The organism is Cupriavidus sp. MPR-AND1C, assembly GCF_058809705.1.
Genome location: NZ_JBXASU010000024.1, coordinates 30,946 through 87,803, shown reverse-complemented (window position 1 = coordinate 87,803; position 56,858 = coordinate 30,946). Strand labels below are relative to the sequence as shown.

The 56,858-nt window shown below is 65.8% G+C and carries 47 protein-coding genes and 1 pseudogene; 20 read left to right on the top strand and 28 right to left on the bottom strand.

Annotated features, from left to right (window positions below):
* Window positions 1–97: 97 nt before the first annotated feature.
* The 3 genes from AC1RWI_RS15665 to AC1RWI_RS15655 form a co-directional block, all read right to left on the bottom strand.
* Window positions 98–562, bottom strand: coding sequence for an HU family DNA-binding protein (locus AC1RWI_RS15665; RefSeq protein ID WP_043355077.1), 465 nt, complete (start codon window positions 560–562; stop codon window positions 98–100).
* Window positions 563–908: 346 nt separating this feature from the next.
* Complete coding sequence (locus AC1RWI_RS15660) at window positions 909–2,591, bottom strand: class I adenylate-forming enzyme family protein (RefSeq protein WP_043355074.1); 1,683 nt, start codon at window positions 2,589–2,591, stop codon at window positions 909–911.
* Window positions 2,592–2,723: 132 nt separating this feature from the next.
* Window positions 2,724–3,686 carry a cyclase family protein gene (locus AC1RWI_RS15655; protein WP_492867342.1) on the bottom strand — a complete coding sequence of 321 codons (963 nt, stop codon included), beginning with the start codon at window positions 3,684–3,686 and terminating at the stop codon, window positions 2,724–2,726.
* Between the two features lie 334 nt (window positions 3,687–4,020).
* Here AC1RWI_RS15655 and AC1RWI_RS15650 point away from each other — a divergent pair.
* Window positions 4,021–4,110: pseudogene (locus AC1RWI_RS15650) on the top strand (DNA-binding response regulator); the annotation flags it as partial.
* A gap of 97 nt (window positions 4,111–4,207) precedes the next feature.
* Window positions 4,208–4,558, top strand: a complete 351-nt coding sequence (locus tag AC1RWI_RS15645) for an ATP-binding protein (protein WP_043355070.1) — start codon at window positions 4,208–4,210, stop codon at window positions 4,556–4,558.
* A 60-nt stretch (window positions 4,559–4,618) separates the two neighbouring features.
* Here AC1RWI_RS15645 and AC1RWI_RS15640 read toward each other — a convergent pair whose 3' ends face one another.
* Complete coding sequence (locus tag AC1RWI_RS15640; RefSeq protein WP_043355068.1) at window positions 4,619–5,638, bottom strand: DUF1338 domain-containing protein; 1,020 nt, start codon at window positions 5,636–5,638, stop codon at window positions 4,619–4,621.
* 133 nt (window positions 5,639–5,771) lie between these two features.
* On the opposite strand from AC1RWI_RS15640, the gene AC1RWI_RS15635 reads away from it, so the two are divergent.
* Entirely contained in the window at window positions 5,772–6,683 is a 912-nt protein-coding gene (locus AC1RWI_RS15635; protein ID WP_492867339.1) for a LysR substrate-binding domain-containing protein, read from the top strand.
* A gap of 19 nt (window positions 6,684–6,702) precedes the next feature.
* Here the strand turns inward: AC1RWI_RS15635 and AC1RWI_RS15630 are convergent, their stop codons facing one another.
* Window positions 6,703–7,200, bottom strand: a complete 498-nt coding sequence (locus AC1RWI_RS15630) for an Mpo1 family 2-hydroxy fatty acid dioxygenase (protein ID WP_043355063.1) — start codon at window positions 7,198–7,200, stop codon at window positions 6,703–6,705.
* A gap of 159 nt (window positions 7,201–7,359) precedes the next feature.
* Here AC1RWI_RS15630 and AC1RWI_RS15625 point away from each other — a divergent pair, with 159 nt between their 5' ends.
* Both AC1RWI_RS15625 and AC1RWI_RS15620 read left to right on the top strand, forming a co-directional pair.
* Window positions 7,360–8,070, top strand: a complete 711-nt coding sequence (locus AC1RWI_RS15625; protein WP_492867337.1) for a Crp/Fnr family transcriptional regulator — start codon at window positions 7,360–7,362, stop codon at window positions 8,068–8,070.
* A 62-nt stretch (window positions 8,071–8,132) separates the two neighbouring features.
* Window positions 8,133–8,990, top strand: a complete 858-nt coding sequence (locus AC1RWI_RS15620; protein WP_492867335.1) for an arylamine N-acetyltransferase family protein — start codon at window positions 8,133–8,135, stop codon at window positions 8,988–8,990.
* Window positions 8,991–8,999: 9 nt separating this feature from the next.
* Here AC1RWI_RS15620 and AC1RWI_RS15615 read toward each other — a convergent pair whose 3' ends face one another.
* Window positions 9,000–9,773 carry a TraB/GumN family protein gene (locus AC1RWI_RS15615; RefSeq protein ID WP_043355056.1) on the bottom strand — a complete coding sequence of 258 codons (774 nt, stop codon included), beginning with the start codon at window positions 9,771–9,773 and terminating at the stop codon, window positions 9,000–9,002.
* A 353-nt stretch (window positions 9,774–10,126) separates the two neighbouring features.
* On the opposite strand from AC1RWI_RS15615, the gene AC1RWI_RS15610 reads away from it, so the two are divergent.
* From AC1RWI_RS15610 to AC1RWI_RS15600, 3 genes are all read left to right on the top strand, one after another.
* A complete protein-coding gene (locus AC1RWI_RS15610; protein ID WP_043355055.1) occupies window positions 10,127–10,891 on the top strand; it encodes an SDR family oxidoreductase in 765 nt (254 codons plus the stop codon).
* A gap of 197 nt (window positions 10,892–11,088) precedes the next feature.
* Window positions 11,089–12,831: a class I adenylate-forming enzyme family protein gene (locus tag AC1RWI_RS15605; protein ID WP_492867332.1), complete on the top strand. Its 1,743-nt coding sequence runs from the start codon at window positions 11,089–11,091 to the stop codon at window positions 12,829–12,831.
* 123 nt (window positions 12,832–12,954) lie between these two features.
* Window positions 12,955–13,812 (top strand): acid phosphatase, encoded by an 858-nt coding sequence (locus AC1RWI_RS15600; RefSeq protein ID WP_492867330.1) that lies wholly within the window; start codon window positions 12,955–12,957, stop codon window positions 13,810–13,812.
* A 15-nt stretch (window positions 13,813–13,827) separates the two neighbouring features.
* Here the strand turns inward: AC1RWI_RS15600 and AC1RWI_RS15595 are convergent, their stop codons facing one another.
* From AC1RWI_RS15595 to AC1RWI_RS15580, 4 genes are all read right to left on the bottom strand, one after another.
* Window positions 13,828–14,586 carry an SDR family oxidoreductase gene (locus AC1RWI_RS15595; protein ID WP_043355052.1) on the bottom strand — a complete coding sequence of 253 codons (759 nt, stop codon included), beginning with the start codon at window positions 14,584–14,586 and terminating at the stop codon, window positions 13,828–13,830.
* Between the two features lie 68 nt (window positions 14,587–14,654).
* Window positions 14,655–15,167 carry a CreA family protein gene (locus tag AC1RWI_RS15590; protein WP_419188916.1) on the bottom strand — a complete coding sequence of 171 codons (513 nt, stop codon included), beginning with the start codon at window positions 15,165–15,167 and terminating at the stop codon, window positions 14,655–14,657.
* Window positions 15,168–15,177: 10 nt separating this feature from the next.
* On the bottom strand, window positions 15,178–15,663 hold the full coding sequence (locus tag AC1RWI_RS15585) for an acyl-CoA thioesterase (protein ID WP_043355051.1): 486 nt from the start codon (window positions 15,661–15,663) through the stop codon (window positions 15,178–15,180).
* Window positions 15,664–15,855: 192 nt separating this feature from the next.
* Window positions 15,856–16,137, bottom strand: a complete 282-nt coding sequence (locus tag AC1RWI_RS15580; RefSeq protein ID WP_017226623.1) for an HU family DNA-binding protein — start codon at window positions 16,135–16,137, stop codon at window positions 15,856–15,858.
* Between the two features lie 610 nt (window positions 16,138–16,747).
* Between AC1RWI_RS15580 and AC1RWI_RS15575 the strand changes: the two genes are divergently transcribed.
* Both AC1RWI_RS15575 and AC1RWI_RS15570 read left to right on the top strand, forming a co-directional pair.
* Window positions 16,748–17,950 (top strand): ammonium transporter, encoded by a 1,203-nt coding sequence (locus AC1RWI_RS15575; RefSeq protein WP_043355047.1) that lies wholly within the window; start codon window positions 16,748–16,750, stop codon window positions 17,948–17,950.
* Window positions 17,951–18,183: 233 nt separating this feature from the next.
* A complete protein-coding gene (locus AC1RWI_RS15570; RefSeq protein ID WP_043355045.1) occupies window positions 18,184–19,014 on the top strand; it encodes a mechanosensitive ion channel family protein in 831 nt (276 codons plus the stop codon).
* A 73-nt stretch (window positions 19,015–19,087) separates the two neighbouring features.
* Here the strand turns inward: AC1RWI_RS15570 and AC1RWI_RS15565 are convergent, their stop codons facing one another.
* A complete protein-coding gene (locus tag AC1RWI_RS15565) occupies window positions 19,088–20,308 on the bottom strand; it encodes a Bcr/CflA family multidrug efflux MFS transporter (RefSeq protein ID WP_492867326.1) in 1,221 nt (406 codons plus the stop codon).
* 396 nt (window positions 20,309–20,704) lie between these two features.
* Here AC1RWI_RS15565 and AC1RWI_RS15560 point away from each other — a divergent pair, with 396 nt between their 5' ends.
* Window positions 20,705–21,286 carry a hypothetical protein gene (locus AC1RWI_RS15560; protein WP_043355041.1) on the top strand — a complete coding sequence of 194 codons (582 nt, stop codon included), beginning with the start codon at window positions 20,705–20,707 and terminating at the stop codon, window positions 21,284–21,286.
* A 61-nt stretch (window positions 21,287–21,347) separates the two neighbouring features.
* Here AC1RWI_RS15560 and mdoH read toward each other — a convergent pair whose 3' ends face one another.
* The 9 genes from mdoH to AC1RWI_RS15515 form a co-directional block, all read right to left on the bottom strand.
* A complete protein-coding gene (gene mdoH / locus AC1RWI_RS15555) occupies window positions 21,348–23,900 on the bottom strand; it encodes a glucans biosynthesis glucosyltransferase MdoH (RefSeq protein ID WP_043355039.1) in 2,553 nt (850 codons plus the stop codon).
* On the bottom strand, window positions 23,873–25,456 hold the full coding sequence (locus AC1RWI_RS15550) for a glucan biosynthesis protein G (RefSeq protein ID WP_492867324.1): 1,584 nt from the start codon (window positions 25,454–25,456) through the stop codon (window positions 23,873–23,875). The genes mdoH and AC1RWI_RS15550 overlap by 28 nt, the downstream gene beginning before the upstream one ends.
* Before the next feature lie 862 nt (window positions 25,457–26,318).
* Window positions 26,319–26,519 (bottom strand): hypothetical protein, encoded by a 201-nt coding sequence (locus AC1RWI_RS15545; RefSeq protein ID WP_043355036.1) that lies wholly within the window; start codon window positions 26,517–26,519, stop codon window positions 26,319–26,321.
* 173 nt (window positions 26,520–26,692) lie between these two features.
* A complete protein-coding gene (locus AC1RWI_RS15540) occupies window positions 26,693–27,244 on the bottom strand; it encodes a surface-adhesin E family protein (RefSeq protein ID WP_492867321.1) in 552 nt (183 codons plus the stop codon).
* 118 nt (window positions 27,245–27,362) lie between these two features.
* Window positions 27,363–28,217 (bottom strand): helix-turn-helix domain-containing protein, encoded by an 855-nt coding sequence (locus AC1RWI_RS15535; RefSeq protein WP_043355032.1) that lies wholly within the window; start codon window positions 28,215–28,217, stop codon window positions 27,363–27,365.
* A 132-nt stretch (window positions 28,218–28,349) separates the two neighbouring features.
* Window positions 28,350–30,371: a sigma-54-dependent Fis family transcriptional regulator gene (locus AC1RWI_RS15530; RefSeq protein WP_492867319.1), complete on the bottom strand. Its 2,022-nt coding sequence runs from the start codon at window positions 30,369–30,371 to the stop codon at window positions 28,350–28,352.
* A 353-nt stretch (window positions 30,372–30,724) separates the two neighbouring features.
* Entirely contained in the window at window positions 30,725–31,231 is a 507-nt protein-coding gene (locus AC1RWI_RS15525) for an acetone carboxylase subunit gamma (RefSeq protein WP_492867317.1), read from the bottom strand.
* Window positions 31,232–31,288: 57 nt separating this feature from the next.
* Window positions 31,289–33,613, bottom strand: a complete 2,325-nt coding sequence (locus AC1RWI_RS15520) for a hydantoinase B/oxoprolinase family protein (RefSeq protein ID WP_492867315.1) — start codon at window positions 33,611–33,613, stop codon at window positions 31,289–31,291.
* An 11-nt stretch (window positions 33,614–33,624) separates the two neighbouring features.
* Window positions 33,625–35,769 carry a hydantoinase/oxoprolinase family protein gene (locus AC1RWI_RS15515; RefSeq protein ID WP_492867313.1) on the bottom strand — a complete coding sequence of 715 codons (2,145 nt, stop codon included), beginning with the start codon at window positions 35,767–35,769 and terminating at the stop codon, window positions 33,625–33,627.
* A gap of 389 nt (window positions 35,770–36,158) precedes the next feature.
* Here AC1RWI_RS15515 and AC1RWI_RS15510 point away from each other — a divergent pair, with 389 nt between their 5' ends.
* The 3 genes from AC1RWI_RS15510 to AC1RWI_RS15500 all read left to right on the top strand — a co-directional run bounded on the left by AC1RWI_RS15510 (window position 36,159) and on the right by AC1RWI_RS15500 (window position 39,327).
* Complete coding sequence (locus tag AC1RWI_RS15510; protein WP_043358150.1) at window positions 36,159–37,472, top strand: hemolysin family protein; 1,314 nt, start codon at window positions 36,159–36,161, stop codon at window positions 37,470–37,472.
* Window positions 37,473–37,729: 257 nt separating this feature from the next.
* Window positions 37,730–39,064, top strand: coding sequence for a GGDEF domain-containing protein (locus AC1RWI_RS15505; protein WP_043355023.1), 1,335 nt, complete (start codon window positions 37,730–37,732; stop codon window positions 39,062–39,064).
* Between the two features lie 131 nt (window positions 39,065–39,195).
* Window positions 39,196–39,327 carry an entericidin A/B family lipoprotein gene (locus AC1RWI_RS15500; protein WP_006163387.1) on the top strand — a complete coding sequence of 44 codons (132 nt, stop codon included), beginning with the start codon at window positions 39,196–39,198 and terminating at the stop codon, window positions 39,325–39,327.
* A gap of 46 nt (window positions 39,328–39,373) precedes the next feature.
* On the opposite strand, the gene AC1RWI_RS15495 is transcribed toward AC1RWI_RS15500, so the two are convergent.
* From AC1RWI_RS15495 to AC1RWI_RS15480, 4 genes are all read right to left on the bottom strand, one after another.
* A complete protein-coding gene (locus AC1RWI_RS15495; RefSeq protein WP_492867310.1) occupies window positions 39,374–41,023 on the bottom strand; it encodes a phospholipase D family protein in 1,650 nt (549 codons plus the stop codon).
* 82 nt (window positions 41,024–41,105) lie between these two features.
* Window positions 41,106–41,750, bottom strand: coding sequence for a bifunctional 4-hydroxy-2-oxoglutarate aldolase/2-dehydro-3-deoxy-phosphogluconate aldolase (eda, locus tag AC1RWI_RS15490; RefSeq protein WP_043355019.1), 645 nt, complete (start codon window positions 41,748–41,750; stop codon window positions 41,106–41,108).
* A 57-nt stretch (window positions 41,751–41,807) separates the two neighbouring features.
* Window positions 41,808–42,743 (bottom strand): sugar kinase, encoded by a 936-nt coding sequence (locus AC1RWI_RS15485; RefSeq protein ID WP_492867308.1) that lies wholly within the window; start codon window positions 42,741–42,743, stop codon window positions 41,808–41,810.
* A gap of 85 nt (window positions 42,744–42,828) precedes the next feature.
* Complete coding sequence (locus AC1RWI_RS15480; protein WP_492867306.1) at window positions 42,829–44,097, bottom strand: amino acid deaminase; 1,269 nt, start codon at window positions 44,095–44,097, stop codon at window positions 42,829–42,831.
* Window positions 44,098–44,244: 147 nt separating this feature from the next.
* On the opposite strand from AC1RWI_RS15480, the gene AC1RWI_RS15475 reads away from it, so the two are divergent.
* From AC1RWI_RS15475 to AC1RWI_RS15455, 5 genes are all read left to right on the top strand, one after another.
* On the top strand, window positions 44,245–45,138 hold the full coding sequence (locus tag AC1RWI_RS15475; protein WP_043355014.1) for a MurR/RpiR family transcriptional regulator: 894 nt from the start codon (window positions 44,245–44,247) through the stop codon (window positions 45,136–45,138).
* A gap of 2 nt (window positions 45,139–45,140) precedes the next feature.
* The gene (locus AC1RWI_RS15470; protein ID WP_492867304.1) at window positions 45,141–46,634 is read left to right on the top strand and encodes an N-acyl-D-amino-acid deacylase family protein; all 1,494 of its coding nucleotides are present in this window, start codon (window positions 45,141–45,143) and stop codon (window positions 46,632–46,634) included.
* Window positions 46,635–46,674: 40 nt separating this feature from the next.
* Complete coding sequence (locus AC1RWI_RS15465; RefSeq protein ID WP_006163400.1) at window positions 46,675–47,067, top strand: RidA family protein; 393 nt, start codon at window positions 46,675–46,677, stop codon at window positions 47,065–47,067.
* Between the two features lie 116 nt (window positions 47,068–47,183).
* On the top strand, window positions 47,184–48,545 hold the full coding sequence (locus AC1RWI_RS15460; protein ID WP_043355010.1) for a GntP family permease: 1,362 nt from the start codon (window positions 47,184–47,186) through the stop codon (window positions 48,543–48,545).
* Window positions 48,546–48,814: 269 nt separating this feature from the next.
* Window positions 48,815–49,147, top strand: a complete 333-nt coding sequence (locus AC1RWI_RS15455; protein ID WP_492867302.1) for a hypothetical protein — start codon at window positions 48,815–48,817, stop codon at window positions 49,145–49,147.
* A gap of 7 nt (window positions 49,148–49,154) precedes the next feature.
* Here the strand turns inward: AC1RWI_RS15455 and AC1RWI_RS15450 are convergent, their stop codons facing one another.
* From AC1RWI_RS15450 to AC1RWI_RS15435, 4 genes are all read right to left on the bottom strand, one after another.
* Window positions 49,155–51,611, bottom strand: coding sequence for a TonB-dependent siderophore receptor (locus tag AC1RWI_RS15450; RefSeq protein ID WP_492867300.1), 2,457 nt, complete (start codon window positions 51,609–51,611; stop codon window positions 49,155–49,157).
* A gap of 3 nt (window positions 51,612–51,614) precedes the next feature.
* The gene (locus AC1RWI_RS15445; RefSeq protein WP_492867347.1) at window positions 51,615–53,834 is read right to left on the bottom strand and encodes a TonB-dependent receptor; all 2,220 of its coding nucleotides are present in this window, start codon (window positions 53,832–53,834) and stop codon (window positions 51,615–51,617) included.
* Window positions 53,835–53,942: 108 nt separating this feature from the next.
* Entirely contained in the window at window positions 53,943–54,995 is a 1,053-nt protein-coding gene (locus AC1RWI_RS15440) for a FecR domain-containing protein (RefSeq protein ID WP_492867298.1), read from the bottom strand.
* The gene (locus AC1RWI_RS15435; protein ID WP_174423586.1) at window positions 54,995–55,504 is read right to left on the bottom strand and encodes a sigma-70 family RNA polymerase sigma factor; all 510 of its coding nucleotides are present in this window, start codon (window positions 55,502–55,504) and stop codon (window positions 54,995–54,997) included. Before AC1RWI_RS15435 ends, AC1RWI_RS15440 begins: the two co-directional genes overlap by 1 nt.
* 262 nt (window positions 55,505–55,766) lie before the next feature.
* Here AC1RWI_RS15435 and AC1RWI_RS15430 point away from each other — a divergent pair, with 262 nt between their 5' ends.
* Complete coding sequence (locus tag AC1RWI_RS15430) at window positions 55,767–56,768, top strand: Bug family tripartite tricarboxylate transporter substrate binding protein (protein ID WP_043355004.1); 1,002 nt, start codon at window positions 55,767–55,769, stop codon at window positions 56,766–56,768.
* Window positions 56,769–56,858: the final 90 nt, after the last annotated feature.

The window sequence follows — 56,858 nt, the reverse complement described above, 5'->3', positions numbered from 1 at the left end:
CAGGAAAAGCTGGCGCGACAGGCACGGCTGCCCATTCGCCGGATACAAAAAAGGAGCCGGCTAGCGGCTCCTTTTCAAGCTGGAAACAGGGCCCCTGTCAGGCGGCAGCTGCGTCCTTCAGCTTCTTCAGCGGGCGTACCTTGACCTTGACGCTGGCCGGCTTGGCCGGGAACCAACGCTCTTCACCGGAGAACGGGTCCTTGCCGAAGCGCTTCTTCTTGGCCGGTACTTGCTGAGCCGTGACCTTCATCAGGCCGGGCAGCGTGAATTCGCCGGCGCCCTTCTTGTGCAGCGCGCTGACGATGGTGTTTTCCAGATGGGCCAGCACCGTCTTCACGGCCTTGGCTTCCAGCTGGGTCTGTGCTACCAGGTGAGCGACCAGGCTCGACTTGTTGAAGGTGTCCTTCAGCGGGCGCGGGGTCACCGCGGCAGCCGGAGCAGCCTTCTTGGCCGGCGCGGCCTTCTTGGCAGCAGCCTTTACAGGAGCGGCTTTGGTTGCCGGTGCCTTCTTGGCAGCGGTCTTGGTTGCAGTCTTCGCGGTCGGATTCGCTTTGGTCGCCATATCGATAAATATGAGTTGAACAGAATGATGTCGCACGGGATGTGGCATCCGATGTCGCTCGACGCTTCGTCGATCGACTATCGGCGTGCGGCAACGACTGAATCATAGCGGAAACAACGCAACGTCAAGGGGTTTTCGTGTGTGCGAGTGTAAAAACCGGGGTTTTCCCCGGGGTTTTTTGAGGTTTTGTCTCGCGCGACCTGCCGTTGTGTCGCGCGGACGCAGCAGTGGATGCGTCCGCGGACTCTATATACAAGGGGTAAACGCGTGATTTCGTCTTTTTTGCCACGCCGGATGCCGCGCGCGCGCCGACGATTTCAGCCGCCTTCTTGCGCGCACGGCCCCCTCAGCCGCGCAGCTCGCGCCGCAGGATCTTGCCCGTCACCGTCTTCGGCAGCTCGTCGATGATCTCCACCACGCGCGGGTATTTATAGGCTGCCATGCGCTCCTTGCACCAGGCCAGCAGCGCTTGCGGCGTGACGCTGGCCTGCGGTTTCAGGCTGACCACGGCCTTCACCGTCTCGCCGCGATAGGCGTCGGGTATGCCCACCACGGCCGCCTCGCGCACCGCGGGGTGCGTATACAAGACGTCTTCCACCTCGCGCGGCCAGACCTTGTAGCCGGCGGCGACGATCATGTCCTTCTTGCGGTCGACGAGGTAGAACCAGCCTTGCGCGTCCATGAAACCAACATCGCCCGTGTGGAAATAGCCGCCCGCCATGGCCTTTGCCGTCTCTTCCGGCTTGTTCCAGTAGCCCGGCACGATCATCGGCCCGCGCGAAATGATCTCACCGACCTCGCCCACCGGCACCGGCGCGCCCGCATCGTCGCCGATGAAGGCGTCGACATTGAAGGCGGGCACGCCGATCGCCAACGTGCCGGAGGCCGGGTCCACCGGCGCCTCCCGGCCCAGCGGCACCACGTGGGTGGGCGAGTTGGTCTCGGTCAGGCCGTAGCCGTTGTGAATATAGTGTCCAAACTTGGCGCGGAACTGCTCCACCACGCTCGGCGGGATCGGTGCGCCGCCCGAGTAGATCTTGCCCAGCGTGGCGAAATGCGCGCGGGTCGCCTCGGGATGGTTCATCAGCGCGATGAAGACCGTGATCGAGCCGATGGTGAACTCGACCCGCCGGTCGCGGATGGCCTCCAGAATCACGCCCGGCTCGAAACGGCAGGCCAGCACCAGCGGCGCGGCGCAGATGAACGCCGCGGCCACATGGCCCACCAGTCCGGTGATATGAAAGAGCGGCGCCACGCCCAGGATCGGGCCGCCCTGCGCCAAGCCGATCCAGTCGCGGTACACCTGCGCATTGAAAGCAACATTGCCATGGGTGTTCATCGCGCCCTTGGGCACGCCGGTGGTGCCGGAGGTGTACACCAGCATCGCGATATCGTCTGCCGCAAGCTTGACCGGCGCCGGGCGCTGGCCCAGGTACTCTTGCACCAGCGCCAGCAGATCGGGCACGCCCTCGGCGGGCTGGCGCCGCGTCGCGGCAAACAGGCGCGGATCGGCACGCGTCTGGAAATCCAGCTCAGACGTGGTGATCACCGCGGGCAGCGCAAGGGGCGCGGCAGCGTCGCCCTGGCCGCGCCGCTCGGCGTCGAACAGCCCGCTCACCACATCGGCATAGAGCGATTCGTGGCAGATCAGTACTTTCGCGCCGGAGTCGGCCAGCACCAGGCGCAGTTCGCGTGCGCGGTTCATCGGGTTGACCGGCACCGCGATGGCGCCGAGCTTCCAGGCGGCAACCAGCCCGATGACGAACTGCGGCACGTTCTGCAGGTACAGCGCAACCCGCTCGCCGCGCGTGCAGCCGCGCGATGATAGCGCTACCGCGAGCGCGTCCGAGAGCGCATCCACCTCGGCATAGCTGAGCGTGGCGTCGAAGTAGTGGATTGCCGGACTGGCGGGCGCGCGGTCCGCGGCGGCCCGAAAAATGGATAATGCGTCGGTAAATTGCGGGGTGATGGTGTGCGGCTGGCCGGCGTTGTAGCTGGAGAGCCAGGGCTTCTCTTCATAGGGCGTCATGAGGCACCTCGATAGGCACGGCGGGTAGTGTCAAGCATAATGCTTGGCCGAAACGAAGCTGGCGCCGCACAGTGCAAGAGGCCATTGAGGCTTCTCCACCGGACGGCGCCGTGGGCAGGCTTTCTGCCTGGCTTACTTGATGACCACCGGGTTGACCGGCGCGCCGCTGCCGTTCACTACCTTGAGCGGTGCTGCCGTATACAGGAAGCTCCACTGCTGATCGTCCGCGCAGTCCGCGGCGAGCGGGTCCAGCTGGGCGATCTCGGTCAGGGCGACGCCCAGGTTGCGCATCAGCGCATTGTGCAGCGGCAAGGCAACGCCCGAGACCGGGTCCACGGTCACCTCGTTGGCAATCGTGTCGGTGACGAGGTTGGGGATCTCCATGCGATGGAACCACTCGACCAGTTCCGGGCTGTAGGTCAAGCCCGGCTCGACGAACTCACGATAAAACTCAGCCTGGTCGCGCTTGTAGAAGGAGCCGATCCAGCCGGTGCGGATCACCAGGATGTCGTGCTTCTCGATGCGCACGCCCTGCATCTCGGCGGCGGCGAGCAAGTCCAGGTGGGTGAAGGTCTCGCCCGGGGCGAGCACGTCCTTGCCGCGGTGGCGCGCCATGTCGATCAGCACGCCGCGCCCGACCACGCCGCGCTCCGCGATCGGCAGGACGCTGGCTTTTTCCAGGCCGCCGATGGTGGATTTGGCGTCGTAGCCGTTCCACAGCTGATCACCGTACCAGACATGGCCCAGGGCGTCGTACTGGGTCGAGCCCTGCAGGTACATGATCATCATGTCGTCGGCGTACTCGGCCTCGCCGGGGAACTTCGGGCCCTTGCCGCAAAGATAATGGCCCTTGTCCATCACGTTGAGGCGGCGCGCCTGCGAACGCCCGGGCCAGACCGGGTCGCCGGCGGGGTTTCCCATCTGGATCTGCAGGGTGAAGGTCTTGCCGGAGCGCACGGAAGCCACGCCGCGCAGCACCTGCGCCCGGGTGAGATAGTTCAGCGACCCGACCTCGTCATCCGGCCCCCATTTGCCCCAGTTCTTCGGCGCATCGCGCAACAACTCGGCTACCAGCGGGACGTTCTTCGATTCCATGCCATGTCTCCTTTTTGGATTGACCCTGAGGGATCGCACTGTGCCGGTCATGTCCGTGGCGCATGGTTGACCATGCGTGGAGAACATAAATAAGAACGGTCGTGCGTTTTATTGTGAATCGAGTGTAGGACCAGCCACGGGAGCATGTCCAGACATGGAAAACCCGCCGGGGGTTCCAGGGGCCAGCTTCAGCCGTCCAGCCCGAAGGCCAGCAACGGCCCGAGCACGATCATGGACGGGCCGCTGTCCATGTGCTTCCTTTCGTGCAGCGAGATCCTTCCACTCACGCGCATCCTGGAGGCGGTGTCGGCGCAATACACGGGCGATGTGATCGGCGTCAATCCGCGCGCTGATCCGCCGCGCCCATGGCATGTCCGCGCCCGAGCCGGCCTGCGGCCCGGTGCGCCTGAACGCGCGCACGGGCAGCAGGGGCTGCGAGCACGCGCGGGGCGCGCATCGACGCCGGCCCCGCGGCAGGCGAGCTGGCACGCCTGCACAGCGGCCGCGAGATCGATATCCAGGTGGATGGCAACGGGCACTTCGCCGGCGACCGCCAGGACCTGATCGAGATCCTCGGCAACCTGCTCGACAACGCCTGCCAATGGGCGCGCTCGCGCGTTCGCGTCAAGCTCGCGGAGCGCGGCGGCATGCTTGAGGTCACGGTCGAAGACGACGGGCCGGGCATGCAGGCCGAGGCCCGCGAGCTGGCCACGGCACGCTTTGGGCGGCTCGATGAGTCCGCTGCCGGCAGCGGACTGGGCCTGGCCATCGTCAGCGAGATGGCGGCCCTTTATGAGGGTGGGCTGGAGCTAGGCAACAGCGAACTGGGTGGATTGCTGGCTCGCCTGCGCCTGCCGGCTGGCCAGCCGTAAACCAAGAAAAGGCCGGTCGAGCCGGCCCCTTCTCTTTCTCCCGCTACCGCATCGCCCGCGTTAGCAGGCCGCCGTCATCTTGAAGATGCCTTGCGCATTGCCGGCATCGAACGACAGATCCAGCGTGCCGCCAGCGGCCTGCGTCGCGGGCACGAAATCGCGCGTGATGAACTCGTAGAACGAGCCCGGCACGCTACGCTTGACCACCACGCCGTCGGCGCCGACAAACCCGCGCTCCACCGGATCGGCCTTGAATGCCGTCTGCAGGACCCGCCCGGAGCGCGACACTTCCACCGAATCCTTGATCGGGCGGCCCAGGCTGCGCTGCGCGTCCGCCACGGCACGCACATCCGCCACGCGGTCGGTGGCGTGGTTGAAGGCATTGCCCTCGGTGGAAATCCAGGCCATCTCGGCCGATTCCTTCAGCAGCAATTCATAGTCGGCCAGGGCCGGCTCGGCATGTTGGCGGGCAAAGCAGGCTGCCAGTTGTGGCACCAGGCGCGCCGCATCGGCCATCGGCAGGCTCGCATCGCGCTCCAGCAGGGCCAGTTGCGCGACGGCTTCGTCGCCGAGCGGATCGACGGACTTCGACACCACGCGTGACACGGCAGACTGGAAGCCGGCACTGAAACGCTCGGGATGCAACTCGCTCAGGAAGTACTGGGCGATGTCGTCAGGCAGGTCGGCATGCGTGTAGGAGCGGCCGGTCATGCCAATGCGCTCAAGCGGATAGGTGCCGTTGAGGCGGTAGCCCAGCGGGCCCAGGATGCGCGTGAAGGCGATCTCGCCCGAGGGCAGGCTGCCGCAATCCCACTTCACCGTGCGCAGCGCGCCGTGGTCGAACACCACTTGCCCGCCCGCCTGGATCACGTCGCGGGTATAGGCCATGCCGGTCGGCACGCGCTCGAGAATGCCGGCGAACAGCACCATATTGAGCGCCTGTGCCACTTCGGCACGGCTGGCCTGTTCGCTGGCAGAAGACAGCAGTTGCGGGGAAACATTCATTAATTGCAGCAACTCAGCTGCCTGGGTTTCGCCACAAACGGTCTCGAGGAGGCGTTGCAGATTCGGCTTCGTCATGGTCAATACGCTGAAATGTGTTTGTTTTCGGGGGATGGCGGGGGCCGATGGCCTCCGGATGGGCTTATTGTGCGACTGCGGGAGAGTTCGTACAATTGATAACTTCGCACCAACTTCCTTCCAAAAACGCACTATGCGCAAGGGCATACCCAGCCTCACGGCACTCCAGATGTTCGAGGCCGCGGCGCGCCTGGGCAGCTTTACCCGCGCCGCCGACGAGCTGGCGGTGACGGAGAGCGCGGTTTGCAGGCAGATCGCAGGGCTGGAAGCCCGGCTTGGCGTGCCGCTGTTCCACCGCATCCGCAAGCGCATCGTGCTAACGCCGGCTGGCGGGACCTATGCCGAAGAAGTGCGCGAGCGGCTCGACCAGATCGAGCAGGTGACGCTGGATGTGATGACCCAGCGTCCGCGCGGGCGCGCTATCGAATTGGCCATCGGCCCCACCTTTGCCAGCCAGTGGCTGATCCCGCGCCTGCCGCTGCTGGCGCGCGCCCTGCCCGATCTCACGCTGCATCTCTCGGCGCGCACCGAGGCATTCGAGCTCAGTGATACCGCGTTCGACGCGGCTATCTATTACGGCGAAGGGCTGTGGCCGGGTACGCAGGGCGAGCGCATCCTGCAGGAAGGCCCGTCGGTGCCGGTGTGCAGCCCCGCGCTGCTGGGGCGCCGCAAGCGCCTGGACCTGGATCAGCTGCTGGAATTGCCGCTGCTGCACCTGAACACCCGCTTGCGCGCCTGGAGCGACTGGCTCGCCGCCGCGGGCGCGGCACTGCCGGCACAGGCCTTGCGCGGCCCGCGCTATGACCTCTACACCATGCTGGCGCAGGCGGCCGCCGCCGGCATCGGCGTGGCGCTGATTCCACGCATTCTGATTACCGAGGAACTGGCGCAGGGGCGGCTGGTGGTGCCACTAGCCACGCTGCCGGCGCAGATCGACAATCGCAAGGCCTATTACTTCGTCCACCGGCGCGGCCTGCCTGCCGACGACAAGGTCTTGCAACTGCGCGACTGGCTGCTGGAACACGGCGCGGAACACCGCGCCTAGAAGGCAGGCGCGCCGATGGTCAATGCGCGTGGGCGCTGACAGCCTCGCGGGTGTCCCGCGCCAGGCCCATTGCGAAGGCCACTTCGGCTACCAGGAAGAGCGGCCCGACCAGAAGCCCGGCCAGGTCATCCACAAACGCAGGCTTGCGGCCTTCGTAATAGTGCCCGACAAACTGGATAAGCCAGCCCGCCACGAACAGGCCGATACCCCAAGCCAGCCATGCGCCGGTGGACAGCGCAGCGATGGCGCCGCCGGCGTAGACAAAGCCAGCCAGGATCACCGTCATCGCCAGCCCGAACCCTGCCGACAGGCGCAGGTAGAACAGGCAGGACAGACCATAAACGACCATTGCCGGCGTCAGGTACGCCGGACCGGCATCAAGCGGCATGGCCGGGCGGCCCAGCAGTGTGGTCACGGCCAGCACGATCATGGGGATGCCGATGAAATGGCTGAACACATTGCGCGCGTCGCGGTGATAGGCTGCGTAGTTAGCCAGGTGGTCGATCAGTGTCTTCACAGGGTCTCCTGCCGGGGCGTCGTCGTCGTCGCGTATTTGTGTCGCGTGTTTGTGTCCGCGTACTGCGGCTACGCGTCGTGGCCGTATATTAATAGGCACCAAGAAGTCCGTCTGTCCGGTTTTTGACAGTCGGCAAGAGCATCGATCAAGGAGACCATCATGCGCCTGGCAACCCGTGGCCAGCAGGAGCCGGCCCTGGATCCGCTGCGCGCCTTGCGCGGCGGGAGCTGGTTTAGTGCCTTGCCGGCGGCCATGCAAGACACCCTGCTGCGGGACGCGGCCACGCGCAAGCTGGCCGCCGGCCAGATGCTGTTTACCCGCGGCAACGCCTTTGACGGCATCTACGGCGTGATTGCCGGCACGGTGCAGGTCGACACCCACAGCGAGTCTGGCAAGGCCGCCTTGATCGGCCTGCTGGGGCCGGGCAGCTGGTTTGGCGAGATCTGCCTGTTCGACGGGCTGGCGCGCACGCACGACGCCCGTGCCACCAGCGCGGCCACCGTGCTGCACCTGCAGCGCGACAAGCTCTACGCGATGCTGTCGGCGCATCCCGAATGGTGGCGCGAGTTCGGCAAGCTGCTCGCCGCCAAGACGCGCGAGGCCTTTCATTATGTGGAAGAGGCGCAGTTGCTGCCGCCGCTGGCGCGCACCGGCCGCCGGCTGGTGGCCATTGCCCAGGCCTACGGCGACCTGCCCGGGCTGGAGCGCCGCTCCGTGCATATCCCGCAGGAACAACTCGGGCAGATGCTGGGGCTGTCGCGCCAGACGGTCAACCAGGCCCTGCGCGAGCTCGAAGCGCGCGGGCTGTTGCGGCTGCACTATGCCGACATCGAGTTGATCGACCTGCCGGCCTTGCTGGCGCTGAGCTGACAGCGCCGCGTGCCCGATCCCTGCAAACCTGCGCTGGCAGCGCAAGCCAGACATTCATCGCCATGACCTATCTAGACGACACCCGCCTGCAAGCCTATCTCCGCCGCATCGGCCATCCGGTGCCGAGCCAGCCGGACCTCGCCACGCTCGACAGCCTGATCGCGGCGCAACTGGCGCGGATTCCCTTTGAAAACGTCGACGTGTTGCTGCAGCGCCCGATCAAGATCGGCCTGGATGCGGTGTTCGACAAGCTGGTCGCCAACGCACGCGGCGGCTACTGCTTCGAGCAAAACACCTTGCTTGCCGCCGCGCTGCGTGCGCTTGGCTACGTGGTCACGCCGCTGGCTGCGCGGGTGCGCTGGAACGTGCCCGAAGCTGTGCCCACCATGCAATCGCACATGCTGCTGCGCGTGGAGGCCGCACACCGGAGCTATATCGTGGACGTGGGCTTTGGCGGCCCTACGCCGTATCGCGCCATGGCGCTGCCGCAGGCGGAGCAAGCCGATCCGTCGTTCCCGTATCGCCTGTCCTGCGTGGCGACGACAGGCGCGGCCTTTCATGTGTACGACCTGGAGGTCAAAACCGCTAGCGCGTGGTGCAAGCTCTACCAGTTCGATCTTTCGCCGCAGCAGGCCATCGATTTCGAGCCGCGCAACTGGTACACCTCGACCCATCCCGACAGCCTGTTCCGCAACGCCCTGACCCTGGCGCGCACGCAAGGCGACACCCGGCTGACGCTGATCAACGGCGACTTTGCCGTGCGCGCGGCCGATGGCAGCGTGCAGCGCCAGCAACTGGAGACGCCGGCTGCCATTGTCCAAGCGCTGGGGGATCGCTTCGGGCTGGCGCTGGATCTTGCCAGCGAAGCGCAATTGGCCCAGCTATTGCCCACGCTGATCAAGGCGCGCGGCAACGGATAGGCGTTCGCTTCACCAGGGTTCGGGCAGCAGTTCGAGCCCGGCGGCCCCAAGCAGCGCCGGCAGCCCCGCGTCGCCCACCATGTGCAGGGCACCGGCCACGATCAGGGTTGGCACGCGATCCGCGACCAGCGCCTGGATTTTCGGCATCCATTGCTGGTTGCGTGCGTCGACGAGGACGGCCAGCGTGTCCGGCCATTGCGCGCGGCGCTGCGCTAGCAGCGCGCCAAACGGCCCGGCCTGCCCTTGCCGCCACCAGCGCACCATATCCGCCGGCTCCGCCGCGGCCAGTTCCGGCTGCTCGGCAAAGAATGCCAGCATCGATACCTGCTCGGCCAGCGGCACGCATTGCAACATCCGCAGCGCCTCGGTGCCATCCTCCAGCGCATCCGTTGCCCGTCCATCGACAGCGGCGCGCGCCCACAAGAACCGATCGACACCATGCTGCGCCAGGATGCCGTGCCTGGCGGCCACCGCGAACTGCAGATGCATCGCAGCGAACACGGGGCGCAGCCGCTCCAGCTCGGGGCCGGGCAAGCCGAAATCCAGCCAAAGCGCCCGCACCTGTTCAAGCGTAGCCGGCGGCAGATGGCGGCTAAGACTGTCGCCCTGCGGGAAATACGCCGGCGCGAAATCCGGTGCCTGGTCCAGCGCCACCTCGAAGACCACCCGCGCCGAAGCCCGGTAGGCGCGCTCCGCGGCCGGCACCAGTGCAGGCAACGGCGCATCCAGCACGTGGATCGCCCCCAGCAGGTAGACCTCGGTATCCTTGATTTGCCAAAGCATGAAACGCTTTCCTCGTCCTTTGTGGCCTGTTGCAGCCTGTTATGACCTGCTCGCCGTTTGTGGGTGCGGACATCATGCCGCTATCTTGCCGACGTCATGCACCGAATGCATTGCCAACAGAAAATTCTCTGATAAGCCGGGCCGGCCGCCGATTTGCTTGTGGACTGAGCCATGCCTCCCAACCATAATGTACCGGCCGGTAGCACTATGGCACCGACAAGCCCCTGCATGATCCGCTGTGCAGAACACGCCGGGCCGTGCTGCCAAGATGCAGATTCACCAGCGCCTTTCAAAGATCATCTTAAAGATCATCTGGCCTCGCCCCGCGAGGACCAGGACACCAGGAGACACGCATGTCATTGTTCGACCTGACCGGCAAGGTTGCCGTCGTCACCGGCTCTTCACGCGGCATCGGCCGCGCCATCGCTGAGCAGATGGCGGTGCAAGGAGCCAAAGTGGTGATTTCCTCGCGCAAGGCCGAGGCCTGCCAGGAAGTCGTCGATGCCATCAATGCCAGGCATGGCGCCGGCACCGCGATTGCCGTGCCCGCAAATATCTCCTCCAAGGAAGACCTGCAGCGCCTGGTCGACCAGACCAACAGCACGTTCGGCAAGATCGACGTACTGGTCTGCAACGCGGCGTCCAACCCCTATTACGGCCCGATGAGCGGCGTGACCGACGAACAGTTCCGCAAGGTCCTGGACAACAACGTCATCTCCAACCACTGGCTGATCCAGATGGTGGCCCCGCAGATGCTTGAGCGCAAGGACGGCTCGATCATCATCGTGTCGTCCATCGGTGGCCTGCGCGGCTCGCCCACCATCGGCGTGTACAACGTGTCGAAGGCGGCCGACTTCCAGCTGGCGCGTAACCTGGCGGTGGAGTTCGGCCCGAGCAACGTGCGCGTGAACTGCATCGCCCCCGGCCTGATCCGCACCGATTTCGCCAAGGCGCTCTGGGAGGATCCGGAGCGCTACAAGCTGTCGACGCAAGGCGCGCCCCTGCGCCGCATCGGCGAGCCGGTGGAGATTGCCGGCGCCGCGGTGTTCCTGGCCTCCTCGGCCAGTACCTTCATGACCGGCCAGGCCATGGTGGTGGACGGCGGCGTCACGATCTGAGCCGCGCCACGCTCGCTGTTCCCGTTCCGGGCTCGCTCCCGGCCTCAGGTCCAATGCCCGAGGCCTGAGGCCTGAGCCGGGGCACTTCGTGCCCGCATGCAGCGCCCGCTTCACCGCGCCGGCGCTGCATGCGGGCAGGCTTGCGCGCCGGCCTGCCAGAGCGTTGCCCATCCTGCCATGCAGTCAGGGAGGCACCGATGTCGAACAACCCGCAATCCGCTACGACCTGGCCGGCAATCAGCCTGGCCGAGGCCCATACCCGCCTTACCGCGCCCGGCGCCCCTTTCGAAACCGAAACGCGCGTGATCCGGGGCATTGCCACCGTCGTCTGGAAAAACGCGCCGCCCACGCTGCGCGACCTGTTCCTGCAAGCCCGCGCGTTGGGCGACAAGACCTTTGTCGTCTATGAGGACGAACGTGTCTCGTACGATGCGTTCGCCCGCGCCGCGCTCACCATCGCGCACGCGCTGATCCGAGATGGCGTGACCAAGGGCGACCGCGTGGCGCTGGCCATGCGCAACCTGCCGGAATGGCCGGCCGTCTTCTACGGCGCCTTGCTGACAGGCGCCATTGTCACGCCGCTCAACGCCTGGTGGACCGGGGCGGAACTGGAGTACGGCCTGGCCGACTCCGGCAGCAAGATCGCCATCGTTGACGATGAACGCCTGGGCCGCATCATCGAGCACCTGCCAGGCTGCCCCGCGCTGGAAAAAATCTACGTCAGCCGCGCCAATGCGCCAGCCAGCGACGCGCGCATCAGCCAGCTGGAGAGCCTGATCGGCACGCCGGACCAATGGGCATCACTGCCCGCACTGCCGGTACCCGTTGTGGCCATCGACGCCGACGACGACGCCACCATCTTTTATACGTCAGGCACCACCGGCAAGCCCAAGGGCGCGCTCGGCACCCACCGCAACGCCACCAATGTGGCCGTGGCCGCCGCGTTCAGCCCGATGCGCAATTGCCTGCGCCGCGGCGAGACGATTCCCGCGCCAGATCCGGGCGCGCCGCAAAAAGGCATGCTGCTATCGGTGCCGTTCTTTCACGTTACCGGTTGCATGGCGGTGCTCAACGGCGCGCTGGCCAGCGGCACCAAGATCGTGCTGATGCGCCGCTGGGACGCCGTGCGTGCCATGGGCCTGATCGAGCGCGAGCGTTGCACGGCTGCCGGCGGCGTGCCCACCATCGCCTGGCAGATCATCGAGCACCCGGAGCGCGAGCGCTTCGACCTGTCGTCGCTGGAAAACGTCAACTACGGTGGCGCGCCCGCTTCGGCCGAACTGGTGCGCCGCATCAAGGAAGTGTTCCCGCATTCGGCCCCCGGCATTGGCTGGGGCATGACCGAGACCTCGGCCACCTTCACCAGCCACAGTGCGGAGGAGTATGTGGAGCGCCCCGAAAGCGGCGGCCCGGCCTTGCCCATCGGCGAGATGAAGGTGGTGGACGGGCGCGGACACAGCTTGCCCACCGGCGAGACCGGCGAACTCATGGTGCGCGGCGCCAATGTGGTGCGCGGCTACTGGAACAAGCCGGAAGCCACCGCGCAAACATTCATCGACGGCTGGCTCAAGACCGGCGATATCGCGCGGCTGGACGAGGAAGGCTTTGTCTATATTGTCGACCGCATGAAGGATATGTTGATCCGCGGCGGCGAGAACATCTACAGCATCGAGGTGGAAAGCGCGCTGTACGATCACCCCGCCATCATGGATGCGGCACTGGTCGGCATCCCCCACCGCACGCTGGGCGAAGAGCCCGCGGCCGTGGTCAGCCTGAAGCCCGGCGCGCAAGCCACCGAGGCGGAATTGCAGGCGTTCGTGGGCGAGCGGCTGGCGGCCTTCAAGGTGCCGGTGCGGATCGTGTTCTGCCCCGACATGCTGCCGCGCAATGCCAACGGCAAGATCCTGAAATCGACACTGCGCAAGATGTTCGACGCCTGAACCCGCGCGCTGGACAGGGTCAGGATCACCCAGGCGGCCGTGAACGGGAGCACCGCCGCTTGCTCGCCGGTACCACGCCGGTCCGACGGCGATCACGGGAACAACCAACAGATGCGGATGCAGATGCAAGCAAATTCATTCACCAGACCTTTCCTGCCCTCCGGCAAGCGGCTCGCGGGCTTGTCCGTGCTGGGCACTGCCTTGCTCCTCGCGGGCTGTGCCAGCCAGGGCCAGGGCAGCGCCGCTGCGCCGGTGCCGGAGATACGGCCGGGCATTCTCGCCGGCTACCTGCCGGCGGACGCACGGCCCGATAGCCTCGCCCTGGTGCCACCGCCGCCCGCGCCCGGCTCCGCGGCGCAAGCCCTGGACGACGAGACCGCGCGCGCCAACCAGGCCCAGCGAGGCACGGCACGCTACCGCCAGGCAGCCGTCGATGCCAACCTGAAATTCCCGCAGGCCGCGGGGGTTTTCTCGTGCGCGCTGGATGCGCCGATATCGCAGGAGCAAACACCCCGGCTCTACCTGCTGCTGCGCCGGACCCTGGCCGATGCGGGACTATCGACGTACGGCGTGAAGAACAAATATGCGCGCGCCCGGCCGTTCGTGGCCAACCAGCAGCCGAGTTGCACGCCCGCCGAGGAAGCCATGCTTTCCAAGGACGGCTCCTACCCTTCGGGGCATAACGCCATTGGCTGGGCGTGGGCGTTGATCCTGGCGGAAATCGCGCCGCAACAGTCCAATGTGATCCTGGCACGCGGGCTGGCCTATGGGCAAAGCCGGCTGGTCTGCAATGTGCATTGGCAAAGCGATGCGACGCAGGGCCGCATCATGGGCGCGGCTACCGTGGCGCGGCTGCATGCAGACCCCACCTTCCTCGCAGATCTTGCGGCAGCCAAAGCGGAAGTTGCGCAAGCCCGTGCCAACGGGCTGCGGCCGGCCGGCGACTGCCGCGCTGAAAGCGAGGCGCTGGCGATCAAATAGCTGGAGACGCCAGGTTCAGCCCCGCCCGACGAAGGGCATCTTGGTGGCCATCACGGTCATGAACTGCACATTGGCATCCAGCGGCAGGTTGGCCATGTGCACCACCGAGCTGGCCACATGCGCCACGTCCATCAGCGGCTCCGGCGCGATCTCGCCGTTGGCTTGCGGCACGCCGCGCGCCATGCGCGAAGCCATATCGGTGGCAGCATTGCCGATATCGATCTGCCCGCAGGCGATGTCAAAGGCCCGGCCATCCAGCGAAAGGCTCTTGGTCAGCCCGGTAATGGCGTGCTTGGTCGCCGTGTACGGCACCGTGTTGGGACGCGGCGCGTGCGCCGAGATCGAGCCGTTGTTGATGATGCGGCCGCCGCGCGGGCTCTGCGACTTCATCAGCGCGAAGGCGGCGCGCGAGCACAGGAACACGCCGGTCAGGTTGGTGTCCAGCACCGCCTTCCATTGCGCAACAGAGAGTTCATCGATCGACACCGCCGGCGCATTGATGCCGGCGTTATTGAACAGCACGTCGAGCCGGCCGAAATGCTCGCGAACCTGGGCAAAGAGCCGCTCCACCGAATCCGGATCGCTGACGTCGCATTGCACCGCCAGCGCCGTATGGCCCTCGGCCCTGGCTTGCACGGCCAGCGCTTCGAGCGGCTCGGCGGTACGTCCGGCAAACACCACCCGATAGCCTGCCACCAGCAGCGCCTGTGCCACCGCCTTGCCGATGCCGCGGGCCGCGCCCGTTACCAGCGCAACCTTGCCTTGCTCACTCATGCTGTCTTCTCCGGACTGGATTGTTGAATGGATCGTGGATCGTGGATCGTGGATCGGGAAACGGATGCCTACTTGACCGGAATCGGCGTGGCCGCCGCCACCGGCACCGCGGTCACGCTATTCTGCGGGCTGCCGGACACGATGCGGTCCGAGTAGGTCAGGTAGACCAGGGTATTGCGCTTGCGGTCGACCGTGCGCACCACATGCAGGGTCTTGAACAGGATCGACATGCGCTCGGAGAACACATTGTCCTGCTGGCGCAGCGGCCCCTTGAACGTGATCGGCCCTACCTGGCGGCAGGCGATGGAGCTCTCCGGCGGGTCTTCGGCCATGCCCAGCGAGCCCTTGATGCCCCCGGTGCGGGCACGCGACACGTAGCAGGTCACGCCTTCGACCTGCGGATCGTCATAGGCTTCGATCACGACTTTGTCGGAGCCGGTCATGCGAAAATTGGTGCTCACGCTGCCGATTTCCTCGGCATGCGCGGCCGGCGCCAGCAGCGCAAGCGCCGCCAGAAGGCCGGTCAGCGGCCACAGCGGCCCGCGGCAAACACGCCGGGAACGCCCGCATTGCATCGCCATGCTCCCCACCTCAGGACACCGTGCCGGTGATTTCATCGTGCCGTTTTTCCATTTCCTGGCGCAGCTGGCGGCGCAGCTGGGCCGCGGCAAAGCGCTGGCGCTCGACTTCGTCGCGGGGCACCAGCGGCGGCACTTCGGCGGGCGCGCCGTTGTCGTCCACCGCCACCATGGTGAAGTAGCAACTGTTGGTATGGCGAACCAGCTTGCTGCGGATATTCTCCGTGATGACCTTGATGCCGATTTCCATCGAGCTGCGGCCGGTGAAGTTGACTGCCGCCAGGAACGTCACCAGCTCACCCACGTGGATGGGCTGGCGAAACACGACCTGGTCGACCGACAACGTGACCACGTAGCGCCCGGCATAGCGGCTGGCACAGGCGTAGGCCACCATGTCGAGGTACTTGAGGATGGTGCCGCCGTGCACATTGCCGGAGAAATTAGCCATGTCCGGCGTCATCAGCACGGTCATGGAAAGCTGGTGGGACAGGTCATTCATGATGAAAATCCGGAGTCTGGAAGCGGCCGGGCCGACCCGCGGCGCAGGTCGAAAGGCTGGCGCCGACGATCGGCAGTTTAACCCGGAACGATCGTCCTGCCCTGCCCCCGAGCACGTCGAAAAGCACCCAGGCAACAATAAAAAAGCGGCCCAACGGGCCGCCTTCCTGTTTGCGCCCGGGGCGCGGACTGCTTATTTCTTCTTGTTCACAGCGTCCTTGAACCCTTGGCCGGCAGAGAACTTGACCGTCTTGGCGGCCGGAATCTTGATGGTCTCGCCAGTACGCGGATTGCGTCCGGTACGTGCAGCGCGCTTGCCGGAGCTGAAGCTGCCGAAGCCCACCAGCGTTACCGAATCACCCTTGGCAACCGCCTTCTTAATGTTGTCCAGAGCGGCATTCAGCGCGCGCTCTGCTGCAGCATTGCTCAGTTCCGCGTCAGCGGCGATGGCAGATACCAGTTCACCTTTATTCATGGCTGATTTCCCTAGTTGGTCGTCTTGATCGGAGTGTCTGCCACGCGGCAAATTACCGATCGGCGCAGTCTAATCCGCGCTTTACGCATTGGGCAATCCCCAGTGGCACCAATGCAACGAAAAAAGCCGCAAATCCTTGAGTCAAGCGCCTTTGCGGGGAATTTACCCCTCCTTTTCCGTGCTTTCAAATGCGACCAGCGAGGGTAATGGTCATTCGAACGCCCGTACGTGATGACAGGCATCGCTTGACAAGGTCAGACCTGCACAGTGTGCGCCTTGCTGCCGTCGAAACCGCCCGGACGGCTTGGTCGGCGGCATCCCAATGGCGTTGGACGGACGCGCCTGCACGACCCATCATGGTGCACAGAACCCGCCAGCGCGCGCCCCAAATAGGGGCATTGCCTCATTTTGGCGCAGCCTCCATATGCCGCGCATCCCCGGCGCATGTCGCTCGGCGTCAGGTTACAGCCCCTCAATCCCTGCGCCACCCCCCTCGAGCGCGACAAATCGGTGCAAAACCCACCAACACGGTGCAGATCCCGGCCAGTGATGCCCCAGACTGGTACGTTTTTTGCGTACATGTGCTCCCATTTTGCGCATAGAGGATTGTATGGACAAATGGAAGAGCGGCACCGATGCCCTGTTCATCTTGCTAGGGGCGATCATGGTGCTCGCCATGCACGCGGGCTTTGCGTTCCTGGAGCTGGGCACAGTGCGCAAGAAGAACCAGGTCAACGCACTGGTCAAGATATTGGTGGATTTTGCGGTTTCCACGATCGCCTATTTCTTTATTGGCTACACCGTAGCCTATGGGGTCGAGTTCTTCACCAGCGCCCAGACACTGGCGGAAAGGAGCGGCTATGAGCTGGTGAAATTCTTTTTCCTGGCAACGTTTGCCGCCGCCATACCAGCGATTATTTCTGGAGGAATTGCCGAGCGCTCGCGCTTCAACCCGCAACTGGTGGCCACCTTTGTGCTGGTGGGCCTGGTCTACCCCTTCTTCGAGGGCATTGCCTGGAACAACCGCTTTGGCGTGCAGGACTGGATCGCCTCGATCGCCGGCGTGCCGTTCCACGACTTCGCCGGCTCCGTCGTGGTCCACGCCATGGGCGGCTGGATCGCGCTTCCCGCCATCTTGTTGCTGGGCGCGCGCCGCGGCCGCTACCAGAAAGACGGCCGCATCAGCGCGCACCCGCCCTCGAACATCCCGTTCCTGGCGCTGGGCGCGTGGGTGCTGGCGGTAGGCTGGTTCGGTTTCAATGTCATGAGCGCGCAAACCGTCGACAAGATCAGCGGGCTGGTGGCCATCAACTCCCTGATGGCCATGGCCGGCGGCACGCTGGCCGCCTGGGCAGCCGGCCGCAACGACCCCGGCTTTGCCTACAATGGCCCGCTGGCCGGGCTGGTGGCGGTCTGCGCCGGCTCCGACCTGATGCACCCGCTGGGCGCGCTGGTCACCGGCGCCATCGCCGGCGCGCTGTTCGTCTACCTGTTCACGCTGGCCCAGAACAAGTGGCATATCGACGATGTGCTGGGCGTCTGGCCGCTGCATGGGCTGTGCGGCGCGTGGGGCGGCATTGCCGCCGGCATCTTTGGCAACCAGGCGCTAGGTGGCATTGGCGGCGTTTCGCTCGGCGCGCAATGCATCGGCACCCTGCTTGGCATCGCGATCGCCCTAGTGGGAGGCACCGTGGTTTACGGCACGCTCAAGAAGGTCGTGGGCATCCGGCTTGACGCTGAATCGGAATACAACGGCGCGGACCTGTCGCTGCATCGCATCTCCGCCACGCCGGAACGCGAAACCAACTGGTAAGGCACGGCGCAAAGGGGATTCACGCCCTTGCGCCACGCCCGCCCCACGCTCCAACGACCCATGGCCGCGAGTGGCGCGTAGCGCCCTGCGCGGCCATTTTGTGCTTGAACTTCCGCTCGCCGCGTAGCAATAATGCCTTGCCAGCCTTCGCGCCCCGCCCCTGACGCGTCCAGGCAGCCGCTGCAAGATGTTCGTTGCCTGTGTACCTGCTGAGCCAGCAAGGGAGAAACGCGATGGATGCTACAACGCTGCAGAAGTATCAGGATGTCGTCGTCACCTATGCGACTGAAGTCGGGTTCAAAGTTCTCGCCGCCCTCGTCTTCTGGGTGGTTGGCCGGTGGCTGATCCACGTCGTGGTGCGCATGGTGCAGGGGTCCCTGACCAAGCAAAAGGTCGACCCGACCTTGCTGCGGTATGTCGGCTCCATCGTCACGGTGACCCTGAATATCGTGCTGATCATCGGGATACTGGGTTACTTCGGCATCCAGACCACCAGCTTTGCCGCGCTGATCGCGGCGGCCGGCATCGCCATCGGCATGGCGTGGTCGGGGCTGATGTCCAACTTCGCGGCAGGCGCCTTCCTGGTGGTGCTGCGGCCCTTCAAGGTCGGGGATTTCGTCACGGTAGGCGGGATCACCGGCACCGTCAGGGAGATCGGCCTGTTTGCCACCACGCTGGACACACCAGACAACGTCCTGACCGTGGTCGGCAACAACAAGATCTTTGCGGACACGATCCAGAACTTCAGCGCCAACCCGTACCGCCGGGTCGAGCTAAAAGCCCAGTTGGCCGGCAGCACCGACGTGGCGGCGGCCGCCAGCCTGCTCAAGGAGCGGCTGGCCGCGCTGCCCAACGTTCTGGCCGAACCGCCGCCAGATGTCGAGATTCTCGAGTTCACCCTGGTGGGACCGGTGCTCGCGGTACGTCCGTACTGCCATACCGATCATTACTGGCAGGTGTATTTCGATAGCAACCGGGTGATCCGCGAGAGCTTTGGCGAGGCCGGCTTCGCCGCCCCAATGCCAGCCCAGCTTGTCGTGCTGCAAAACGGCGCAGCCGCTTAACCGTGTATCGATGGGATGGCGCGGCCACGCTAAGCCAGGCCGCCCCGCTATCGCGGCACCGTCGGCGCCCGGATCAACCGGCGCCGCGCACCGTCGCGCCTGAACGGCCAAAGGCCCGCATCAGCACGGCGCCGGTACCGCAAACGCCCATGACCACCGCCAGCGGTAGCGCGCTGCCGTCCCGCCAGAAGCTGACGGCGGCGCCGGCCAGGGTGCCCAGGGAGAATTGCAGCGTTCCCATCAATGCGGAAGCGGTGCCGGCACGATGGCCCTGTTGGTCCATGGCCAGTGCCGAGGCGTTCGGCAGGATGCAGCCGAGGCTGGCGATAAACACAAAGAAACCCGTCAGCAGCACCGGCAGCGGCGCCATGCCGGCGAGCACGGTCGCAGCCAGGACAAGGCCAGCCAGGCACGGCGCAAGCAGCGCGCGGCGCAGGACGTGGTCCAGCGTGCGGTTGCGCACCAGGCGCGCATTGAGCTGCGACATGCCGATCAGGCCCAATGCGTTGGCACCGAACACGAAGCCGTAATGGGAGGGATCGATGCCATGCAACTCGATCAGCACGAACGGCGACCCTGCGATGTATGCAAACATTCCCGCCTGCGCGCAGCCGGCGGACAGCGAATAGCCGACGAAACCCCGATCTCGCAGCAGCTCGCCGTAGTTCGAGAGCACGCGCCCCAGGCGCAAGGGCATGGCGCTGGCGTGGTCGAGCGATTCCTCCATGTAGCGGTGGACCACCCACAGAATCAGCAGGCTCGCGCCGCACAGCAACCAGAAGATGGCGCGCCAGCCGAATGCCGCCAGCACGGCGCCCCCGATGATGGGCGCCAGGATCGGCGCCAGGCCCATCACCAACATCAACGAGGAGAAAGCGCGCGCGGACTCATGGGCCTCCAGCCGGTCCCGAATGACAGCGCGCGCCATCACCATGCCAGCGCAGCCGCCCAGGGCCTGCAGGAAACGCCACAGCATCAGCGCATCGACGTCGCGCGCGAGCGCGCACCCGGCCGCGGCCGACGCATAGGCCAGAAGGCCGACGTACAACGGCGGCTTGCGGCCAAAGCGGTCGCTGATCGGGCCATAGAATGCCTGCCCCACCGCCAATCCGACCAGGAACGTCCCCAACGTGAGCTGCACGCGGCCGATATCGACCCCGAGATCCCCGGCCAGCGCCGGGAAACTCGGCAGGTACATGTCAATGGAAAGCGGCGCCAGTGCGGTAAGCGAAGCGCATACCAGGAGCCAAAGTGGAAAGCGCGCGGATTGCGGGGCGCGGGTGGAGCGGGTCATCGAAACATCCTGAGGAACAACCGGGCGGCCGGGATGGCCACCGGCGCCCAATGCGTCAAACTGGCTAACGGCGTAGCGGCACGGGAGCGGCTAAAGACGTAATTGTTGCATAGCGTAACAAGCCGCGCACCCGGCATGCCGCGCGGCGATGATGCAGGCGCACGTCCGACCGGGCGCGCGCAACTGTGATGACAGGCCCGACGGGGCCGCGGCATTGCGGCATTGCGGCGATTTCGCGCCTCGCTTCGCCGCGGAGTGGAGGAGTGCGTGGCTTTCAACGGTAGCGACGCCAAGGGTACAATGCCAGCCTGTCGGCCGCCTGGGGCGGACGATCACGCAGCCCGACGCACCGCGGGAACCCACCCGATGGTGCGGCTCCCGGCAACGTTTTCCTGCATGAGAACAAGATACAAACTGCTTTCTGTCTTTCTTGCCCTGGCCGCCGGCGCGGCTAGCTTGCCGTGCGCGCAGCGTGCGCATGCGGCACCGGTCCCAGCCAGGGCCGCCGCCTCCGCGCCGGCCCCCGTGGTGGTGGACGAGGCCGATGCCCTGGCGCAAATGCTCAAGGGCGCTGCCACGGGCCAGAATACCGGCGCGGCAGGCGTGCCTGAATTGCTGCGCAATACTGCCCGCCCCGACAACATATTGTCGCGCGCTTGCCGCCAGCTCAACGATGCCCTGCCCATCGAGATTGATGGCGAGACGCGCTTGCGCCGCTGCCAGTCGGTCCCTGGCAAACATATCCTGTTCCAGCTGGAGTTGACCAAGTACCGAGGCCCCATGCTGGACCTCGCCAGCTTCGAGCTCAGCTACGCCGCGCCGCTGCAGCGCAATATCTGCGCGAACCGGGACGTTGAAATCCTGACCAAGCTGGGCATCAGCATGATGTTCCGCTACATGACCCGCAACGAGCGCGGCGAGCGTCGCGTTGGCGACGTCTACATCAACGCGCCCATCTGCGCCTCGGCATTGCGCTAAGTCCTTCCAGCCTCATCTGGCATTCCTGCCGGGAGCAGGCGCGCCAGCTCCCGGGCATGACTCAGGCGAGCCTTGGACGCAACGGCACCACGTTGGCCGCGCGCCGGGGCAGCACACGGGTTTCCTTCCATCGCGCATGCGCCAGCGGGGAACCCCATACCAGTCCATGCAACCGGGCGAGTGCGAAGGGATCGCCCAGCAACAGATGCTTCTGGGCCGCCGACAGTGCGTCCGGGCCGGCGGTGAGGGCCTGTTGCACCAGCGCGGCGTGCTCCGCTTGCGTAGCCTGTGGCTGCACCACGCGCGACGAGGCGGTCGCGCACATCAGCGCATTGGTCACCGGGTCGGCCACGGCATCGATGAATGCCGGCGGCTCCCCCGCTGCCTCCACGTGCTTCTGCATGGCCACCATCTCGCGCGGGGGCGTGGCCTCCTCCGGCGTCACGAACAACCTGGCCCCGCGCAGCGCGCGGCCCAGCGAGACCCGCGACAGCCAGACCGAAAGCGGAATCGAGCATGCCAGCGAGCCCACGATCGGCAGCAGCCACCAGACAAAATTCGGGTCCAGCCACAGCACCAGCCCGCCCCAGGCCAGGCCCAGCAAGGTGTGCATGCCGTGGCGGCGGAACGCCTCGCCCCAGGTGGTCTGCGCATCTTCACGCGGCGGCGACTTCCAGGTAATGCCCCAGCCGCTATAGGCCGCCACCACGAACTTGGTGTGAAACAGCATCCGGACCGGGGCCAGCAAGGCCGACATCACGACTTCGATCAGCATCGACAGCACCAGGCGCAACGGCCCGCCATAGTTGCGCGAGTCCTTCATCAGCAGCACCACGCTGGCGATCTTGGGCAGGAACAACAATGTGGCGGTCGCCGAGAACAGCGCCAGCGCCTTCTCGGGATGCCACTCCGGCCAGGTCGGGAACAGCTGGTAGGGCTGCGTGAAGTACGCCGGCGGCACCAGCGCGTGCTTGGCCAGCATGATGGTGGACAACACCAGGAACAGGAACCACAGCGGCGCCGACAGATAAGCCATCACACCGGTGAGGAACACCGCGCGGTGCACGGCGTGGAAGCCCTGCTTCATCCACAGGCGGAAGTTCATCAGGTTGCCCTGACACCAGCGGCGATCGCGCTTGACCTCATCGAGCAGGTTCGGCGGGAGTTCTTCATAGGACCCCTCCAGGTCATAGGCAATCCACACGCCCCACCCGGCCCTGCGCATCAAGGCGGCCTCGACGAAATCGTGCGAGAGGATTTCCCCTGCCAGCGGACCCTTGCCGGGCAACGGCGCCAGCGCGCAATGCTCCATGAACGGCTGGATGCGGATGATGGCGTTGTGGCCCCAGTAGTGCGATTCGCCGAGCTGCCAGTAATGCAGGCCAGCGGTAAACAGCGGCCCGTACACGCGCGTGGAAAACTGCTGCATGCGCGCATACATGGTCTCGCGGCCCACGGCCAGCGGCGCGGTCTGGATGATGCCAGCCCCCGGATTGCCTTCCATCAGCTTGACCAGCGTGGTCAGGCATTCGCCGCTCATCACGCTATCTGCGTCCAGTACCACCATGTAGCGATAGGCGCTGCCCCAGCGGCGGCAGAAGTCCGCCACGTTGCCGGTCTTGCGCTTGACGCGATGGCGGCGCCAGCGGTAGAAGATTCGGCCAAAGCCGTTGACCGCGCGGCAGGTTTCCATCCACGCATCGGTCTCGGCGGTACGCAGGTCCGGGTTGCCGCTGTCGGACAGCACGAAGAAATCGAAGCGCGCCAGCTCGCCGGTGCGTTCCATCGACTCATAGGTCGCGCGCAGCCCGGCAAATACCCGGGTCACGTCCTCGTTGCAGATCGGCATGATGACCGCCGTGCGCGCCTCCTCGGCAATGGGCCCATCCACCGCGGCCGAGCGCGAGATCAGATGGCGGTCGCCGCCTTTGGCCAGCACCAGGAAACCCATCATGGCAGTCCAGAACCCGGCCGACACCCACGAGAACAGGATGGCGAAGAGCGCCAGCACGGCGATCTCGAGCGGATCGGTGCCGTGATAAGGCAGCACCTTGGTCATGAAGTAAGTCGCCAGCACGGTCTGCCCGGCTACCAGGCCAAGCAGCACCCATCGGCGATGCTTGCCTGCCGGGTGCCATTTGCCCTCGGCATCGGGACCGTCATGCAGCGTGTCCCAGGTTTCCGGCATTGGCGGGCGGCCCAGCATGCGCCTGCCCAGGTTGCGCAGGAAGCCGGTGACGATGTGCGGAGGCCACGCCCGCGGCACCATGGACGCGCGTTTGGGCTCGGGGCCGGTGTCGATATGCACGGTGCCGTCCGCACGACGCTGCACCAGCGGCTCACCCGACGCCTGCGGCGCGCCATAGGCAAGATTGAGGCGGCGCCCCACCGAGCCGTAGGACGGCCCCGCCGGGGATGGCTCGCCGTCTTTGGCCGCGAGTGTGCGCTGCAGCAGATGGATGGCCGACTCCGTGTCGGCGGCGTCGCTGCCAGCGACGTTGTCAAGCAGCTCGCGTCGCTGGTCGGGCGAGACAGGAACGCGATCGAGATAGCGCTCGCATGCCGCCGCCGGCGCGGCGCGCCGCTTCAGCCTGGGGGTAAGATGTAGCTCCACGTCTCGGATAGGGTTGTATTGCCGTTGCGAAGATAGCCGCGCAATTCGACCGGTTTGTTCTCGTCCTTGCGGCGCACGACCATGGTCATGCGCCAGCCGCCGGTGGCCGCGTTGCGTTGCGTCGAAGTGTTCAGCAGCTCCCCGTTGCTGTCGGCCGAGATCACCGGATCGATCCGGGTATCGGCGGCCAGTTTCCTGAAGGCCGGGCCTTCAAAGTCCACCACCAGCGAAAAACTGGTGTCGTCCTGCTTGCGGCTGAGGCCCTGGCCACGCCGCGTTTGTGTCACCCACGACAGCGGCGGATGTTTCTCGCCGTCCTTCTGCCACAGCAGGCGATATTCGAAATCAAAAGGTTGCTTGGGCTTGGGCGGGGTGTCAGGCACCCAGTACGCCACGATGTTGTCGTTGGTCTCGTCCGGGGTCGGGATCTGCACCAGCTCGACCCGGCCCGAGCCCCAGTTTCCCTTGGGCTCCACCCAGGCGCTCGGCCGACGCTCATACCAAGCGCCAATCTCCTGGTAACTGCTGAAATTACGATCCCGCTGCATCAGGCCAAAACCTTGCGGATTGGTCGCGGCAAACGAGGTCACCAGCAGGCGCTTGGGATTGCTCAGCGGGCGCCACAGCCACTCGCCCGTGCCGAGCTGCACCGAGAGGCCGTCGGAGTCATGCACCTCGGGCCGATAGTCCGGCACCGACGAAGGTTGGTTCTCACCAAAGAGATACATGCTGGTCAGCGGTGCCAGGCCAAGCTTGGTGACGTTCTCCCGCATGAACAAGCGCGACTTCACCTCCATGACCGTCTCCGTGCCTGGCCGGATCACGATCCGGTACGCCCCGCTCACGCGGCGCGAGTCCATCAGCGCATAGATGGTCAGTTGCTTGTCCGCCGGCGATGGCCGCTCGATCCAGTACTCCACGAAGCGCGGGAACTCTTCGCCGGAATTAAGCCCGGTATCCACGGCCAGGCCCCGCGCCGACAAGCCATACCACTGGTCCTTGCCCAACGCGCGGAAATAGCTGGCGCCCAGGAAGGAAACGACTTCGTCCTTGCCCTTGGTGCTGTTAAGCGGATAGAGCACGCGCAAGCCTGCGAAGCCGAGCGTCTTGAGCTTGCTGGCATCGATCTTGTGCGGCCCGTAGTTGAACGCGGACGGATCGAAGCGGATCTCGCGGACGCTCCCGCTCACCACTTCATTGATGCGCACCGGCTGGTCGAACACCATGCCTTCATGAAAGAAGGAGAGCTCGAACGGCAGCTTGGCATTGCGCCACTGATAACGCTCAGGCTTGTATTCGATCTCGCGGTAGCGCTCGTACGGCAGCTCGCGCAATTCGCGTGGCAGATTCTGCGCGGGTGCCTTGTAGGGACTTGCGGCCAACTGGCGCGCGCGCGCCGCCACGGTGTCGAAATCGAATGCGTGCGCCGCCACGGCACACAGCGCCAGCATGCCGCCGCACAACCACCTGCCGAGGCGAAGCGCGCCTGTGTTCGCAGGCGCCAATGCACGGCGCTGGATGGATTCGACGGTCGGCAAGGTAACGTTTTCGGACATGAATGCCAGTGACAGGCGTAGTTGGACGGTTGGGATCGATCAAGCACCGCAGCAAAAGGCGGGCCACCATGCGAGCGGGATGACGGAAGCAACGGCAGGATGCCGGCCAGCGCGAATCCGGGGGAATCGGTAGGGGATCTCGCTGCGCATCGTTTTTGACTGGGTGCTGACTTGGTGTCTGGATGTATCGGGACGTATCCGACTTGCTGCAATGCGCAATAAGACCTTAACAACTCGAGACTAAGAAGTCACGTTTCGATCACGCAACGTTTGCAACAATTTGAAACCCCAGCCATCCGGACGCCGCTTTCCGCGCGCCGCACAAGCCCAGGCATCACATTGGGCATACCGTCGAATCATCGCTTGGTGCCTCGCAGGGCACGTTCGGGGCACAGCCATTTCTTCAGCGATTTCCCCTACGGCGCCACCACGCACGAACAAGGCGGAACGCGAACATCGCCCCCCCCCTGCCCTCAGACCGCTGCGCCATGCTTCCTGCATAGCGGCAGCCCCCGAATCTGCAACGCTAGAATACGGATCGCACGCCGTCAACGTGCGTGGCGAGCACCTGCGCAGCACTGGAACGGCGCATAGCGCACCTGCAAAATCGTGCACTGCACTGGAATCATGCGGATGGGGTCCGCCGCGCCCAAAAAAAAGAGAGGCCGTAGCCTCTCGATCGGGTTCCGCCTCGATGCCAGTCCCCCCGGATGGCGCATGGCGCCGCTGGACATCGGTACCCGGGAGCGCGGCGCCGCGCGCTTCACGCGCGACGCAGGGCTCACAGGCGGCGTGGCGAACTAGCTCGGCAGCAAGCGCACGCACCGGCGCGCTGCTGCCCGTCGCCTTTCACTAGCGGCGCTCAGGCGCCTTTATTCATCATCTTGTCGGCATCGGAAGGCGCATGGTTCTTTTTCTTCTTCTTTGCCGGCTTCTTTGTCGTCTTGCCGGAGCTTGACGCCGCTGGCTTGTCGCCGGCCGCGGGCGCGGCTGGCGCTGACGCCTGGGCATAAGCACCCGCACCAAACATGGCCAGCGTCAACATCACGATCCACTTCTTCATTTCAGCCTCCTGGTCAGCCGTAACGAGAAGCCTGCCTGCGGCCCTTGGTGGCGCTAGGCACCTGCGCTTCGTGACTACCAGAACGAGGCAGGGAACGAATGAGTTGACCTGTCAGTTCGCCTATCGACACTGCAACGCAGCATCCAGCCTGGCCGCCCGCGCCGGCACAGGCATCAAGGACACAGGCGGCTGAGCAGTTCGCCGGGAACAGTGCCTGCGCTGGCAGGCTGCGGCATTCCCGTGTGAGGGGCGTTGATGGTGTAAAGCGACTCGCCGCGCGCGTAACGCTTGGCGTAGAGCGTCTGCTCCACCACCGCATACATGGACGTGGCGCAATTGAACACCATGCGCTTGAGCGAGGAACGGATCGGCTCGCCGCTGGTGGTGCGGATCACCCCGGCCGGCGCGTTGCGCATGACGGCGACACCCACCTCGGGACCACGGCGGCGCACCGAAGTCTTGTCGAAGTAAGAGATCACCCCGTTGGCGCCCGTCAGGGGCAGCCAGCGCTGCGGGTCAGGCACCGAAGAATCGGGCGCGGCCGGCACGGTGCAGCCTTCGCGCGGCGTGGAACGGAAGGCAACACCCCCGCTGGGAGCCTGGCATTCAAATGAACCCGCCGTGGCGGCGGGGCGAACCGTGGCAACAGGCTCGGCATACGCGGCAAGACAGACGCTGCTGCCAACCAGCACGGCGGCAGCGTGGAAAAAGGCGCGCAAGGACATGGACGGACCCTCGTGTAGACCAAAAAAACAACGCGCATTGTCGCACACCGGGCTGCGCCATCCGCTCAACGCGTACGCTGGCCCCCGTCCGGCCGCGCGTCCCGGTCAAGGCCGCCGGCTACCGCGACAGCGCCTCGAGTGCATGGCGCGAAGCCTCATCGGCCGGAAAAAAACATTCAATGCGCATTTCCTGCAGCGTGACGTCCTGTGGAATGCCCAGCGTGGTCAGCGTCGAGAACAGCGAGGCGCGAAAACCATCGGCGGCCAGCGTCACAGGCAGCATTGGAGCCGGCGTGCGCTCGGCAGCGTCGTCGTCGAACAGCGCGGCGCCGGCCGGCCCGACCATATCGGGATGCCAGTGCGCGATGCGGCTGAAGATCTCCCGCGCGGTCTGGTCCTGCGCTTGCGTCTGCAACTCCTGCCACACACGCCGCAGCAGGTGGCGCCCGACCTGGCGCGCGTTGTCGATGACCGGCCACAATCCGTGCGGATCGAAGACGGTCAGCATCAGGTTGATGCGCCCGCCGCCCTCCTCCAGCCTGGACGGTGCGCGCCCACCCAGCAGCACGCCAATCATGTTGCGGTATGCCTGATTGGCGTCGAGCATGTTCCAGAACCGGTCCAGCACCACGGCGGGATAAGGCTCTTGCTTGGACAGGATCAACGCCACGGCCTGCTGCACCATCTGCAGCGCGGGTGCGCCCAGGCCGTGCTCGGTGTAAGCCGGCGCAAAGCCACCAGCAAGGAGCAGGCGGTTGCGCTGGCGCAGCGGCACGCCAAGGCGGTCCGCCAGCGACAGCACCATCTCGCGGCTGGGCCGGGCGCGGCCGGATTCAAGGAAACTGATATGCCGCTGCGACACCCCGGCGGCCAGCGACAGCGCAAGCTGGCTATAGCCGCGCCTGCCGCGCCAGTAACGCAGCAGGCCGGGGAAATCGAGAGCGGTTTCGGAACTGGGGGTCAGGGTATCCATGACGGCATTACAGCATGGCGAAGGCCGTCTGGCGATTACCTGCGAAGTCATACTGGCACCGCCCCCAATGCCGCAACGCGACACCAGCCCTTGCTGAAATACGGTCGTCGACGGCGGTCCCGCCGCCCTACCCTAGGTTACCCGCCCGCGTGTTTCGCTCAGCGCAGCACCCAACCCGTATTTCCGGATCTTCTGGTACAGGGTGCTCTTCGCGATGCCGAGCCGCGAAGCTGTCCTGGTCAGGTTGCCGCCGCTGTATGCCAGGGCTTTGCGGATGGAATCCGATTCGGCCATCTCCAGTGAGCAAACCGACTCGGGCACACTGCCGGCGATGTCCTTCGCCCGGCCCGCCCCGCCCGGCATGCCCACCGCGCTGATTTCGAGCGGCAGCTTGTCCAGGGTGATCACGCCGCCTTCGGCCATCAGCAAGGAGCCCTCGAGCGCATTGCGCAACTCGCGGACATTGCCCGGCCAGTCGTAGGCAAGCAGGCATCGGTAAGCCTCATCGTCGAACGAGGCCACCGGCACCCCATAGCGCTCGCATAGCCGGCCCAGCCAGTGCGTGACCAGGGCCGGGATGTCGTCCTTGCGCTCACGCAAGGGAGGTATCGCGACATTGGTCACGGCGATGCGGTAGAACAGGTCCATGCGGAATTTCCCCGCGGCCACGTCGTCACGCAGGTTCCGGTGGGTGGCGGCGACCAGGCGAAAACTGACCTTGCGCGGCGTGTTCTCGCCCAGCCGGTAGATCTCTCCCTCTTCCAGCACACGCAGCAGGTGCGGCTGTATGTCGAGCGGCATTTCGCCAATCTCGTCGAGAAACAGCGTCCCCCGGTTAGCGGCCTCGATCTTGCCGGCCGCGCCCGATCGGCGCGCGCCGGTGAACGCCCCCTCGGCATAGCCAAAGAGCTCGCTCGCAAGCAGGTCCCGTGACAGCCCCCCGCAGTTGAGCGCCACGAACGGGCCGTCCGCGCAGGCGCTGGCCTGGTGAATTCCCTGCGCGAACAATTCCTTGCCGACGCCGGTTTCGCCCAGCAGCAGCACCGGCACCTTGGACGGCGCCAGGTGCTGCGCCTTCTCCACAGCCGAGCGCAAGGCCACGCCGTTGCCAACGATGCTGGAAAACGCCGGCGCCGCGCCCAGCCGCGCGGCAGGCGCGCCGGCAGCACCCGATGCAGGACGATGCGGCGCGGCAGGGATCACAACCACGAATCCCAGCATGTCGCCGCTATCGCGGATCGCTTCGAAGCGGGTCAGGCGAAGCCATTCGGGGAGCGGCGCGGATCCGGCGCGCGCCACACGGGCGTCCAGGCCGGGAATGGAAAACGCGCTGTTCAAAATTGTGCTCACGCCCAGCCGCGCCAGCGCTGAAGGCGCCTGCGGATTGGCCTTGACCAGGCGCCCGCCTTCGTCAAGGACGAGCACCCCGTCGCTGCGCACCGACGCAAAATGGCTCATGCAGCGATCCAGCAGCCGCAGGCGGCGCTCCATGGCCAGCTTGGCCAGCCGGCTCTCGATCCGGCCCGCCAGCGATACGGTCAGCGCCAGGCTATGCCTGCTATAGGTCTGCGCCAAACCTGACACGTCGATCACACCCAGCACGCCGCCGTCCAGCGGATCACGGATGACGGTGGCTGAGCAGGTCCAGCGCTTGATACCGGCGCAAAAATGCTCGGCACCATGGATCTGCACGGGTTGTTGCAAGGCCAGCGCGGTACCGATGGCATTGGTCCCGCAGTTAAGCTCCGTCCAGTCGCAGCCCGGAATCAGGCCGACTTCACCGGCGGGCTCGACGATATGCATATCGCCCTCCTGCTGGAGGATCATCCCGTCAGGATCGGCCAGCAGCATGATGGTGCCCGTCTGCGAAAGAAACTCGCGGGTCTGCTGTATCAGTGGCAGGCTGGCGCTGACCAGGCGATCATTCTTCTCCCGCCTGACTCTCAGGCCGGCTTCGTCCAGCGGCGGTGGCGCGGCCCCGGCGCCAGGATCAACCTGGCCCACCAGGCACCGGCGCCAGGAATCGTCGACCACGCAGCGCAGTTCGCCAGCGCTCGCCTCACCGCCATCGATCAGGTGCTCCCAGGCGGACATGATGCTGGCGTCATGGTCGGGATGGGAAAACCAGTCCATCGGTGTACCGGCTTCTTGCATTCCGTGTCTCCTTGCGGGGGCCCGCCCGATGCGGGCTCGGATGGCCGGTTATCCGGCTCGATCTCTTGTCTTGCGTGCTTCGCGGGACTGGCGCCCGCTCTTTGCATCCTACTCCCGACGGTGCCGCCAATGCCAGCCGGGGCTTGCCTACCCGCAAGTTCCAGGCCACGCGCCATGTGCCCGCCGTACGGCCCGCCCGGCCGCGCGGGCGCCCGAGCGCCCGTCACCGACCGGCCGAAAACGAAACGGCCGTCCGAAAATCGAACGGCCGAAAGGCCACCGCCAAGAGGGATGCATGATCCATCCCCTGGCCCGGAAGTGCAGAAACGATTACCTCGATGTCGAGACCGGTATCAGTCCGCGCGTTCCGGCAGAGGCAGCTTCACCCAGTCCGTATAGAACGCTTCGATATCCGGCTCGAAGTCGTGGATCACCGGATACCACGGCGTGGGGGCTTCCACGTCGTGCATGGTTCCGCACTTGGGGCAGTAGTATTCGCGGTACACCTGCCATTGCGTGTCCGGCGCCATCAGGTGCGGATAGACCTCGGCCATGGCTTCATCCGTGTCGCGCACGTAGACGTTGGCATGGAGCTTCCAGTTCTCCCGGTAGTCGCAGAAGACATGGCCGCAATCGCATTGCGTGACCCACTTTTTGGTCTTGGACTGCTGCACGATAAACATGTGCGGGCCAAGCGGCAGCACGATGCGATCGGCCCAATCGAGCTTTTTCTGCAGCGCTTGCACGTATAGCTGAAAGCGCGCGGCATCCTTGGGCATCGATAGCATGCGCAGGGTGGTGTCCCAGTCGAGCTTGCCGTCGACCAGGTTCTTGACCTGTTCACTGGTGTAAGTGGACATCTTGAATCCTCTCTGGCGTATTGACTAATGTGTGCATTGGTTGGTGCCGGCCGGGCCTCACTCTTCGACCAGCACCACGGTGTTGACGTCGGGCATCTTGGACAGGTCCATGCGGTACTTCGAGCCATAGGTCGGCACGTCCAGCTCGTCCTCGGTCAAGGTCCACGAGTCCGGCAGGCCCCAGAACGTGCGAAACTGCTGCTCGAACTTGCTCGACAGGCCAAAGCTGGTGGCAAACATGTGCCGCACCTGGATCGAGGCATGCTTGACCAGAATCCGCTCGCGCTCGCCCTTCATCCATTCCTGGACAGGCTGCGAGCGAGCCAGGCGCTGGTTGCGGATCTCGATACGCAGCAACGCGGTCTGCCTGGCGTCCACCTTCCATATCCCATTGCCGTCCTTGGTTGCGACCGCGCCATATACCTTCTGCGCATATTCCGGCAGCAGCAAGGCGTTGTTCAGGTCCCGCTCGATGGCCTCGACCTCGCGGTCGAGCGGGTCGCCAAAGCCCGGGCCGCCACGCAGGTAGTTCAGGTACAGGTCGTAGTTGTCGTAGCAGTCCTCGGTCGTCATGCACTGCTGGTCGCGCTTGACGACCGCGCCGGCGTTGAGGTGGTTCTCGTAGTCCGGCAGGTCCGGATTGGCATCGCCACCAAGGGGCAGGCTGTCGCCGGCGGCGATGCGCTCCTTCAGGCCGGTCTTGTGGGCTTCGAAGCGGTAGCCGGTGGCGGCCGGATAGCCGCCCATCAGGCCCCAGTCGCTGTTCATGTAGCCGTTGCCCATGAAGAACATGGTCCAGTCCTGCGCTTTCCACACCATGCGCAGCGTCTCGAAGCCGCAGCCGCCCCGGTATTTGCCATAGCCGCCGGAATTGGCCTTGGCGTTGCGCCCCAGGTAAAGCAGGGGCTCGGCCATTTCCCATATCTCGATATCGCCCATATCGCCTTCCGGGTTCCAGATCGCCGCGGCATGGTTGAGACCGTCCTTGATGGCGCTGGCGCCGGTGCCGCACGACGAAGCCTCGAAGCTGTTGACCGCGTGGATCTCGCCCTCCTGGTTGATGCCGCCGCCCTGCAGCCAGTTGGAGGTGTTGGCGTTGCCGGCATTGACCTCTTCCAGGTAGCCGCGGCTGAAATAGGCCTGCGACAAGCCGCGCCACATCGCGCTCCAGCCCGAGACCAGGAAGTGCCAGGCATAGGCATGGCCAGTGCGGCGATCGTCCGGATTCATCCAGGTGCCCTTGGGCAGATGGAATTCCGTGCCGAAGTAGGCGCCATCGTTAATGCGTTGCGTGGGCACCAGCGTTTGCGTCATCATCACCCAGATACCGCTGGTAAAGGCCACGTGGTGCGCATTGTAGGAATGCCAGCCCCAGCGGCTCGCGCCCTCGAAATCCAGGCGCCACGAACCATCCTTGCGGATTTCCATTTCCACCGGCGAATGCATGATCGAATCGAGCTTGGCGAAGGCCGACGAGGTCTGCACATCCGGGTGGTTGTAGGGCACGTCGACAAACGCCACCTTGCGGTACTTGCCCGGCAGCGTCATCGCCTTGATGCGCGTCTGCAGGCCGCGGCGCCCTTCCTCGATCACCTCGTAGGAGAACTCTTCGTAGGCTTGCAGTCCTTCGTCCTCGATCACTTCCTCGATCAGGTCGCGGATCATGTGGCAGCCGGCGATGCGGGTTCGCTCGTCGAGAATCCAGTACTTCGGCGTGCGTACCGAGCGCTGGCTTTCATGCAGCCAGTCGCGCAGCGGGGTGTCGTTCACCCCGGTCTTGCGGCAGGTGATCATGTAGCCGTCGCCAAAGCGCTGCACCTGCCCGGTGGACATCGATCCGGGTGTCACCGCGCCGGTGTCGATCACGTGGGTCACGCCGCCAACCCAGCCCACCAGCTTGCCATGCGCGAAGATCGGCACGATGGTGGCGATATCGCAGGGATGGACATTGCCGATCGCGCAATCATTGTTGGTAAACATGTCGCCGGGGTGGATGCCGGGATTGGTCTCCCAGTCGTTCTCGATCATGTACTTGATCGCGGCCCCCATCGTGCCGACGTGGATGATGATCCCAGTCGAGGTCAGCACGCAATCGCCGGCGGCGTTGTAGAGCGTGAAGCACAGTTCGCCCTCCTGCTCGACGATCGGGCTGGCGGCGATTTTCTTGGCGGTTTCACGCGCGTGCACCAGGCCGCCGCGCAGCTTGGAGAAGAGCTTCTCATAGCGGATCGGGTCCCGCTCGCGAAATGCAAGGAGCGTGAGCCCGTTGTAATGGCCTGTCTCGGCGGTGCGTTCGAGGATGGCGTCGCGGAACTGCTTGAGCGTCTCGCCGGTCTTGAGCAGGTCGGCGAGACCGACTTCCTTGCTGGACATCATGTTCATGGCGTGTCTCCTTACTTCACTTCTTTAAGGTGGAAGAGGTGATGCTTGTCGAGCGTGGTGGCAAAGCCCTCGGGCACGACGAAGGTGGTGGCGTCCGACTCGATGATGGCCGGCCCGGTGATGGTGTTGCCAGGCAGCAGCGCTTCCATCTTCCATAGCACCGCGTCGTGCCACCGCTTCTGGCGATACAGCGGACGCGTTCCCAGCCGTGCTTGCGCGGGCGGCTTCGGCCCGCCTTCCGGGTCTTCCGGCAGCACCGGCTTCTGGGTAATCACCATGCCGCGCATGATGGCGCCAGTGACGGAGAAACCCAGCTCTGGCGAACGCGCCGAACTGGCGTACACGCGGCCGTAGGTTTCCTCGAAGGCATCGACGATCTGGTCCCAATCGCCCGCCACGGCGGCATTGACGATCGGGGAGCTGATTTCCAGGTCGTTAAGCTGGCCCATGTACTGCATGCGGTAGCCAGGCCGCAGGATCACGTCTTCGGCCTTGAAGCCGTTGATCTTGAACTCCTCAATCACCTTGGCGGCCAGGTCCGACCACGCCCGCTGGATGGTCTGGGCCGCCCGGGCCTTGTCCTCCTGCTCAGCATCCTGTGGCAGCGCCAGGTCGACGCTCTTGTCATAGCGGTACTCGAAGTCCGCGCAAGCACAGCCAAACGCCGAGAAGCCCGCCGCCCAAGCCGGCACGATCACATCCTTGAAGCCCAGCCCTTCGGTGTAGCCATAGGTATGGACTGGCCCGGCACCGCCGTAGGAGAAGCAGACGAACTCGGTCGGGTTATAGCCCTTGGCGCTCACGTTGGAACGCAAGTACTCGCGCAATTGCAGGTCGAGCAGTTCGATCACGCCGGCCGCGGCATCCTCTACCGACAAACCCAGCGGATCGGCGATCTGCGCCTTGATATGCCGGCGCGCCCGCTCCACATCCAGCCGGATCGCGCCGCCAAGGAAGTTGTCAGGATTGAGGTAGCCCAGCACCACATGGCAATCCGAGACCGACACCGTGTCCAGCCCGCTTTCCGGCCAGCACGTACCGACCCGATAGCCCGCGCTGTCCGGGCCGAGCTTGATGGCGCCGCTATAGGGATCAAGCCGCACGAAACTGCCGGCGCCGGCGCCCACCGAGTCCATCGTCACCAGCGGCAGGGACAGTACCAGACGCGCCATGTCGGGATCGGCGGCGATGGCGAAGTTGCCCTTGGTGATGAGCGCCATGTCGAACGAGGTGCCGCCGATGTCGGAACAGGCGATATTGTCGTAGCCAAGGGTCTCGCCCAGCAGCTTGGAGCCGATCACGCCGCCGATCGGTCCGGAGACGATGGTGCGCGCCAGTTCCTTGGCCTTCCAGCTGATGGTGCCGCCGTGGGTGGCCATCACCCGCAGGTCGAACCTGGCACCGTGCTTCCTGAAGCGGTCGCTGACCTTTTTCAGCGTCTGCCGCGAGGGCTCGGCCGCGTATGCCTCCAGCACCGTGGTGTTCATCCGGTGGCTTTCCTTGCGCTGCGGGTAATAGTCCACCGAGGCGAACACCGGGATATCGGCGCCGAGCTTTTTGAGCTCGTCACGCGTGATGTCTCGCGCCTGCTGCTCGCTGGTGCCGTTCTTGTGCGATTGCAGGAAGCAGATCACCACGGCCTTGGACCCGGCCGCCACCAATTCGCGTGTCGCCTGACGCACTTCATTTTCGCGCAGCGGGATCACGATTTCTCCCTGCACGTCGGTGCGTTCGGTCACGCCGCGGGTACGCGACAGGGGCACCAGCGGTTCGTCGTAGCGGTGCGTATTGAGATGGATGCGCTCCTCCAGCGCGTAGCCCAGGTAGCTCTGGATGGCCCTGCCCATCGAATGGACGTGCTCGAAGCCTTTGTTGACCATCAGGCCCACGTCCAGCCCCTTGCGCTGCACGACGCGGTTGAGCATCGCGGTGCCCGAGTACACGCAGGTCAGCAGTTCGGGGTATACGTCATCGACCCCGCGCTGCCAGTGCGCAAGCGCGTCCTCCGAGGAGTTGAAGATGGCCAGGGATTCGTCTTCCGGGTTGCTTTGCGCCTTGCCGACGACGAATCGCCCGTCGCCGCGCACAAAGAAGGTGTCGGTCATCGTGCCGCCGGCGTCGATGCCCATCACCTGGACTTGTGATTGCACTTCCATACTTGTCTCCTTGCTTTGTCAGCGTTCACGGCGGCTGCCAGGCAGCGCCGTTGCCAAACTCACCGCATCGCACGGTGGTCCGGTGTCAGTAACGCAACGCCTGTGCCAACTGTTGGAGAAAAGTATTTTTTGTTTTATATCAATGAGATAGCGAACAGCCTCGCGCAAAGGCCGGAGCGGGAAGCGACTTGTACCGTCTCGAACGTCGTGTTTTCAAACGGGGGCACCGTTCGGTTTTCATGCTGTGCCCAGGTGACGGCCCGGTCAGCACAAAGTGCCGCAAGGGGGAATGGGCGCGGCAATCCAGGCAAGCCCGCAGCGGCCCTGACACACAGCAATGTTATGCTTTGGGCCTCGATAACTCCTGCGCGCACAGGGCGCGCACCCTGATGGAAATTGCCATATTGCTGGTGCTGATCCTGATCAACGGCCTGTTCGCAATGTCCGAAATCGCCTTGATGACAGCCCGCAAGGCCCGCCTGCAGCGGCGCATCGAAGAAGGCGACCGTGGCGCGATCGAAGCGATCAAGCTGGGCGAGGATCCCACCCGATTTCTGTCTACCGTCCAGATCGGCATCACCTCCATTGGCGTGCTGAACGGCGTCGTTGGCGAATCCACCCTGGCGCAGCCGCTAGGCGTCTGGCTGCAGGGCTTTGGCATGCAGGCCTCGACCGCCGGCTGGGTGGCGACCACCATTGTGGTGGCCGGCCTGACCTATTTCTCCATTGTGCTGGGTGAGCTGGTACCCAAGCGCCTTGGCCAGATGGCCCCCGAAACCATCGCGCGCCTGGTCTCGCGCCCGATTTCCTTCCTGGCGCTGGCCTCCACCCCGTTCGTCAAGCTGCTATCGAGCTCAACCCGGCTGGTGCTGCGCATGCTTGGCGTGAAAAGCGGCCGCGGCCCAGCGGTGACCGAAGAAGAGATCCATGCCCTCCTGGTGGAGGGCTCGGAAGCCGGCGTCATCGAGCAGCACGAGCACACCATGGTGCGTAATGTGTTCCGCCTGGATGACCGACAACTCACCTCGCTGATGGTGCCGCGCGGCGATGTGGTCTGCCTGGACGTGGAAGTCCCGCTGGAAGAAAACCTGCGCCGCATCGAGGAGTCCGATCACTCGCGCTTCCCGGTGGTGCGCGGCGGCATGCACGACATGCTGGGCGTGGTGAGCGCCCGCCAGTTGCTGGCGCGCCGCCTGCGCGGCGAGCCGACCGACCTCGCCACCGTGGCGCAGCCTCCGGTGTTCGTGCCGGAGAGCGTGACCGGCATGGAACTGCTGGAGAATTTCCGCATTTCCGGCGGCCAGATCGCCTTTGTCATCGACGAATACGGCGAGGTGCTAGGCCTGGTGACGCTGCAGGACCTGATCGAGGCCATCACCGGCGAATTCAAGCAGGATGGCGTAGGCGAGGAATGGGCCGTGCAACGCGAGGACGGTTCCTGGCTGCTCGATGGCCTCATTCCCATCCCCGAACTGAAAGACCGCATTGGCCTGCGCCAGGTGCCGGAAGAGGACAAGGAGCGTTACCACACGCTGTCCGGCATGTTGCTGCTGTTGTTGGGCCGCCTTCCGCAGACCACCGACACCGTGCGCTGGGGCGACTGGAAGTTCGAGATCGTGGACATGGACGGCAAGCGCATCGACAAGGTACTGGCGTCGCGCGTGCTGCCCGACGACGGCGCCGATGCCGAGACCACCGGCTGACCTCATACCCGCCTGCCGCCGAAACCTGGGCTTCGTCAAGCCCCGGCGAATCCGCACTATCCCTGTGCCCGCCACGCTTCGAGCGGCGCCTGCTCTACCGTATGATCGTCACTATGCCGTGCCATCCCTGACGCCGGCTTGAGGGCCAGATCCCCGAGCCGGCGCGCCGATGGCGCGGCGGTTGCCGCGGCCAGAGCTCTGGCAGGCCGCGCTCATGCCACCGTGCGGCGAAATCATGCTGCCCACAGGGACCCCCAATGCATCCAGACGCAGACGATGCCGTCCGCTCGCCGGAGGTGGACCCTCATGAAAAATGCGACTTCGTGGCTGCCTTGATGGCACGGCGGCAGATGCCGCTGGCCACGCAACCGCGCTTCGCGGTGCTGGTGATCCATCTCGATCGCTTTACCTACGCTAGCGAAACACTTGGTGCAGCGCTATCGACGCGGCTACGCGCGCAAGCGGCGGCGCGCGTAGCCGCGCTGGCCCAGACGGCCGAAGTGAACTGGCTGGGCCAGGCTGATATCGGCGCGGTTGTGCCGCTGTCCCCGCAGCTACTGCCAGCGGCCGATCCCTTGGAAGCGGCGATGCGCCTGGCGCGCGCCGTGGCCGCCGGCCTGGCGCGGCCGTTCGTGCACGACGGGTTCGAGCTGTTCCTGTCCAGCAGCATTGGCGTGGCGCTGGACGAACCCGACAAGCCAGCGGAGCGCAGCCTCCATGAGGCCTATGACGCGATGCTGCGCGTACGCAAACGCGGCGGCGACGGCGTCGCCGGCGGCATTGCCACCCCTGCATCACTTTCCACGCCGCTCCTGGCCGCCCTGCCTTTTGCCTTGGCGCGCGGGCAGATCGCGCTGAACCTGCAGGCAAGGGCATCGCTGGCCACGGGTTGCGTGACTGGCTACACGGCCCGTCTGCGCTGGCAGAGCCCTGAGTTGGGGCGTGTCGCGCCGCAAGACTTCCTGCCCGCGCTGGAGTCTCTTGGCATGATGGGCGAGGTGGCACGCTGGCTGATTGAAAACGCCTTGCCCCTGCTGGATTGCCCGGGCGTCGCCGATCCGGTGGAACTGTCGTTGCTGGTTTCCAGCGCCCAGTTGCACGGCACCGCGCTGATCGACACCTTGCCGCGCGCCCTGGCGGCGCGCAAGCTCGACCCGGCAAGGATCTGCCTCGAGATTCCTGGCGAGGCATTGCTGGCCGACGACCACGCTGCCGCGGCCAAGCTCGCCACGTTGCGCGGCGCGGGCCTGCGGTTTGCCTTGAGCGACTTTGCCGACGCGCCAGGCGGCACGTCAACGCTGGAGCGCCTGCAACCCGATTTACTGACGTTCGACGCGCGCTGCATCGGCAGCAGCGAGCAGCCAGGGCAGGCAGGCACCGCCGCCCGGCTGCAAGCCGCCTGCGAGCAGGCGCTGCGCCTTGGCCTGCCAGTCTGTGCCAAAGGCATCGAAACACGGCACCAATTGGCCGAAGTGCGACGTTGGGGCTGTTGCGCCATACAGGGATACCTGCTGGCACAGCCCTTCCCGGCTCACTGGCTGGCGCAGACACATGCTGCAATCTGCGCACGCGCGCGTGAATTGCCGACCTAGGGCGCAGCGTATGCCCGCGCCGCGCTACAGTCCTGGCACGATCGGTTACAAAAGGGCACGCATCGTGCTTCAATAGAGCACCGCGACAACGGTAAAATTACGGCGAATTCAATGACCGAAAGGAGTCTGGCGTGAAAAAAGGATGGATCTTCTGCGTTCTGTTTGCCACCCTGCTGGCTGGCTGCAACACCATGGCCGGCCTGGGCCAGGATATACAGAAGGGTGGCCAAAAGCTTGAAGGCGCAGCCGATCGCAGCAAGTAAGATGCGCTGACGGCACCGGAGCGCCAGGCATGGCGCTCCGCGGCCGTCACAACAACTGCTCAGGCGTGAACAGCGCGAGTACGTCGATCCACAAGCGCGTCTGCCAGCTTGTATCCGGCTCGGTATCGGACACCACCGCCTTATCCCCCTTGCCATCCACCCACTGCACCGCGCCCTGATCGGACAAGCGCAGCAGGTAGCTGTTGTCATCGATCGCCCCGGCGAACAATTGCGCGACTTGCTGCGCCAGCTTGGCGCTATGGATGATCAGACCCGTCTCCGTGTTCTGGCTGGCCGAGCGTGGATCGAAGTTCATCGATCCCACGAACAGGTTGGTCCGGTCGGCGACGGCTGCCTTCACATGCAGGCTAGCCTGCGAAGACGTGTAATCCCCGACGATTTGCCGCGGCCGGCCGGGGCGCGACTTGAGCTCATGCAGTTCCACCCCCGCGCGCAGCAGGTCGGGCCGATAGCGCCGGTAGCCCACATGGACGATGGGCGCATCGGTGGCGGCCAGTGAGTTGGTCAATACCCGCACCTTGACACCCCGCCTGACCAGATCCGCCATCCACGCGACGCCGCGGTCGCCCGGGATGAAATAGGGGGAGATCAGGATGACCTCCTGGCTCGCCCCGCTCAACATGCGGCCCAACTCCTCGCTCATGGTCTCGCCGGTGGCCGGCGCCTGGTCCGGCGCGGCTTTGCTCGGCGCGTCGACCATCACGCTTGCCGAAGCCCATTCGAGAGCCAGCTTGCCGCCGGCCGTGAGCTGGCGGCCCAGGAAGCTCGCCCGTGCATCGATCTTGCCGGCAGGCGTCATGCCCACTGCGTCGCTGCGCTTGCTATCCGTCTGCGTGTCAACGGCAGCCTGCCCGGGCCGCGCCGCGCTAGCGCCGGAGGCCGCATCCGCCGGGGTTGCCAGGACTTCTACCGGCACGGCCAGCGGGTTGTTCCAGTATCGGTCGAATGCGGCAGACAGCCGGCGTACCGCGGGGCCGGCAGCGATCACGTCAAGGTCGACGAAATTTGTGTCGGGAGCGCGCAGGAAATAGGCGTTGCCGATATTGCGCCCCCCCGTCATGGCCAGCGCGTTGTCGGCGATAAAGGCCTTGTTGTGCATGCGGCGGTTGAGCCGGCGGACATCGGTGGCGGACGAGAGCATCCGCGTCAGCTTGGAGAATCGCCCCGCAGGAAACGGGTTGAACATGCGTACTTCGATATTGGGATGGCCCGCGAAGCGCAGGAAGGCGCGATCCTTGCCGTCGCTATGCAGGTCGTCCACCAGCACGCGCACGCGCACGCCCCGCCCGGCCGCCGCGCGCACGTGCCGCAGGATCTCGCGGGACGATTCGTCGGCCTCGATGACGTAGTACTGGAGATCCAGGGTGCGTGTGGCATGGTCGGCCAGCGAAATCAGCGCGCCGTAGGCGTCTTCGCCAGAAGCGATCACATGAAAGCCGGACAGCGCCGGATCGGGCGAGCTCTGCGCAACCAGCCGCCCGAGGGCGGTGGTCGCCGGATCTGCCAGCGCTACGCTCTGCTCGCGCGGCGCTTCCTTGGGCAGGCTCGCGCACCCCCCGGCAAACAGGACACACGCGCAAATCAACACGCGGCCAATCCGCTGGGCCAGCATTGCGCCGCGGCGCCGGGAAGCTGCCATGCCACCGGGGGCCGGACCCGCCAGTTGCACAGCCATGCTGCCTCCAGCAGTCGGGATATGCCAAGCTTATAACCTGGCGCGGCGGCCCGCTATCCGCCTTTGTCCGACGCCAGGGGCTTCAGGCGGACTTGCGCAGCGCAGCAGCCTCCTGCGCCAGTGTGCGCACCCGCGCCCAGTCGCCCTTTGCCACCGCATCCTTGGGCACCACCCAGGATCCGCCAACGCAAACCACATTGGGCAGCGCGAGATAGGTTGGCGCGCGGGCAAGGTCGATGCCGCCCGTCGGGCAGAAGCGCAGTTGCGCGAACGGCCCGTAAAGCGACTTGAGCATCGGCACGCCGCCCGACGCTTCCGCAGGAAAGAACTTCAGGAACTTGAAACCGGCTTCCATCGCGGCCATCGCCTCGCTGGCGGTGGCTACGCCGGGCAACAGCGCCACGCCCGCACCCTGCGCGGCCACGGCCAGCGCGGGCGTGAGCCCGGGGGAAACCGCGAATTGCGCGCCGGCGTCGCTCACAGCCTTCAGGTCGGCCGCCGTCAACACCGTGCCCGCGCCTACGCAGGCTTGCGGGAAAGCTGCCGCCACCGCCTTGATGGCGTCCAGCGCCACCGGCGTGCGCAGCGTGATCTCCAGCACCGGCAGGCCGCCGCCGATCAAGGCTTCGGACACATGCAGGGCTTCGTCCACGGAGGAGAATTCGAGCACCGGGATCACCGGCACGTTAACGAGGCGTTCGATCAGCGAGGGAGATTGGCTTTGCATGGCAGTGGATCTTCTGTGAGGTCGGACGATTGGGCTTGGGGCTTGAGGGCTTGAGAATCAGGCGATCACGGAAACCGACTGCGCCATTCGCGCCAGCACGGTTTCGATGGACGGGATCGGCGCCACTGCGCCGTAACCGGTGGTGGACAGCGCGGCCGCCACATTGGCGTAGCGCGCGGCGTCGAACGGATCGTCGCCGGCGGCAAGGCGCGCGACAAAGCTGCCACCGAAGCAATCGCCGGCCCCGGTAGCATCCACCGGGCGCACCGTGTACGGGGGCACCAGCGTGCGCGCCTCGGGCGTGGCCACGTACGCGCCCTCCTCACCCAGCTTCAGCGCGACCAGCCCGATGCCGCAGCCCAGCAGGTAGTCGACGATGGCGTCGCGGTCATCGAGGCCCGTCAGCACGGTGATGTCGTCCCAGCTCGGCAGGCACACATCGGTCAGCGCGAAGGCCTCGCGCATGATGCCGCGCGCGCGCGCCAGGGTCCACAGGCGCAGGCGCAGGTTGGTGTCGAGCGTGACCTGGCATCCGGCCTTGCGCGCATGTTCCATTGCCGCCAGGCCGGCATCGCACGCGTTGGTGCTGATGGCCAGGCTGATGCCGGACACATGCAGGTAGCGCGCTTCGGCAATGGCGTGGTGCGGCAGGTTCTCGTGGCTGTAGTGGCTGGCCGCCGAGCCGCTGCGCAGGTAGTCGAAACGGTGCCCGTGCGCGTCGTGGGTGACGAAGTACACACCGGTGGGCGCGCCCGCGTCGATGCGCACGTGGCGGGTATCCACCCGCTCCTGCGTCCACAGCGCCAGCAGCCGCTCGCCGAAGGTATCCTCGCCCACCGCGCTGATATAGCCGGCGCGGGCGCCCTGGCGCGCCGCGGCGATACAGAAATTGGAAGTGTCGCCGCCAAAGCCCTGCAGGTAGCGGGAGGGATCGTCGGGCTGCTGGTTGAACTCAACCAGCGCTTCGCCGAAGGCGAGAATGTCGATGCTCATGGTGCAAGCGTCCCCTGTTATAGCTGTCGTTGCTGTCGTTGCTGTCGTTGCTGCTATCGCGGTTCTTGCTGCTGCGAGCGGCCGTTCAGAAGAACGTCTGCACGAGATCGATCACGCGCAGGTCGCCGTCGAGCACGGGAATGTGGCGCCACTTGTCGAAGGTAAGACAGGGATGGGAAATATCAAAGGCCACCATGTCTCCGACCTGGACATCGTCGCCGGGGCGGATCGCCAGATAAGCGTGCTGGTCCATCATGCCTGTCACCTCCCAATGCGCGGGCACCGCCACCGGCACGCTCGCGCCGGGCCGGTAGACCTGCGCCGGGATCGGCATGCCCGCATCGAAGGCGGCATCGCGCTTGCCCATGCCAATGATGGCGCGCTCCGGCTCGGGAATCGACTGCACATAGGCCCACAACTGCAAGGCCGGCAACAGGCCCTCGCGCATCTTCTGCGCGACCGGGTTGCTGGCCAGAATGCGCTTTTGCGCGGCGCGGTAGATGCCCACGTCGTGCGTGAGGTAGCAGCCCGGGCGCAGCACGATGTCGATCGGCGCGCCGATGTCGGTGGTGGCGAACTCCTCCGCCACCACGTCGTACCAGGCCGAGCCCGCGCCGGACATCACCACCGGGCTGCGGCCGAAGCGGCCGGCCGCGAACAGCTCGCGCGTCACCGCCACGGTGCGCCGCAGGAAGTCGCGGATATCGGCCTCTTCCTGGAGCACGCCCTCGTAGATTTCCACGCCGGCCAGCGACAGCACGCCTGGCCAGCGCGCCAGCGCCGCCAGCACCGCTGCTTGCTGCTGCGCACCGCGCACGCCGGTGCGCCCGCCTGGCACGCCCAGTTCCAGCAGCACCTGCAGCGTTTGGCCGCGTGCGCTGAAGTACCTGCCCAGCTGGTCCACCAGCGCCGCCGAATCCACCAGCGTAAAGAACTCGAAATCCGGATCGCGCAGCAGGTCGGCCACGATTTCCATATTGCGCCGGCCCACCAGCTGGTTGGCCATCAAGACGCGCCGCACGCCGTGCGCGTACGCGGCGGCAGTCTGGTGCGCGGTGGCCAGCGTGATGCCCCAGGCGCCGGCGGCCAGCTGGCGCGCGAACAGCTTGGGCGCCATGGTGGTCTTGCCATGCGGAGCCAACTGCACACCGTACTCACCCATGAAGCGGCGCATCCATTCCAGGTTGTGCGCAAGGCGCTCTTCATACAGCACGGCGGCTGGCAGGCTGAGGTCTTCCGCCAGCAATTGCCAGCCCACCTGGCCGGCTGCGTCGGGTGCCAGCGGGGCGTCGAGCTTGCCCAGCGCCTTGTTGAGCGGATCGATCGTGCCGGCTTGGTACTTTATTTCAAGCATGCTGTCATCATCCTGAAAAATTCCGATTGACGTAATGATAGCCTTGAAATTACGATATTTCACCTTTGTTATAAAGTAACATTCAAAGCTGGCTCCGAGGCGACATCGCGCCTCCGGGACGGCTCCCCCACCATCGACCCGCCAACCATGTCCGCGCCCTTCGACATCCTGACCCGCATCGCCGAGCGTGGCCCCACGCTGCGCCTGGCCGAGCAGAAGGTCGCCCAGGTGATCCTGCAGGACCTGGCGGGCGCCGCCGCCACCAGCATCAACGAGCTGGCGCGGCAGGCCGGGGTGAGCGAAGCCAGCGTGACCCGTTTCGCCAAGGCCATCGGCTGCCGCGACGTGCGCGACCTCAAGCTGCGCCTGGCGCAAGCCACGGCCGTGGGGCAGCGCTTCCTGCAGGCGGAAGTCGCCCGCGCGGCGGAGCCGTCCCCTGCCACGCTGGCCGACAGCATTCATGCGGATATCCTGGACTCTCTTGAGGTCAATCGCAAGCTGATCGATCCCGACCATATGGAGCGTGCGGCGCGCCTGTTGCTGCAGGCGCGCATGGTCTACGCTTTTGGCATGGGTGGCGGCTCGTCCTTCATGGCCGACGAAGCGCGTTACCGGCTGGCCCGCCTGGGCCGTCCCGTGGCCAGCTACCAGGACGCGCTGCTGCAGAAGATGGTGGCAGCCACCTTGCACAAGGACGATGTCGTGCTTGCGTTCTCCGCCACGGGCAACGTGCCCGAGATGCTGGCCAGTTGCGATATCGCCCGCGAATACGGCGCGAAACTGGTGGCCGTGACCGCGCTGGGCTCACCGCTGGCGGCGCGCGCGGACGTGCTGCTGCCGGTGCGCACGCTGGAAACGGATTTCATTTTCAAGCCCTCGGCCTCGCGCTACGCGATGCTGTTGGTCATGGACGTGCTGGCCACCCAGCTCGCCCTGCTGCAGCAAGACCAGAGCCAGGACAACCTGCGCCGGCTCAAGTACGTGCTCGACGCGCACCGCGGCACTGGCGCCACCGATAGCCGCCAGCCGCTCGGAGACTGACCATGCCTGAACTGTTCGATACCCTCATCCGCGGCGTCACCCTGCTCGACGGCTCCGGCGCCGAGGCGCGCGCGGCCGACGTGGCGCTGCGCGCCGGGCGCATCGCGCGCATCGCCATGCTGGAGGATGGCGCCGATGCCATCGACCCCGGCAGCGCCGCGCATGTGGTGCAAGGCGCGGGCCTGGTGCTGGCGCCGGGCTTCATCGACGTGCACACGCACGACGACACCAACGTGGTTCGCCAGCCCGAGATGACCCCCAAGCTATCGCAAGGCGTCACCACGGTGATCGTCGGCAACTGCGGCATCAGCGCGGCGCCTGTCACGCTGCGCGGCGAGCCCCCCGACCCAATGAACCTGCTGGGCACCAGCGATGCCTTTTGCTACCCGGACTTCGCCGCCTATGCTGCGGCCGTGCAGGCAGCCCGGCCCGCCGTGAACGTGGCCGCGCTGGTCGGCCATACGGCGCTGCGCAGCAACCACATGGACCGGCTGGACCGCACCGCCACCCCGGCCGAGATCGCAGCGATGCGCGCACAGTTGCAAGAAGCGCTCGACCATGGCGCCATTGGCCTGTCCACCGGCCTGGCCTATGCCAACGCCTTTGCCGCCACCACGGACGAAGTGCTGGCGCTGGCCGAGCCGCTGGCGCACGCGGGCGCGCTCTATGCCACTCACCTGCGCAGCGAGTTCGCCGACATCCTGGAGGCGATGGATGAGGCCTTCCGCATCGGGCGCCATGCGCGCGTGCCGGTGGTGATCTCGCATATGAAGTGTGCTGGCCTGGAGAACTGGGGGCGCAGCGGGGAAGTGCTGGATGCGCTGGAGCGCGCGCAACGCTGGCAGCCGGTGGGCTGCGATTGCTATCCCTATACCGCCAGCTCGTCCACGCTCGACCTCAAGCAGGTCACCAGCGATTTCGACATCATGGTGACCTGGTCCGAGCCGCACCCCGACATGGGCGGGCGCTTGCTGGCCGATATCGCCGCCGAGTGGGAGCTTGGGCTCGAAGATGCCGCGCGCCGGCTGCAGCCCGCCGGCGCGGTCTATCACTGCATGGAAGACGCGGACGTGGACCGCATCCTGAGCCATCCCGCCACGGTGGTGGGATCCGATGGCCTGCCCAACGATCCGCTCCCGCACCCGCGCCTGTGGGGCGCCTTTCCGCGCGTGCTCGGCCACTACGCCCGTGACCGCGAACTGTTCCCGCTGACGGTCGCGATCAACAAGATGACGGGGCTGTCGGCCGAGCGCTTCGGCCTGGCCGGGCGCGGCCTGGTGCGCGAAGGCTATTGGGCCGACCTGGTCCTGTTCGACGCCGCCACCATCCGCGACGCGGCGAGCTTCACCGATCCCATGCAGCCCGCAGAGGGCATCGCTTGCGTGTGGGTCAACGGCGAGCTGTCGTGGCAACAGCGCAAGCCCACCGGCGCGCGGGCCGGCCGCTTCCTCACGCGCACAAAGCCTGCCGGGGCCAGCGCGGCGCCGGCACAGTAACCATCTAATCCCCCATTTGCAATCTGCTTCAGGAGTCCCCATGGATATCAAACGATTTGGCGTCGAAGGCGGCGCCGGCACCGGCGGCCAGCACATGCCGTTTTCCCGTGCCGTGCAAGCCGACGGCTGGCTCTACGTGTCCGGCCAGGTGCCGATGGTGGCCGGCGAGGTGATCGACGGCGGCATCGTTGCGCAGACCCACCAGGCCATCAAGAACGTGCTGGCCATCCTGGCCGAAGCCGGCTATGGCACCGAGCACATCGTGCGCTGCGGCGTGTGGCTGGACGACGCGCGCGACTTCGCGTCGTTCAACAAGATCTTCAAGGAGTACTTCGGCGCCAACCCGCCCGCGCGCGCCTGCGTGCAGTCGAGCATGGTGGTGGACTGCAAGGTCGAAGTGGATTGCATCGCCTACAAGAAGCCGGCGGCCTGATCCCGGGCCAGCCAGCCACGAAGACCTGAACCGGCCGCCGCCAGCGCGGCCCTTTTCATAGCGGACGCGAGGGAGCCCCGCCGGAGTCCCGGTGGACCTCGCACAAAGGAGACGACATGGGCGCCGTAACCGGAACCACCCTTTTGCTTTACGCGTTGATCGCGGTGATCGCACTGGTCGTGCTGATCGCGAAATTCAAGCTCAATCCCTTTATTACCCTGGTAGTCGTCTCGGTCCTGCTCGGCTTTGCCGTGGGCATGCCGATGGGCGACATCGTCAAATCGTTCGAGGCCGGCGTAGGCGGCACGCTCGGCCACATCGCGCTGGTGGTGGGCCTGGGCACCATGCTCGGCAAGATGATGGCGGAGTCCGGCGGCGCCGAGCGCATCGCGCGCACGCTGATCGACGCCTTCGGCGAGAAGAACGTGCACTGGGCCATGGTGACCATCGCCTTTATCGTCGGCTTGCCCGTGTTCTTCGAAGTGGGCTTCGTGCTGCTGGTGCCAATCGCCTTCAACGTGGCCAAGCGTACCGGCACCTCCATGGTGCTGGTGGGCATCCCGATGGTAGCCGGCCTTTCGGTGGTGCACGGCCTGATCCCCCCGCACCCCGCCGCGCTGCTGGCGGTGACCGCCTACAAGGCGGATATCGGCAAGACCATCCTGTACGCGCTGATCGTGGGCATTCCCACGGCAGCTATCGCTGGCCCGCTGTTCGCCAAGCTGATGACGCGCTACGTGACGCTGCCGGATGTGAATCCGCTGGCCGCGCAGTTCACCGAGGAAGACGAAGGCGTCAAGGCCTCGCACGAGCTGCCGGGCTTCGGCATCACGCTGTTTACCATCCTGCTGCCCGTGATCCTGATGCTGATCGGCAGCTGGGCCGACCTCATCACCACGCCCAAGACCTTTGCCAACGACTTCCTCAAGCTGATCGGCAACTCGGTGATCGCGCTGCTGATCGCCGCGCTGGTGAGCTTCTACACCTTCGGCAAGCGCCGCGGCTTCACCCGGGAAAACATCCTCAGGTTCACCAACGAGTGCGTGGCGCCCACCGCCATCATCACGCTGGTGGTCGGCGCGGGCGGCGGCTTTGGCCGCGTGCTGCGCGATTCGGGCATCTCCAACGCCATCGTCGACGTGGCCACCGGCGCGCATGTGTCGGTGCTGCTGCTGGGCTGGCTGGTCGCCGTGCTGATCCGGATCGCCACCGGCTCCGCCACCGTGGCCATGACCACGGCTGCCGGCATTGTCGCGCCGATCGCCGCCAGCGTGCCCGGCACGCGGCCCGAGCTGCTGGTGCTGACCACCGGCGCCGGCTCGCTGATCCTGTCGCACGTGAACGACGGCGGCTTCTGGCTGGTCAAGGAGTACTTCAACATGACCGTGGCCCAGACCTTCAAGACCTGGTCGGTGTGCGAAACGCTCATTTCGGTGATCGCGCTGCTTCTGACCCTGGCGCTTGCCACGGTAGTCTGAGCGTCCGAACAGGATCAGGCCGGGGGCCCGCAAGGCGCCCGCCAAAAAGGAGGAGGCACATGCGTGTGCCCCTCCTTTTTTATGCCGTCCACAATGTGCTATCGTGTGCACTGCAGCAAATCATCGGCGCCCCGCGTTTTTTCCTGCCGCTGCCAGAGACCGGGCATCATCCGTCGCGCCGACAAGGCGTCACAAATCTTTCATACTGGGAAGCAGGCCCGGGTTTCCCCCTAGCGCTAGAATCGAGCCCCAACCGGAGGAAAAGAACCATGCCTAAAAAACTCAGGAAGACCGAGGACGCTGTCCCGGTCACCACGACCGCGCCGGGCCTGATCGCCCTGCTCGACCACATCGCCAATGCCACTGCGCAAGGCCAGCTCGATCCCGAATTTGCCCGCAAGCTGGGCAAGCGCGTGCGCAAGGAAGCCGACGCACGGATTGAAGACCAGGCGTACTCGAACGCCCACGGCACGCAGATCAGGGCCGCGCTTGCCACGCTGGAAGAAGCCGTATCGGATAGCGAAGGCGGGCTGCTGGGCAAAGCCGTCAAGCGCCTGCGCGATGCCGACAAGCGCGCCGCGGAATCCACCGTCACCAAGTAAAACTGCCTCAGAAACGCATCGTTGCCGAAAGCAGCAGCGTGCGCGGCTCGGCTTGTGCCAGCCCGCCGTAGGCATCAACCGCCGCCCAGTCATGCTTGTCAAAGACATTGCGGACATTGAGGCGGAAGGTGGTCTGCCTGTGCGCCACGGTAGTCCGGTAGCGCGCACCGATGTCGACGCGGGTCCAGTGCGGGATACTTTGCGTATTGGCCCGGTCGACATATTGCCGTCCCGTGTAGGCCAGCCCACCGGCCAGAGTGAGGCCGGGCGCGAAACCGGCGTCCCATTCGGCGCCCAGGTTGGCTTGCAGCGTCGGCACGCCAACAGCGGCCTTGCCAGCCGACTCGGGGTCACCGCTGCGGACAATCCTGGCATCGAGCACGGTGGCGCTGGCCAGCAGCCGCACTCCGGCCACCACTTCCCCATATAGCCCGAACTCCAGCCCGCGATTGCGCTGCTCGCCGTCCGCCACGAACCGCGCGCCGGACATCTGGCCGCTTGCCTTCGATATCTGGAATGCGCTGACGGTCGCCACCATCCCGCCCTGCTCGACCTTCACGCCGAACTCAAGCTGCCTTGACCTGTAAGGCGCGAATACCTCGCCGGCATTGCTGGCGCTGCCAGGGGCGGTGTCGCCCTTGCTCAACCCTTCGGCGCGGTTGGCATACAGCGTGACGTGTTGCCAGGGCTTCACCACCAGGCCAAGCATTGGCGTCCAGGCGCCCTGGCCGTAGTGCGATGCGATGGCGCCGCCGGCGCTGAAATTGTCTGACGTGACCTGCTGATGGCGCAGCCCCAGCGTCAGTTGCACGCGCTTGCCCAGCATCGATAGCGTATCGGCCAGGGCCGCGCCGGTCAGCCGCGCCTGGGAGACCTTCGGCACGCCGGCGGGCGCCGCGATGTACTGCGCCGGCAGCGACACGGGCTGGTAGAGGTTGGTCAGCGAGGTGGTCGTGGCGTTGTTGAAGCCGCGTTCCAACTGGTCCCGGTAGTCGCTCACGAGCATGCTCAGGTGGTGGCTCACCGCCCCGGTGTTGAAGCGGGCGCGCAAGCCCGTGTCCACGGTGGTGCGGGCTACGTTGAACTTGTAGTTCGAGTCCAGCACGGCAACATCGCCGGCCTCGTTGATGATGGTGGGCGTGATGGCAAAGAGCCTGGCCACCCGGGTACGGCCGCCGCCGCCGGCGATGAACCAGGTGAGCTTGTCGCCGATGTCGTATTCCGCCCGCATCAGCAGCGACTGGTCGCGGATGCTGGCGTTTTCCCAGGGTTGCGAGACATTGCGCCGCCCATTGGGCGCATCGGGCACGTTGATGCCGGAAACGATATGCAAGAGGCGCGATGGCGCGGTGATCTTCTCCTGCTGGTCGATGAAATCCAGCGTCGCTCGCAAGCGTTCGCCCTGGTAGTCCAGCGCAAGCGCGCCAGCGCCGGCGCGGCGCGACTGGTTGTCCAGGTTGGTGTCGCCCGCCCGATAGTTGCCATTGACGCGAATGCCGAACTGCCGCTGCGCGCCAAACCGCCGGCTTACGTCAAGGTTGCCGCCCAGCTGCGATGAGGCGGCATAGTCGGCTGTGACCTGGGTCAGGTCGGGACCGGTCGCCCGCTTGGGCACGATATTGATGCCACCGCCGACACTGCCGCTGGGCGCCATGCCGATCAGCATGGCGGTGGGGCCCTTGATCAGCTCGATGCGTTCGATGTAGCCGGTCGATACCCGGTAGTTGGAGGCCACGCCGTACATGCCGTCGAAGGCGATCTCGCCGAAGTTGCCATTGCCAACGGGAAAGCCGCGGATCGTGAAGGCGTCCAGGATGCCGCCAGGCTGGCTGACGTAGCGCACGGACGCATCAACGGCCACCATATCGCCCACCGTGCGCGCCTGCTGGTCCTCGATCGCCTTGGCGGTGTAGCTGGTGATGCTGAACGGCGCGTCCATGATGTCGATGTTGCCCAGCAGCCCAAGCCTGGCGCCGCGCGCGATCTGCTCGCCGGCAAGCGCCGGGGGCAGGTCGCTCGCAACCGCTGCCGCGCCGAAGATCGTGACCGTGGGCAGCAACGGCGCTGCCTGGGTGCCGGAGACCGCCGGCGCCTTGCGCAATGAGAACCCGCCTCCCGGCATTTCCACCGCTTCCAGCCCGCTGCCCGCCAACAGCGCCCGCAGCCCGTCCGGCACGGTATGGATGCCATTCAGTCCTGGGCTTTGGGCGCTGCCGAGCAGCGCGGCATCATAGGAAAGATCGATGCCGCCGACGCTGGCAAAACGATTGAGGACCGCGTAAAGCGGGCCAGGCGCGATGGCGAACATCCGCGCCTGGCCCGTGCTCGCGATCGGGCTCACCACCGGGCTTGCCGCCTGGCTTACCACCGGGCTCGCCTGCGCGAGCACCGCATCCGGCGCCACGCCCAAACCAAGGGCAAGACAAGCGAAGGCGCTGCAAAGCGCGAGGCGTCGTGCGGCCAATGCCTAGAAATCCACGCTCATGGAAGCCATGAAGGTCCGCGGCGCGCCGAGAGAGATCGTGCCGTAGGATGCCACCCCAGACCAGTACTTCCGGTTGAATGCATTGAACAAACCCGCCCGGAACGTCGTGGACTTGCCGTACATCGACGTCTTGTAGCGCGCGCCGAGATCGACGGTTGTCCACGATGGCACCTGCTGCGTATTCGCCTGGTTGACGTACTCGCTGCCCGTGTAGTTGAGCGCGCTGGTCAGCGTCAGGCCCGGAACCCACGGCAGGTCCCACTCGCCGCCAAGGTTGGCCATGACGGCAGGCACGCCCACGGGGCGGTTGCCAAGGGTGGCCGCGCTGTTGGTCCTGGTCAGCGCGCCGTCAAGCAGGGTCAGCCCGCCGAGCAGGCGCACGCCCTTGTAGGCCTGCCCCGACACGGTCAGCTCCAGCCCCTGGTTGCGTTGCTCGCTGTCGATGGCATAGACCGTCCCATACAACTGGCCGCTGGGCTTGGTCATGCGAAACGCCGCCAGGGTCGCCATCACCTTGCCCGAATCGAACTTGATGCCCACCTCCTGCTGCTTGGTCTTGTACGGCGCAAAGACCTGCCCCGCATTCGACGCGCTCGCCGGCGCGATGTCTCCCTTGCTCAGCCCCTCCACGTAGTTGGCGTAGAGCGAGACGTTGTGCCAGGTCTTGAAGACGATGCCGGCCAGCGGCGTGACAGCGCTTTCGTCGTATGAAGCGGTCTTCGCGCCGGTGGCAGCATAGTTGCTCGAGTTGACCTGTTGGTAGCGCAGGCCAAGGGTGAACTGCAGGCGGTCGTCCAGCACGCTCAAGGTATCGGCCAGCGACAGGCCCGACAGCGTGGAGCCGGACACCTTCGGCACGTTTTGCGGGGCGGCAATGTTCTGCGCCGCGCGGTCGGCCGGGGCGTAAATATTGGATGTGACCGGCGTGCCTGACACGTTGGCGCTGGCGAAACGGTCCATGTACAGATTGGCCTGCAGCGCCAGCGCGTGCTTGACCGGCCCGGTCTCGAACTTGCTCCTGACGCCAGTATCGAAGCTCGAGCGGTTGACCTGGAACTTCCAGTTCTGCACGGCCGACGAGGTCGCGCCGGCCGAATTCAGGATGGTTGGCGTCTGGTCGGACAAGCGCGCCACGTCCGAGCGGGTACCGCCGGCATCGGCAAACACCGTCAGGTTGTCGGTGAGGTCATATTCCGCGTGCAGCAGCGTCGACACATCGTTGGACTTCCACCAGCCCCAGGGCTGGCTGACATTGCGCCTGCCGTCCGGCGCCGGCGGTACCTGCACGCCGGCTGCGATCAGGAAGGGACGCGTGGGAGCATCGACCCACTGGTATTGCTCGATCAGGTCGAGCGAGGCCCGCAGGCGCTCGCCGCGGTAGTCGAGCGACAGCGCGGCCACCTCGGCGCGCGACTTCTGGCTGTCGAGCGCCGTCGGCCCCTGCCGGTGCAGGCCGTTGAAGCGAATGCCCCACTCGCGGTCCTCGCCAAAACGGCGGCTCAGGTCCACCGCGCCGCCCACCTGCGCGTCAGACGCATAGTCGAGCGTGAATCGCGTCAGGTCCGTCGCCAGCGCACGCTTGGGCACGACATTGACCACGCCGCCGACACCGCTGTTCGGCGACATGCCGTACAGCAAGGCGGCCGGCCCCTTCAGCACTTCGACCCGCTCCAGGTACTCGGTAAACAGATGGTAATTCGGCGACACGCCGTACACGCCATCGAACGCGATCTCCGACAGGTTGCCCTCATTGATCGGGAAGCCACGGATATAGAATGAATCGGTCACGCCGCCAACCTGGCCCGTGAAGCGCGTGGACGGATCGCTGTTCAGTACTTCGGCCAGCGTGGTGGCCTGTTGGTCCTCCAGGCGCTGCGCGGTGTAGTTGGTGATGGCGAACGGCGTGTCCATGATGCTCTTGTTGCCCAGCAACCCCAGGCGGCCTGCGCGCGCCACCTGGCCGCCCGCGTAGGGTTGTGGCAGTTCTCCCGGCGCCTCGGCGCCGGCGGTGACGGTTACCGCCGGCAGGGTCGGCGCGGCGTGCGCGGGGGCCGCCTGCGATTGTGCGCTCACGGCAAGCGGCGCGACGGTTGCGCCCATGGCAAGGCAGACCATGGCGTGGTGCACGGCAAGCGCAAACGGCTTGGGTCGGGGTGGGCGCCCAGCGGCGATGACAGTGGCATAACGAGTTGCAGACATGATTCCCTTCTCCGGCAGCGTTTAATTTGAGTTCCTACGCTGTAGGCCGGTCGAGAATCGAAATCCCCTCAATTTTCCTGAAATATTTTCTCGGACACGCCTGGCATGGGGTCAATGCCCTCCCGCCGGGCCAACCGAAACCCAGAAGCGCGTGCGATAGGCCACGGCGATCGGCTGCGCCTGCATCAGGAAGCGCAGCACCCGATCCGTGTCGCGCACGTGGTAGGCGCCCGAGATACGCAAATCGGCCACGCGCGGATCGCAGGCAATGTGGCCGGTGCGGTAACGCGACAGTTCGGCCAGCACGTCCGCCAGCCGCATGTCCTTGCCCGCGATGACGCCATCGGCCCAGCCGTCCGCGTCGAACGGCTGCGCCGTCGCCGGCATGCTGCCGGCCTTGGCGAGCCACCAGGTCGTCCCCGCACGCGCTACGTCGGTCGCCCCGCCCGCAGCCGGGTGCAGCTCTACGGCGCCCTCCTGCACGGTAACGCGGGCGCGTTCGTCCTCGATCCGCACCACAAAGCGCGTGCCCAACGCACGCAGGCTGCCGAACGGCGTCTGCACCCAGAACGGCCGCACCGCTGCGCTGCCGGCCGCGAAGCCATCGTCATGTCCCGTGGTCACCAGGATCTCCCCGCGCCGCAGCGTGACCAAGCGGCGCTCAGCGCCCAGCACGGTATTGATGGCGGTATCGGTGTTGAGCACGATGGTGCTTCCGTCGGCCAGACGCATGGTGCGCTGCTCGCCGGTGGCCGTGCTCGCGTCGGCGACCAGGCCCTGCCATGGCGCCAGTTCGCGCACGCTTGCCGCCGTGACCACCGAGATGCCGGCCAGCGCCAACACCTTGAGCGCCTGCCTGCGCTTAAGCCCGCCCACGCCACGCCGGGCATCGGCAGCTTGCAGGGTACGCAACGCCAGTGCCGGCGGCATGCCGGAGAAGTCAGTGCGCAGTGCCTGCACGCGTTGCCAGGCGAGCGCGTGCAGCGGGTTGGCGTCGCGCCATTGGGCGAATGCCTTGCGCGTGGTGGCGCTGGCCTCACCGAAGTCGAGCTTGACCATCCAGTGGATGGCCTGGTCGACGATGCGCGCGGGGATCGGGATCGGGGTTTCGGGCCCAGGCGTAGCCGTTGGGTCGCCTGGCCTGGCGGAGTCGCTCACGGGCATCAACCACCGAAACGCAAGCTGTAGCAATGGCGCAGCGCCGCCGCGACATAGCGCTCGGCGGTAGCCAGCGACACGCCGAGGCGCTCCGCGATCTGCCGGCAGGTCAGCCCTTCGAGCTGGGCCCACAGGAATGCCTTGCGCACCTGCGGCTTCAGCGCATCCAGGATGCGGTCGATGGCGATCAGGGTTTCCAGGAAAAGCAGCCGGCTCTCGGGCGACGGCGCCTGCGGCGCGGGCAGTTGCGCCAGCGTCTCCAGCCAGGCCAGTTCCAGCTCCCGGCGGCGCCAGTGCTCGATGACAAGGCCGCGCGCGATCGTGCTCAGGTAGGTGCGCGGTTCCCTGATATCGCACGGCTCGCGATGGAGCAAGCGGAGAAACACATCCTGCGCCAGGTCGGCGGCGTCAAACGCATTGCCAAGCTGACGCCGCAGCCATCCCTGCAGCCAGCGATGGTGATCGCTGTAGAGGGCATGGACATGCTGCTGTAACGCGGATTCGGCGGCGGCCATCGCTTCCCTTGCGTAGTGAAGTGTCTGGCACGGCCAAACTTAAATGAGAATGGTTCGCATTATATGGCACGGAAAATAATTAGTGCAACCAACAGCACAGCCAGGCGTGCATATTGCAACGCAGCATCTGACGTAGAATCGACGCGATGGCCCGGCAAAGCCATCTAGTCCCGCCATACCCGCCATTCTTTGATACTTAACGTGCTTTTATCTGCTCACGCCAGCCTGCAGGTGCGGCTACCCGACGCCAGTTGACCTGCCCATGGACCTGCTCTTTTCCTTAGACCCGTTGCGCCGTCTGGTCACCACTTCGCTGCTGGTGGCCGCCTCGGCGCCCAACCCGCAGACACAGACCGCCCCGGAAGCATTCCCACAGCGGACCGTGCACCTGGTGGTCCCTTTCACGGCGGGCGGCACCACCGACATCATTGCCCGTGTCATCGCCGATAAGTTGCGTACCCGACTGGGCCAGCCCGTGGTAGTCGAGAACCGGCCGGGTGCCTCCACGATGATCGCCGCGGAACAGGTCGCCAAGGCGCCCGCCGACGGATACACGCTGCTTCTCGCCAGTTCCACCACGTTCAGCATGCTCCCCGCGCTGCGCACCGGCCTGCCCATCCCGGCGCAAGGCGCCTGGGCGCCGATCGGCATCATCGCGCAGGCGCCAGTAATGCTCACCACCCGTGCGGACTCCGGCATCAAGTCGTTCGCGGACATGCTGGCGCGTGCAAGCGCCCAACCGGGAACGATCACCTACGGCACCACCGGCCCGGGCACCGCGCAATCCATTGTGGGCGCCATGATCGAGGCCGACCTGCACGCGGACATCACGCCCGTGTCATATCGTGGCAGCACGCAGATCCTCGCCGACGTCATTGGCGGGCAGATCGACCTGAGCCTCGACCCCATCGCCGTTGCACAGCCTTACCTCGAGTCCGGCAAGTTGCGTCCGCTGGCGATCAGTGCCGGGGCGCGCTCCCCGCAGTATCCGGGCGTGCCAACCTTTGCCGAACTCGGCATCGCCATGCCCGGCAACGCGTTCTGGTTCGGCATTGCCGCGCCGCGCGCCACGCCGCAAGCGGTGGTGGAGCGGCTGGAAAAGGAATTGCAGGGGGTGCTTCTGGACCCTTCCGTGGAGGCAGTCTTCCAGCGGCAGTCGATCTGGGTCATGCGCGGCAATGCGGAGGATTTCCGCCGGCGCGTGCAGGGCGAGATACCGCAATATCGCCGGCTCGCAAAGGACGGCAGGGTGAAGCTCGAATAGCACAAGCCCCGGGTACCTGTTACCGGGTACCCGGGGCTTGCATGGCGGCTCGCCTTTCCCAAGGCGTGGCCGCCGCCGCCGGGGGGCGGG

Excerpts from the sequence above, each read along its gene's own strand:
- AC1RWI_RS15590 (WP_419188916.1), bottom strand. The coding sequence starts at position 15,167 with ATGGCGATGCAATGCGGGCGTTCCCGGCGTGTTTGCCGCGGGCCGCTG.
- AC1RWI_RS15620 (WP_492867335.1), top strand. The coding sequence starts at position 8,133 with ATGACCTATCTAGACGACACCCGCCTGCAAGCCTATCTCCGCCGCATC.
- AC1RWI_RS15635 (WP_492867339.1), top strand. The coding sequence starts at position 5,772 with ATGCGCAAGGGCATACCCAGCCTCACGGCACTCCAGATGTTCGAGGCC.
- AC1RWI_RS15455 (WP_492867302.1), top strand. The coding sequence starts at position 48,815 with ATGCCTAAAAAACTCAGGAAGACCGAGGACGCTGTCCCGGTCACCACG.
- AC1RWI_RS15480 (WP_492867306.1), bottom strand. The coding sequence starts at position 44,097 with ATGCTTGAAATAAAGTACCAAGCCGGCACGATCGATCCGCTCAACAAG.
- AC1RWI_RS15485 (WP_492867308.1), bottom strand. The coding sequence starts at position 42,743 with ATGAGCATCGACATTCTCGCCTTCGGCGAAGCGCTGGTTGAGTTCAAC.
- AC1RWI_RS15580 (WP_017226623.1), bottom strand. The coding sequence starts at position 16,137 with ATGAATAAAGGTGAACTGGTATCTGCCATCGCCGCTGACGCGGAACTG.
- AC1RWI_RS15625 (WP_492867337.1), top strand. The coding sequence starts at position 7,360 with ATGCGCCTGGCAACCCGTGGCCAGCAGGAGCCGGCCCTGGATCCGCTG.
- AC1RWI_RS15585 (WP_043355051.1), bottom strand. The coding sequence starts at position 15,663 with ATGAATGACCTGTCCCACCAGCTTTCCATGACCGTGCTGATGACGCCG.
- AC1RWI_RS15475 (WP_043355014.1), top strand. The coding sequence starts at position 44,245 with ATGTCCGCGCCCTTCGACATCCTGACCCGCATCGCCGAGCGTGGCCCC.
- AC1RWI_RS15595 (WP_043355052.1), bottom strand. The coding sequence starts at position 14,586 with ATGAGTGAGCAAGGCAAGGTTGCGCTGGTAACGGGCGCGGCCCGCGGC.
- AC1RWI_RS15470 (WP_492867304.1), top strand. The coding sequence starts at position 45,141 with ATGCCTGAACTGTTCGATACCCTCATCCGCGGCGTCACCCTGCTCGAC.
- AC1RWI_RS15520 (WP_492867315.1), bottom strand. The coding sequence starts at position 33,613 with ATGAACATGATGTCCAGCAAGGAAGTCGGTCTCGCCGACCTGCTCAAG.
- AC1RWI_RS15575 (WP_043355047.1), top strand. The coding sequence starts at position 16,748 with ATGGACAAATGGAAGAGCGGCACCGATGCCCTGTTCATCTTGCTAGGG.
- AC1RWI_RS15525 (WP_492867317.1), bottom strand. The coding sequence starts at position 31,231 with ATGTCCACTTACACCAGTGAACAGGTCAAGAACCTGGTCGACGGCAAG.
- AC1RWI_RS15550 (WP_492867324.1), bottom strand. The coding sequence starts at position 25,456 with ATGTCCGAAAACGTTACCTTGCCGACCGTCGAATCCATCCAGCGCCGT.
- AC1RWI_RS15540 (WP_492867321.1), bottom strand. The coding sequence starts at position 27,244 with ATGTCCTTGCGCGCCTTTTTCCACGCTGCCGCCGTGCTGGTTGGCAGC.
- AC1RWI_RS15610 (WP_043355055.1), top strand. The coding sequence starts at position 10,127 with ATGTCATTGTTCGACCTGACCGGCAAGGTTGCCGTCGTCACCGGCTCT.
- AC1RWI_RS15435 (WP_174423586.1), bottom strand. The coding sequence starts at position 55,504 with ATGGCCGCCGCCGAATCCGCGTTACAGCAGCATGTCCATGCCCTCTAC.
- AC1RWI_RS15615 (WP_043355056.1), bottom strand. The coding sequence starts at position 9,773 with ATGCTTTGGCAAATCAAGGATACCGAGGTCTACCTGCTGGGGGCGATC.
- AC1RWI_RS15495 (WP_492867310.1), bottom strand. The coding sequence starts at position 41,023 with ATGGCTGTGCAACTGGCGGGTCCGGCCCCCGGTGGCATGGCAGCTTCC.
- AC1RWI_RS15640 (WP_043355068.1), bottom strand. The coding sequence starts at position 5,638 with ATGACGAAGCCGAATCTGCAACGCCTCCTCGAGACCGTTTGTGGCGAA.
- AC1RWI_RS15655 (WP_492867342.1), bottom strand. The coding sequence starts at position 3,686 with ATGGAATCGAAGAACGTCCCGCTGGTAGCCGAGTTGTTGCGCGATGCG.
- AC1RWI_RS15560 (WP_043355041.1), top strand. The coding sequence starts at position 20,705 with ATGAGAACAAGATACAAACTGCTTTCTGTCTTTCTTGCCCTGGCCGCC.
- AC1RWI_RS15605 (WP_492867332.1), top strand. The coding sequence starts at position 11,089 with ATGTCGAACAACCCGCAATCCGCTACGACCTGGCCGGCAATCAGCCTG.
- AC1RWI_RS15660 (WP_043355074.1), bottom strand. The coding sequence starts at position 2,591 with ATGACGCCCTATGAAGAGAAGCCCTGGCTCTCCAGCTACAACGCCGGC.
- AC1RWI_RS15535 (WP_043355032.1), bottom strand. The coding sequence starts at position 28,217 with ATGGATACCCTGACCCCCAGTTCCGAAACCGCTCTCGATTTCCCCGGC.
- eda (WP_043355019.1), bottom strand. The coding sequence starts at position 41,750 with ATGCAAAGCCAATCTCCCTCGCTGATCGAACGCCTCGTTAACGTGCCG.
- AC1RWI_RS15440 (WP_492867298.1), bottom strand. The coding sequence starts at position 54,995 with ATGCCCGTGAGCGACTCCGCCAGGCCAGGCGACCCAACGGCTACGCCT.
- AC1RWI_RS15600 (WP_492867330.1), top strand. The coding sequence starts at position 12,955 with ATGCAAGCAAATTCATTCACCAGACCTTTCCTGCCCTCCGGCAAGCGG.
- AC1RWI_RS15570 (WP_043355045.1), top strand. The coding sequence starts at position 18,184 with ATGGATGCTACAACGCTGCAGAAGTATCAGGATGTCGTCGTCACCTAT.
- AC1RWI_RS15515 (WP_492867313.1), bottom strand. The coding sequence starts at position 35,769 with ATGGAAGTGCAATCACAAGTCCAGGTGATGGGCATCGACGCCGGCGGC.
- AC1RWI_RS15510 (WP_043358150.1), top strand. The coding sequence starts at position 36,159 with ATGGAAATTGCCATATTGCTGGTGCTGATCCTGATCAACGGCCTGTTC.
- AC1RWI_RS15565 (WP_492867326.1), bottom strand. The coding sequence starts at position 20,308 with ATGACCCGCTCCACCCGCGCCCCGCAATCCGCGCGCTTTCCACTTTGG.
- AC1RWI_RS15545 (WP_043355036.1), bottom strand. The coding sequence starts at position 26,519 with ATGAAGAAGTGGATCGTGATGTTGACGCTGGCCATGTTTGGTGCGGGT.
- AC1RWI_RS15430 (WP_043355004.1), top strand. The coding sequence starts at position 55,767 with ATGGACCTGCTCTTTTCCTTAGACCCGTTGCGCCGTCTGGTCACCACT.
- AC1RWI_RS15465 (WP_006163400.1), top strand. The coding sequence starts at position 46,675 with ATGGATATCAAACGATTTGGCGTCGAAGGCGGCGCCGGCACCGGCGGC.
- AC1RWI_RS15665 (WP_043355077.1), bottom strand. The coding sequence starts at position 562 with ATGGCGACCAAAGCGAATCCGACCGCGAAGACTGCAACCAAGACCGCT.
- AC1RWI_RS15505 (WP_043355023.1), top strand. The coding sequence starts at position 37,730 with ATGCATCCAGACGCAGACGATGCCGTCCGCTCGCCGGAGGTGGACCCT.
- AC1RWI_RS15530 (WP_492867319.1), bottom strand. The coding sequence starts at position 30,371 with ATGCAAGAAGCCGGTACACCGATGGACTGGTTTTCCCATCCCGACCAT.
- AC1RWI_RS15460 (WP_043355010.1), top strand. The coding sequence starts at position 47,184 with ATGGGCGCCGTAACCGGAACCACCCTTTTGCTTTACGCGTTGATCGCG.